Raw genomic sequence first — 57049 nt, 5'->3', positions numbered from 1 at the left:
GGTCTGGGCGTTGCCCTCAAAGCCGCCGAGAGCCACCTCGTTAAGCGCGTTCTCGCCGTTGTGGCCGTAGGGCGGGTGGCCAATGTCATGCGTCAGGCCCGCCATATCGCACAAGTCCGGGTCCAGGCCCAAGCCTGCACCGATGCTGCGGGCAATCTGACTGACCTCCAGGGAGTGTGTCAGCCGCGTGCGCGGGGTATCGCCATCGCGCGGGCCCACCACTTGGGTCTTATCCGCTAGGCGGCGCAGCGCCGCGGAGTGCAGGACGCGGGCGCGGTCCCGGGAGAAGGCGCCGCGGTGTTCCTCGGTTTTGAGCAGGGCCGAGCCTTTCGGCGACTCGGAGGCGAGGCGGGCGACGTCTTCTGCGCAATAGGAATAGCTCACGGGTTTTAAGCTTAGGCGGAGTCCTGGTCTTCCTGGGTCTGCCTCGCGCCAATAACACGGTGGCGCAGGGCCTGGTTGGGGCGGATGAGGCGCTCGATGCGATAGAAGGCCGCGCGCACGCCCTCGGTGCGCTCCTCCCCCAGCAGGGTGCGCAGACCCAAGTAGGCCAAACCACCCAGCTCGTGAGCCAGGTAGCGCCACCAGGGGATGGAAAAACGTGGGGAAGGATAATAGGGCGTGCCCAGCACGGTGGCGCGGATGCCTTCCTGGCGGGCGATGAGGAAGGTGCGCAGGCGGTGCAGCGGGTCGGTGACGATGACGGCCTCGCTCACACCAAGCTTTTCCCGCGCGGCGGCCAGTTCGCTGCGGGTGTCGAGGCCTTCTTCGAGGGCGGTGACTTTAAGGGGTTCGTCGTCAAGCAAGGTCCGTGCCACCCCGGCCTCGGTGAACCTATCGCCGGGCAAGTTCCCGCCCACCGTGATAATGGGCAGGTCGTGCGCGGCGGCGTACTCAGCGGCGAAGCGCACGCGGCCGGCCAGGATGCGGGAGGGGCGCCCGTCGTATTGCGCAGCGCCGAGAACAATAACGTACTTCACTGCCTGTCCACTTTAGCGTTGGGTGGCAGGTATCGTGGTGCGCATGACTACTGCTGCTCGTTTTGGTCGCGCCGCCCTTGCTGCTCTTGTGTTGGGATTGGCCACTGCTAGCCCGGCCGTGGCTGCGGACTTCGTTGTTGCCGCGCCGGAGGCGGCCTCGCTCACGGATAAGGTGACGGATGAGGCGGGGGTGCTCTCGGACTCGGAAAAGGCCGAGTTGGAGGACAAGATTAGCGCGCTGCAGCAGGAGCACCACGTGGTGATTTTCGTGGTCTTTGCGTCCTCCCTGCCGGAAGGTGCGGAAGCCTATGCGGGTGAGATTGTGCAGTCCAAGGGCCCGAATTCCGCAGCCTATGTGGTGGGTGTGGATGATTCCACCGTGGGCGTGCAGACGGGCAATGACTGGCCGCGCGGGCGCCTGGATGTGATGTATGAGGCGGCCTACGCCAAGCTTGCCGACGGCCGCCAGTTCGGCGCTTCCGCACTCGCGCTTGTCGACGCTGCCGCTTCCGGTTCTGCGGGGTCTTCTTCTGGCGCTTCTGCTGCTTCTGATTCCGATGGCTCGGGAGGCCTGTGGCTAGCTGGCGGCGCGGGCGCGCTGGCTGGCGGTGGCGGTCTGGCACAGGCGCAAGACAAAGAAGGACTCGGCGGCCACGTTGGAGTCGGCGCGCCAGATTGAGCCGGGGAATACCGCGCAGCTGGACCGCCTGGATATGGCTACGTTGGAGAAGCTGGCGCAGGAGGAGCTGGTCTCCACGGATGAATCGATTCGCCGCGGCAAGGAGGAGCTCGATATTGCGGTGGCCGAGTTCGGCCCCGAGCGCACCCGCCCGTTTACGCGCGCGATGAACCATTCCACGCTGACCCTGCAGAAGGCGTTCCAGCTGCAGCAAAAGCTGCAAGATAACCTGCCGGAAACCACGGCGGAGCGCCGCCAGATGCTGGTGGAGATTATCTCCTCCTGCGGGCAGGCCGACGATGCCTTGGATGAGCAGGCCGCCGACTTTGCCAAGATGCGTGACTTGCTCATTAACGCCAGCTCCAAGCTGGATGAGCTCACCCGCCGGGTGGTTGACCTGCGCGGGCGCTTGCCGCAGGCGCGCGCTACCTTGTCTACTCTCAGCGGCTCCTATTCCGAGGAGGTGTTGTCCTCCATTGCGGATAACCCGGAGATGGCGGAGGTCTCCCTCACCGAGGCCGAGAAGCTGTTGGAGCGCGGCCGCGAACTGCAGTCCCAGCCCGCTGGCCAACAGGGCCCTTTGGTGGGCTATATCCGCGATGCCGAGCACGCGCTGGAGGTCTCCGACCGCCTGCTGAATGGCGTGGAGAATGCCGAGAACTCAATCACCGCGGCTCGCGATAACCTGCCGGCGCTCATCGATGAGGTCGAGGAAGAAATCGCCGAAGGCCAGCACTTGGAACAGCGCGGCAAGGCCCAGGGCTCGACTGCTGATTGGGTCGCCTTGGAGGAGTTGCTAGCCCGCGCCCGGGAGGCTCTGCGCGCAGCCCGCGAACACGGTCAGGGCGATCCGCTGGGTCAGTACACGGCGCTGACGGCTATCGATGGCGAGCTTGACCAGCAGCTGGACACCGTCCGCGAAACCAATGCCACCCGCGAGCGCCAGATTGCACTGTACCGCCAGCAGATTGCCGCGGCCGAGTCCGCCATCCAGGCAGCTGAGGACTTGCTCTCCTCGCGTGGTCGCGTGGTGGGCCCCGATGCGCGTGTGGCTCTTGCCGATGCCACCCGCCTCTTCGCCCAAGCCCAAAACTCCGCCTCGAAGGACTTGCGCGCGGCGCTCAACTACTCCCGCGATGCCGCGTCTGCCGCACAGACCTCGCTCAACCGCGCGAAGGAAGACCTGGAGGCCTACCGCCGCCAGGAACAGCGCCGCCAGGCCACCGATGCCGCAGGCAACATCCTCACCGGCATGGTTATTGGCCAAATCCTCGGCGGCGGCAGCTCCCGCGGCCACGGTGGCGGCTTCGGCGGTGGTTTCTCCGGAGGAGGCGGCTTTGGTGGCGGTGGCTTCTCGGGCGGCGGCGGTGGAGGCGGCTTCCGCGGCGGCTCCTTCTAGCAGTCCTCTCCCTTCCCCGCGCTAGCCTCCCAGCCGCCTCTCCTTCCCCTCCTCTCTCCCCGCACCAGCTCCTCCCAGCCCCTCTTCCTTCCCGCGCCTGGCCTCGAAGCCGCGGCCCACACCCGGCATCTCATAACCAGGGCGGTCGCACATGGCATCTCGCACAAGGCGCCTTGCAAAAGGCATCTTCTAGATGGCGTTTTCACAGCTAAAAACGCCTTTTGCACCCTCTACATGGCGTTTTCAGACCCAAAGACGCCTTTTGACAGACGCCATTTGCCAGATGCCCTTGCACACACCGGGCCGCTGGGCGCCGACTCGGTTGTCGGCCAAGTAGATCCACGGATACGGGATTGGTGCACGTACATGATTGGTGTAAACCGGTCATGCACATGGTTCTGGTCAAACGGTTCGCCTCAGATGGTTCGCTTGGGGGCAAGTAAACCTTCTGCAATGCGCTAGATGGTTCGTTTGGGGGCAAGCAAACCTTATGACTGCAACCATCTGACTCGAACCCTCTACCGGCATACCAAGCCGAGCAAACACACTCGGAGAGCTCCTCTTCGAAGACAAACTCCACTACTCGCATGTCGGTGCAGGTTATATCGCGAAAGGTCCCTTTAGTTTGGTGCCTTTATTCTGGTCCCTTTGCCTAGTAAAGGGACCATCTATCAGGCGAAAAGCTGCGCCACATGGTCCCTTTGCACTCATAAGGGACCAGAGTGGAGGGACCAAACCAGAAGGACCATCTGTGAGAGAGCGGAAAGCACGGCCTAGCAGGCAGGAAGCAAGAAGGGGACGTGCGCCGAGCAGGCAGGCAGCAGGAAAGCGAAGTGGGCTTAGGCGGGCAGCAGCGCGAAGTAGGGGTTCGGTGCACACATGGGCGGCGCTGCGGAAGGTGGGTTTTAGGTGCGCAGGGGGCGGGTGGAGCCGTCGAGAAGCAGGCAACAGTAGCTGGTGAAGGCGGCGTCCGTGAAGGGGAGCTCGCCCACCGCAACTTCGAGGTCGCGGCCCCGCGGGGTGGTGCGGGCAACCTCGGCAGCGGGGCCAGACAGAGCGAGAATGCGGCGCTCGCGGCGGAATGGATTCGTGCGCTCAAGCAGGTACTCGCGGCCCTGGCAGATCGCGCGCAGCTTGTTGACCGTAAAGCTGGTTTGTTTCGCCGAAAAGTCGGGCCCGCGCACAGTAAAGCGGCGCGCGCCCGGGATGTGCTCGAAGGCGATGGTGGTGCCCGTCCCGGGCAGCAGCAGGCCCGTCGGTCTCACGCGGGCGATGACCTCGCCCGCGCCATCCACCAGCGCCCCATCGCGCCACACCCAGCGTTGCATCAGAGGAGCACCGCAATGATGGCGACGATGGTCATGAGCAACAGCGTGGCGATGATCGGGATCGCGGTCTTTTGCGTCCGAGCCTCCAAAATGACGCGGGTAAACCAGCTCAAAGCCGCAATCTCCGAGTGGTTGAGATCATCGGAGTCATCGCTGTTCTCGCCCTCGAACTCGAGGATGGCCTTGCGCACGCCAGAGTTCTTGGAGGAGAACTGGGCGATCTTCAGCCCCTCGTGGTCCTCAACAATCCAGTCACCGCCGGCCTCGTTGATGAAGGCAAAGGTGCGCCCGTCCAGCGAGGCCTCCAAGCGCTTATCGCGCTTGGGGTTGCCCGCTAGGCGGTAGACACGGTCATCTTCCAAGGTCACCGACGCGCCCAGGTCATCGAGGCCCAAGCGCCAGTGCTCGCCTTCCACATCTGCCGAGCGTTCCTGGAACATGCCCAACGACGCCGGACCCTCCCCCACGAGGAGGACCGGGTTCTGGCGGTCGCTGCGGTCCCAGCTGGTGTAGTGCATTAGCAGCCAGCCAGGCGGGCAGCCAGGTAAGCCTCAAGCTCGTCGAGCTTGACGCGCTCCTGCTCCATCGAGTCGCGCTCACGCACGGTGACCGCGTTGTCCTCGAGGGTGTCGAAGTCATAGGTCACGCAGAACGGCGTACCAATCTCGTCCTGGCGGCGGTAGCGGCGGCCGATGGCGCCAGAGACATCGAACTCCACGTTCCAGTTGGCGCGCAGCTTGTTGGCCAGCTCGCGGGCCGGTGTGGACAGCTCCTCCTTCTTCGACAGCGGCAGCACGGCCACCTTGACCGGCGCCAGACGGCGGTCCAGGCGCAGCACGACGCGCTTATCGGTACCGCCCTTGGCGTTCGGGGCCTCCTCTTCGTCGTAGGCATCGATGAGGAAGGCCATCATGGCGCGGCCCAGGCCGGCAGCCGGCTCGATGACGTACGGGGTCCAGCGCTCGCCGGACTCCTGGTCAAAGTAGGACAGGTCCTCGCCCGAACCCTTGGTGTGCACGGAAAGGTCGTAGTCCGTACGGTTGGCCACGCCTTCCAGCTCGCCCCACTTGGAGCCCTTGAAGTTGTAGGCGTACTCCACGTCCACGGTGCGCTTGGAGTAGTGGGACAGCTTCTCCTGCGGGTGCTCATAGAGGCGCAGGTTCTCTTCCTTAATCCCCAGGTCGATGTACCAGTTGAAGCGGTCATCGATCCAGTACTGGTGCCACTCTTCATCCTCGCCCGGCTTGACGAAGAACTCCATCTCCATCTGCTCGAACTCGCGGGTGCGGAAGATGAAGTTGCCCGGGGTGATCTCATTGCGGAAGGACTTACCGATGTTCGCGATACCGAACGGCGGCTTCATACGCGCCGAGGTCATCACGTTCTTGAAGTTCACGAAGATACCCTGCGCGGTCTCCGGGCGCAGGTAGTGCAGGCCCTGCTCATCGTCGACCGGACCCAGGAAAGTCTTGAGCAGACCGGAGAAGGCCTTCGGCTCGGTCCAGTCACCCGGCTGGCCAGTCTCCGGATCATTAATATCCGCAAGGCCGTTCTCCGGCTCGTGGCCGTGCTTTTCCTCGTAAGCCTCGATCAGGTGGTCGGCGCGGTAGCGCTTACCGGTGTGCTTGGACTCCACCAGCGGGTCGGTGAAAACCTCGACGTGGCCGGAGGACACCCACACCTGGCGCGGCTGGATCACGGATGTATCGACACCCACGACGTCATCGCGGGACTGCACCATGTGGCGCCACCACTGGCGCTTGATGTTTTCCTTGAGCTCGACGCCAAGCGGGCCGTAGTCCCACGCAGAGCGGGAACCGCCATAAATTTCACCTGCCTGGTAGACCAAGCCGCGGCGCTTACACAGGCTGACGACGGTATCAATGACGGATGCCATAGCTAATGGGACTCCTCTGGTAGGGGACAGTCTTTATACAGTGCGGCCTAGTCTAGCGTGCCCCTCACCGCCGCGTGCCGTCACCCCAAAAGTGTGGTGCATTTTATACACATTTCCGCATTCTTCGGCTATAGTACCGATAGCTCTCTTTTTAACTCTCCATCAATAGATATGACTGAAGGTGAATGGCGTGACCAACACCCAGAGCGAAGCTCTCCCTTTCGATCGTGCCGCGGCTGCCACCGTGATTAGCGCTTTGGATTCACCACTGCGCATCGATATCATTCAGCGCCTCTCCGAGCGCGACCACTACGTCCACGAGCTGGTGTCCGCGACCGGCAAATCGCAGCCGCTTATCAGCCAGCACCTGCGGGTTCTCAAGCGCGCGCAGATCGTCGACAGTGAGCGCACCGGCCGCGAGGTTCGCTATTCTCTGGTGGCGCCTAAGGTGCTGCCCTTGCTTCGCGACGCCTCACTGGCCACCGCTTAATGGAAGTGTGTTGATAAACTAGGCGCCATGTCCATCCACGACAGTATTCCCAAACTCGGTGCTCGCAATACCCGCCAGCGCACCGCCGTCGTTGAGGTCCTGCGTAGTCTCGACAAGTTCGTCTCTGCCAAGGACATTCACCAGGCGCTTATCGACGGTAACCAAAAAGTCGGCCTCACCACCGTCTACCGCACGCTCCAATCACTCTCGGAGATCGACGCTGTCGACGCGCTCCACATGCCCTCCGGTGAAACTCTCTACCGCCACTGCGAAAGCGATGCGCACCACCACCACCTGGTGTGCACGAAATGCGGCCGCACCGAGGAAATCGACGGCGGCCCTATTGAAGAGTGGGCCTCCTCGGTAGCCAAGAAGCACGACTTCGAGCTGACCGGGCACGATGCCGAAATCTTCGGCATCTGCGCCAACTGCTCCGCTGCGTCATAGAAGCTTTTTACCGCGCCTAGCCTTTCCCGTGTAGGGAGTCTTTCTTTCGCAGAAAACCTGTCCCCTCAGCCAGCCCTAAACTAGCGGCGGCTGAGGATTTTTCTTTTGCCCACTACCAGCGACAACCCCTTTCCCGTCAGGCAAGCCAGGTAAAGCACCCTTTACAGTAAAGGACACTTGACATATAGTGTCAGTAAAGCACGCTTTACAGACATCGCTGACAGGAGAACCATGCGCACCACTCGTTTTGGCCGCCCCAAATTTGGCGGCACCCAAGCCAAACTCATCGTCCTTTCCCTAGCCGCGGGCCTAGCTCTCGCCACGACAGCCGGAGCTGCCATTGCTGCATTCGTGCATCAAGAAGCGCCGTGGCTCGCTTTTGCGGTCTACGCTTTGTGCCTTCTCCCAGTAACCACGGTGGCTAGCTGGGCATTCATGGTGGATCGCTCCACTATCGACGGGGCCACGCCAGACCCAGAGAACTCCATCGAGTCCCACTGGTATTCGCAGGCTTCCGAAAACACACTGCACGCCATGCTTTTTGCCATCGGTGGACTAGGCGTCATCTCCTCCTTCTGGGAGTTCCACGTTTCCGGCACTCTGCTCACTATCATCCTGGGCGTTTTTGTTACTGGCACCTTTGGTATCAGCTACGCCGCGCACAAGAAGGCTGCGAGTTAAGCCGTGGATAATCGGCTCAAGGAAATACGAGAAGAACACGGGCTCTCACAGCAAGGTCTTGCCACCGAATTAGGAGTCTCGCGCCAAACCATCATCAGCATTGAAAAAGGGCGCTACGATCCATCGCTTCCCCTCGCTTTTCAGATCGCGCGTCACTTTTCCTGCCGCATCGAGGACATTTTCATCCCAGATGCCTAAAAGCGCGCGGCAACCCCCCGCGCGCTCCTTCGCTCCCCAACGGCGCTACTTGACGCCGCCGAAGCGGCGGTCGCGCCGCGCGTACTCCTCCACCGCGGCAAACAAGTCTTCCGGAGTGAAATCCGGGAAGAGCTTGTCCTGGTAAATCATCTCTGCATAAGCCGACTGCCAGAGCAGGAAGTTGGAGGTGCGCTTCTCACCGGAGGGGCGCAAGAACAGATCCACGTCCGGCATATCGGGGTCATACATCACCGAGCTCACCGTCTTCTCGTTGATGGAGCGCGGGTCCAGGTCGCCGCGGGAGACTTGCTCGGCGAGTTCCCGGATGCCGTCGACAAGCTCGGCGCGCCCACCGTAATTCACGCACATCACCAGGGTCATCGTGGTGTTGTCCTTGGTGAGCTCCTCGGCGGCCTCGAGCTCCTTGATCACGGAGCGCCACAGGCGCGGGCGGCGGCCGGCCCACACCACGCGCACTCCCCTCTCGTTGAGCCAGTGGCGCTGGCGGCGCAGCACGTCGCGGTTAAAGCCCATGAGGAAGCGGACTTCCTCCGCGCTGCGGCGCCAATTCTCGGTGGAGAAAGCATAGGCGGAAAGATAAGGAACACCGAGGGAAAGGCAGGCATCGACGACGTCGAGAAGCACGGCTTCTCCCCGACGGTGACCTTCGGTGCGCTTCATGCCGCGCTCCTCCGCCCAGCGGCCGTTGCCGTCCATGACCAGTGCGATGTGGCGCGGCAGGAACTCCTGCGGGATAGCGGGCGGATGAAGGACTCGGTTCGGGTCAGGCGTAATCACGGATTACAGTCTACTGTTCCATGATGCCCAGCGCGCCAACGCTTCGCTCAAGGTGCCATTGCAGGTGCGCGCGGGTGAGGCGATGGGCCTCTTGGGCTTGGGCGTTCGTCGGCTGGCTGGGGTGATCGTGAGCGATAAGCCACATGTGGTGCAGGGTTTCCGGGTCCACCTCGGCGGCTCCCGGCGGGCGGCATTGGTGGCAGGCAGCTCCGCCCACGGCCGGGTGGAAGGCGTGGTGGGGGCCGGGCCTTTGGCACTGGGCGCAATCGAAAAGGCTGGGTGCCCAGCCGGCGTGGGACATGGCTTTGAGGAGGAATGCGTCGAGAAGCATGAGCGGATCTCCGTGCTGGAGTTGGTTGAGGATATCGACGCAGGCATCGTAGAGGTAGGGGTCCCCGGGGGCATCGGCGGCGGCGAGGCGCTCGGCGGATTCGAGGGCGGCGCAGGCGGCGGTGTAGCGCTCGTAGTCCTCGATGATGCGCGCGCCGAAGTAGTCAACGGTATCGGCTTGGGAGATGGTGTAGAGGTTGCGGCCGGGATACAGCTGCACGTCGAGGTTGACAAAGAGCTGCAGGCGCGAGCCGAAGCGCGATTTGGCGCGGCGAACACCCTTGGCCACCCCGCGCACGAGGCCGTGGTGGCGGGTCAAGAGCACGATGATGCGATCCGCCTCGCCGAAATCGTAGGTGCGGATGACGAGGGCGCGGTCGCGGAAATTCTCCCGCATGTAGAAGCTCGCCAGCTCTTAGAAGCCCAGGCGGCCCAGCGCCTTCGGGTCCGATTGCCAGTTCTTCAAAACCTTAATGCGCAGGTCAAGGTAGACGTTCTGGCCCAGCAGCTGGATGATTTCCTTGCGGGCGGTGCCCACGATGCGGCGGAAGCGGCGGCCATCTTTGCCCTCGATGATGCGCTTTTGGCCAGGGCGCTCCAGGTAGAGGATGGCGTGGACGTTGAGGACGTCGGGGCGTTCCTGGCTGGGCAGGATTTCGTCGACCTCGACTGCCACGGAGTGCGGGAGCTCGTACTTCAGGCCGGAGAGCGCGGCTTCGCGGATGAGCTCTGCGATGCGCTTGGACTGGTCTTCGTCGGTGACATGGTCATCGGGGTAGAACTTGGGGCCTTCGGGGAGGTGGTCCACGATGACCTGGGTCAGCTCATCCAGCTGCACGCGCTCGGTGGCGGAAACTGGGATGACCACGGCATCGGGGTTCTCTTCGGCGAGCAGCTCATGCAGGGCGAGCAGCTGGGCGCCGACTTGGTCCTTGGATGCTTTATCCAGCTTGGTGACGATGCCGATGATGGGGGTCTTCGGGGCGACCTTACGCACGTTCTCCAGGATCCAGCGATCACCGGGGCCAATTTTTTCATCCGCGGGGATGGTCAGGCCGATGACGTCGACGTCGGCGTAGGTGTCTTTGACGACCTCGTTGAGTCGCTCGCCGAGCAAGGTGCGCGGGCGGTGCAGGCCGGGGGTGTCGACGAGGACGATTTGCGCGTCCTCGCGGTGGACCAGGCCGCGGATGGGGTGGCGGGTGGTCTCGGGTTGGTCAGCCGTGATGGCGATCTTCTGCCCCACCAGGGCGTTGGTCAGGGTGGACTTGCCGGTGTTGGGGCGGCCGACGAAAGACACGAAGCCGGAGCGGAAGCCCTCGGGCGTGTCGGTGTATTGCGAATAGTCGGCGGCGTTGGCTTCGCCCTCGGCTGGCAGGTCGGCGAAGGCGGCATCGAAATCAGTGCTCATATTGCCTCATATCATAACGCACGAGCTGCCGAGACCCGTTCTTGTTGTATCGCTCTGGTTTGGCTCTCGCCGTGCAGCCCCGAGAGCTTCCTGCCGATGCACCGGCAGATGGTTCTTGTAGTTTGGTCCTTCTACTCTGGTCCCTTCTCTGTGCAAAGGGACCATCTGGTGCCGGTTTTCGCGTGCTAAATGGTCCCTTTAGTGTGCGAAGGGACCAGACTAAAGGGACCTTCTGTGCTCCTCCGGGGGTCATCCGCCCTGCAGATGGTTCGAGTCAGGCGGTTCTAGTCGTAAGGTTTCCTTGCCCCCAAACGAACCATCTAGAGGCCTCCAGAAGGTTTGTTTGCCCCCAAGCGAACCTTCTGACCCGAACCATGTGAGTAGAACCTTATGGCTGGAAACCACATCTTTAAAGGGAGGGCCGCGGAAGCAGCGGTGAGGTGAGGGTGAAAGTTGATGGCGCGAGCGTATCCGCCGCATGGCGACTGCAAAAAGCTTGCGCCACATGGCATCTTGCAAATGGCGTCTGTCAAAGGGCGTCTTTGGTGGTAAAAACGCCATCTGGACGCCGCAAAAGGCGTTTTCAGGCGTGAAAACGCCTTTTGACAGATGCCTTCTGCGGGATGCCATTTGCCGGACGCCTTTTGCGGGGCCACAGCGAAGGCTGACGCGCAGGGCCACATAGGGCCAAGGCGCGCAGCCGAGGCCGGGGCCAAGGCGTGAAAGCTAGAGCTCCGTGACCTGGAACTGCAGCTGCGGGTTGGCAAAGACGTCCTGCGACTCGATGAGCAGCAGCTCCTGGGAGTCCGCTTCGTAGGTGTTCTGCAGCAAGTCGAAGACTGAAGACGCGGTGCGCTTGAGCGCTTCCTTCGCATCATGCGTCTCCACGTAGTGGCCGGTGAAAAGCGAGGCCGTGACATCGCCCGAACCATTGCGCTTAAACGGCAGCTTGGGGGTAGTGACCAGGAAGGCGCGCTCACCATCAACGGCGAGCATCTCAATCTCGTCCTCGCTGGTCTCTGGGCGCTGCACCGAGGTCACCAGCACGGTCTTCGGGCCGATCTCCTGCGCGCGCTTCACCGCGGCGAGGGTCTGCTCCAAGGTGCCCACCTCGGAATCGGTTAGGTAGCCCAACTCAAACTGGTTCGGGGTGATGATGTCCGCAACAGGAACGACCTTGTCGCGCAGCAGCGGCGGGATTTCATCGGAGACGAAGCAGCCGGACTTGGCGTTGCCCATCACTGGGTCGCAGGCATAGAGGGCATTCGGGTTCACAGCCTTGATGCGGTTCACGGCATCCACGATGGCGCCGGCGATGTCCGGACCGCCCTGGTAGCCAGACAAGATAGCATCAATGCGCGGAAAAGCGCCGCGCTTCTCGATGCCATCCACAATCGCCGTGACCTCTTCCGCCGGGATCATCGGCCCGCCCCAATCGCCATAACCGGTGTGGTTGGAGAAGTTCACCGTGTAGATAGGCCACACCTCATGGCCAGCGCGCTGAAGTGGAAAGACTGCTGCGGAGTTGCCCACGTGGCCGAAGGTGACATGGGACTGAATGGAGAGGATGTTCATAATCCCCTATTGTGCTACGCCCCACGCAGCACCTCAACGATTGGCCTCATTTAAGCAAAGAAACTGTTTTAGCGTGGCCGTGTCTGGAGTGGCGCTAAACCCTTGCCGAGTCACTTTAGATTCCGCCGCCGGGGACTTCCTTGTCCAGCTCGGCGCGCTCGGCCGCATCCGGGAAGGCCTTCGGACCAGAAGGCTTGGGCTGGTAGCTCACGCCGCGTGCTGCCAAGTCCTCGTACCAGTCCGCCAGCAGCTCATTCTGCAGGCCAAACATTTCCTTTTCCTCCGCTGCGGTGGTGTGGTCATAGCCCAGCAGGTGCAGGCAACCATGCACGGTCAGCAGAGCCAGCTCGTGGCCCAGCGAGTGGCCGGCGGCCGTGGCCTGGCGCTGGGCAAACTCCGGGCAGAGCACGATATCCCCCAGCATGGCGGGGCCGGCCTCCACCGCGTCGGGGCGGCCAGCGCTAGCGCCAGGGGTGAGCTCATCCATGGGGAAGCTCATCACGTCGGTCGGGCCTTCCAGGTCCATCCAGCGCACGTGCAGCTCCGCGATGGTATCCAGATCCACCGCAGTAATCGTGCACTCAGCGTCCGGATTCACGTCGAGGCGGCCGAGGGCGTAGGAGCAGACGTCGATCAGCATCTCCTCGTTCACGCCGTCATAACCGGACTCGTTAATAAACTCGATGCTCATTTCTTCTCCTCCTGCTCAGCAAAGTTATCGTAGGCCTCGACAATGCGCCCGACCAGCTGGTGGCGCACCACGTCGGCCGCGCCCAGCTCCGCGAAGTGAATATCCGGCACCCCCTTGAGAATGCGGCGCACCAGACGCAGACCGGAGACCTGCCCGCCCGGCAGGTCCACCTGGGAAATATCGCCGGTCACCACGATGGTAGAACCAAAGCCCAAACGAGTCAGGAACATTTTCATCTGTGCCGGGGTGGTGTTTTGGGCCTCGTCGAGGATGACGAAGGCATCGTTGAGCGTGCGTCCGCGCATATAGGCCAGGGGTGCGACCTCGATGATGCCGGCCTCCATGAGCTTCGGAATCATCTCCGGATCGATCATGTCCCGCAAAGCGTCGTACAGCGGGCGCAGGTAGGGGTCGATCTTGTCATTGAGTGTGCCGGGCAAAAAGCCCAGCTTCTCCCCCGCCTCAACCGCCGGGCGGGTCAAGATAATGCGGCTGACCTGCTTGGCGCGCAGGGCCTGCACCGCCTTGGCCACCGCCAGGTAAGTCTTACCGGTACCGGCGGGGCCAATACCGAAGACAATCGTGTTCTCATCGATGGCCTGCACGTAGCGCGACTGCCCAAGAGTCTTCGGCCGCACAGCCTTGCCGCGGCGCGAGACGATATCGGCCGCGAGCGTCTCGGACACAGACGCCGGGGCCTCCACGGCCACCAGGTCCAGAGTGTGCTTCACGGTATCCGTGCTCACCGGATGTCCACGGCGGGCAATCGCCTCGAGCTCCTCTAAAACCTTGCGTGCGCGGGCCACCTCATAATCCGGTCCGGCAGCCGTGACTGTGGTGCCGCGAGCGAAGAGGTCCACGCCCACGAGGTTGCCCAAAACGCGCAGGTTATCGTCCGCCGGCCCCAGCACGGTGGCGAGGTAGGCGGAATCGAGATCAAACTTGGTGGTGATAATAGGCACGCCCAAAAGGCTACCAGCGCGCAGTCAGGGTGCCGATGCTGGCCAACGCCACCATGCTTGCCGACGCCGTCCGCAACACCTCCGGCCCCAACTTGATCGCCGTCGCCCCGGCCTCCCGCAGGCGGGCTAGTTCCTCCGCGCCGATGCCGCCCTCCGGGCCCACCAGCAGGTAGATGGTCTCGGCGGAGTCGAGGTCAGCAAGATCCTTGAGCCGAGCCTCGGCGTCCTCGTGGAGGACCAGCGCGCGAGCACCGGAGACTTCCTGGCACAGCTGGCGGGTGGTCAGCGGGCCGCGCACGGCGGGCACGCGCGCGCGGCGCGATTGCTTAGCGGCCGCCACGGCCGCGGATTCCCACTTGGCTAGCGCCTTCGGGGCCTTCTTGGCATCCCACTTGGACACGCAGCGATCCGCCTGCCAGGCGATGATCTCATCCGCCCCGGCCTGGGTGGCCAGGTCGACGGCGAGCTCGGAGCGCTCCGACTTCGGGATGGCCTGGACCACGATGACGCGCGGGGAGGGTTCGGGGATGATCGCGAGGTCGTCGACAAGCGCGGCCAGCGTGTCCTTGCCCTGCGTATCGGTGATGGTCGCGGTGGCGCGGCGCCCGGACCCATCTATCAGGACCAGGTGCTCCCCTGGGCCCATGCGCTTGACGGTGACCGCGTGGCGGCCCTCCGCGCCGTCGAGGCCCACGGGCTGGCCGACCTCAGCAAGGGACAGGTCCGGGTGGAGGAAAACAGGCAGAGACATTAGCGGCGGAACTTATCGCGGAAGCGGCTAAAGAGGGACTCGCCGTGGTCATCGTCGGCGCGGTGCACCTCGGTGCCGCCGTGGCCGGCAGCCCGGACCTTTTCGAGGGCCTCGCGGGTCTTCTTATCCAGGTCGGTCGGGACGACGACGTCGACGTGGGCAAAGAGGTTGCCATAACCATCGGTGCGCAGGCGCGGCATGCCCTTGCCCTGCACGGTAATGGACTCGCCCGGCTGGGTGCCCGGAGCGATATCGATGGTGAGCTCCTCGCCGTCAAGCTGCTCGACGGTGCAGGAAGCACCGAGGGCGGCATCCACCATGGGCACGCGCACGGTCAGGTGCAGGTCATCGGCGTTGCGCTCGAAGACGGGGTGCGGCTGGGTATGCACCTCAACGTACAGGTCGCCAGCGGGGCCGCCGCCGTGACCGACCTCGCCCTGGGAGGCCATGCGGATGCGCATGCCATCACCAATGCCGGCGGGGATGTTCACCGTAATATCGCGGCGCTTGCGCACGCGGCCATCGCCTCCGCAGTGGCCGCAAGGATCGGTGACCACTTCGCCGAAGCCGTAGCACTTCGGGCAATCGCGGGTGGTCATCATGTTGCCCAGCATGCTGCGCTGGACCTCTTGGACCTGGCCCATGCCGCCGCAGTGATCACAGGTCACGGGCTTGGACTTGGACTCGGAACCGGTTCCCTCACAGCGGTCACAGACCACAGCGGTATCGACCTTAACCTGCTGCTTCACGCCGCTATAGGCCTCCTCGAGGGTAATGGTGGTGCGCAGGAGCGCATCATCGCCCGGCTGCACGCGGGAACGCGGACCGCGGGAGGCAGCTCCCCCGCCGAAGAACTCGGCGAAGATATCCCCGAGGCCGCCGCCACCGAAACCACCAAAGCCGCCGCCCTGGGCTGCGCGCTCCTCCATGGGGTCACCACCCATGTCCACAACCCGGCGCTTCTGCGGATCCAGCAGAACCTCCTGCGCAAGGGAAGCCTCGCGGAACTTCTCCGCGGCCTCGTCATCGCCCGGGTTCACGTCCGGGTGGTACTTGCGCGCCAGCTTGCGGTAGGCCTTCTTAATCTCGGCATCCGACGCCGACTTTTCTACACCAAGAATGCCGTAGTAGTCACGAGCCACGTACTGTCATCCTTCTATATCTCGTTGATGCTAAATCTAATCCGACGGGCCAGCTTACTCGCCCGCCAGAATTTCACTCACATAGCGTGCAACGGCAGAGACCTTGGAGATTGTTCCCGAGTAGTCCATATACGTCGGACCCACCACACCGAGCCCGCCGAGTGCTGCGGCCTCCGAGCCGGTGCCGAATCCATAGCGCGTGGCCACGACGGAGGTTTGGCGCAGCTCATCGGCCTCGTTTTCCTCGCCGATGGAGACCGAAACATTGCCCAGGTCTGGCACGCGGGCCAGCAATTTCAGCACCACGACCTGCTCTTCCAGGGCCTCGATGATCGACGGCAGGCCCTCGGGCAGGGCCACGCGGGTGAGGTTAGAGGTTCCCGCCATGATCAGGCGATCGGAAGGCTGTTCCACGAGGGTCTCAATCAGCGTCGTCGCCGCCTTGAGGAGGTGGGGGCGGATGTCGGCTGGGGAGTCGTCGACAAGCGCGGCCAGCTCCGCCGAAGCATCGGTGAGAGTCTTGCCCTCCAGGGCGGTGTTGAGGATATCGCGCAGGCGGTGGGTCTGCTCGGGGTCGATCACGTCATCGAGCTCCACATTGCGCTGATCGACGCGCCCATTATCCGTAATCAGCACCAGCAGCAGGCGCACCGGTGACAAAGCTACGACCTCGCAGTGCTTGACGCGGGAGACTTTGAGGTTGGGCATCTGCACCACGGCAGCTTGCTTGGTCACCTGGGCCAGCAGCTGGACCGAACGGCGCAGGACGTCTTCCAAATCGACGCCGCCTTCGAGGAAGGTGAGCATGGCGCGGCGCTCGGCCTTGGAGAGCGGCTTGACGTCGTGGAGCGTGTCGACGAACTGGCGGTAGCCCTTCTGCGTGGGCACGCGCCCGGAGCTGGTGTGTTCTTGGGCGATGAGGCCTTCGGCTTCGAGCACGGCCATGTCATTGCGAATCGTCGCCGAGGACACGCCCAGCTGGTAGCGCTCGAGCAGGGCCTTGGAGCCGACCGGCGATTGCGAGGCGATGTAGTCCGCGACGATGGCGCGCAGGACTTCTTGGCGGCGGGCATCGGTGGAGCTAGACATGTCTTTAAGGCTATCCATTCTGGCGGGCGATGGTGAGATCTGGTGACAACCTTCCTAGGCGCGCTGGCAGTCCGCTACAACTTCCAGGTGGTTCCATAATGTGCTTCTAGAAGGGTTCATCAGGCGCTTCTAGGTGGCTCGAATGCTGATGGTCCCTTTAGTCTGGTCTCTTTTGAGAGCAAAGAGACCATCTGCGGGCGTGATTCCTGCGGTAGATGGTCCCTTTTCGCCGTAAAGGGACCAAATTAATGGGACCAAACTAGAAGGACCACTTAAAAAGACTAACCGTATCGAGGACGACTAACAGGTTTCTCGACGTGGAGAGAGAAACTAACCATTTCCCGGCGGGGCTAACTTTAAGTCCCCATGTCTCCTCGACGTCGAAAGGCCAAGGCCTAGCCACTTCTTCGCAGCTTCGCGGTTGCATCACACAGCTGGTTCTACTCAGATGGTTCAGGTCATACGGTTTACTTGCCCCCAAACGAACCTTCTAGCAGCCTAAGGAAGGTTTGTTTGCCCCCCAAACAAACCTTATGACTGGAGCCTTTCCACTGGAACCATCTTCGAGCATCGATGCAGGCCGCTAATCAGCCAGCTGATGCGGACTTGGAGGCCGGCCCGCAGGTGGGGCAAGCCGCTAGTGAGCGGTGTCTTCGGCGACGAGGAGGTCGGTGACGATGCCGTCCGCGAGCAAGCGGCCCGCCTTGGTCACGCGGAGGTGGTCGCCGGCGTGCTCCAACAGGCCGCGCTCGATGAAGCGCGCGGCGACGGGCTCGGCGGCCGGCGCTAGCCACGAGGACGGGATGCCCTCGCGCAGGCGCAGGCCCAGCATGATGCGCTCGGTGTGGCGGTCGGCGGCGCTGAGCTGCTCGCGCTCCTTGATGGGAAGCTCCCCCTCGCTGACAGCCTTGATGTAGGTCCGCGGGTTCTTCACGTTGAAGAAGCGCTCGTTGCCCAGGTGCGAATGCGCGCCTGGGCCCGCGCCCCACCAATTGCCGTCTACCCAGTAGATGCGGTTGTGCTGGCACTCCCCGCCCGGCTTGGCCCAGTTGGACACCTCGTACCACTCGAAACCTTCGGCTTCGAGCGTGGAGGAGATCATCTCGTAGCGCCGGGCCAGCACGTCCTCATCCGGGGCTGGCAGCAGGCCCTTCGATACCTTGCGGGCCATACGCGTGCCATCTTCCACGATGAGCGAATACGCGCTGATGTGATCCACCCCGGTCTCCAGGGCGCGCTCCAGTGTCAGGGCAACGTCGGCGTCCTCTTCTGTCGGCGTGCCATAAATCATGTCCAAGTTGACGTGCTCGAAACCCGCATCGATGGCTTCGCGCGCCGCATCGAAGGCGCGGCCCGGCGTGTGGGCTCGCTCCAACACAGCGAGTACGCCCGGCGAGGCGGACTGCATGCCGAGGGACAGGCGGGGGAAGCCGGCGTCGAGAAGCCCGGCGAAGTACTCCGGCGAGGTGGATTCCGGGTTGGATTCTGTGGTCACCTCCGCGCCTAGGGCGAGGCCGAAGGTATCGCGGACCTTCGACAAGACACGGCCCAGGCCGTCGGCACCCAGCAGGCTCGGCGTGCCGCCGCCGATAAAAACGGTCTCCGCTTCGCGGCCCACCTGCGCCGCCGCCATCTCCAGTTCCTTCTCCAGAGCAGCCAGATAATCGCTGGTCAGGTCCCCTCCCAGCTCACCCGGGGTATAGGTGTTGAAGTCGCAGTAACCGCAACGGGAGGCGCAGAAAGGAACGTGAATGTAGAGACCAAAGGGATCCATGGGAACAAAGTATCCGACAGCGCCGTTAAAGCGGTAGTCTATAGTGCAGATTTGCAACCCCGATAGTGAAGAAAGGCCTCTTTTAAGTGGAACCTCCGAGTCGATGTCCCCGCCGCCTCTTTAAGGCGGTGGGGTAAGCCGTGTTATCTGCCATCCTGATGATTGTGGCGGGTTTCGCCGTCATCGCTCTCATTATCGTGGCCAACGCCTACTTCGTGGCGCAGGAATTCGCCTTCATGTCGGTGGACCGCACGCAGCTGCGCCAGCGCGCAGCGACTGGGGATAAGCCCGCGGAGCGCGCCTTAAAGATCACGCAAAAGACATCCTTCATGCTCTCCGGCGCGCAGCTGGGTATCACGATTACCGGCCTGCTCATCGGTTATGTGGCCGAGCCCCTCGTGGGCCAAGGCCTGGGCCAGCTGCTGGGCGGCGTGGGCGTGCCCACGGGTGTATCCGTCGCGGTAGGCACCGTGGCGGCGCTTGCTATTTCGACGGTTCTCACCATGCTCTTCGCCGAGCTCTTCCCGAAGAACTACACCATCGCAGCCCCCATGAAGTCAGCGCTGTGGCTGTCCGCATCGACGATGTGGTACCTCAAGATTTTTGGCTGGCTCATCCACTTCTTCGAGTATTCCTCCAATGCCCTGCTCAAGTTATTCGGCATCGAGCCGGTGGAGGATGTCGATTCTTCTGCCACCACCGATGACTTGGAGTCCATCGTCGATGCTTCCCACGAGGCCGGCGACTTGGATGAGGACACCTACCTGGTGCTCGACCGCCTCCTCGACTTCCCCGAACACGACGTGGGACACGCCATGATTCCGCGCTCGCGCGTGGATGTCATCGAGCCGGACACCACCATTGGTGAGGTCCGCGAGATGATGTCGGAGAACCACACGCGCTACCCCATCATCGATGATGAGCACAATCCCATCGGCGTGGTCCACCTTTACGATGTTCTGGGCACCGAGCTGCCTCCGGCTACCCCAGCCCGCGAAATCATGAAGGAACCCGTGGTGGTGCCAGAGCTTATGCCGCTTCCCGACGTCGTCACGGAGCTGCGCGACGCCGACGAGAAACTCGCCTGCGTCATCGACGAATACGGCGGCTTCGTGGGCATCGTGACCATGGAGGACTTGGCCGAGGAGATCCTCGGCGATGTCACCGACGAGCACGACCTCGAAGAGACCGAGGAGATCACCGAGCAGGACGAGACCCACTGGATCGTCGACGGTGACACACCCATCGACGAGGTCGAGCGCGCCATCGGCCACGACCTGCCCGAGGGCGATTTCGAAACCGTCGCCGGCCTGCTCATCGCGCATTCCGGCACGCTGCCGGAAGAAGGCGAAGAGCTTTCCATCGAGCTTGAGGCCGAGCCGGAAGATTGGGTCGACGGCGACGAAGCCCCCATCCGCACGCTCAACGTGCGCGTCGAGGAAATCGACCGCCACGTTCCCTCCGTCCTGGCACTCGAGCTCGTGGAGGAATTCCCGGAAGGAGACGATGACTAATGACTGATACCTGGTGGTTCAACCTCCTTATCACTGTTCTCATCATCGCTGCTTCCGCGTTCTTCGTGGTCATCGAGTTCTCCCTCATGGGCGCGCGCCGCAACCGCTTGGAGGAAACCGCGGAATCCTCGGCGGCTTCGCGCGCAGGCCTGCGCTCGCTCAATGAGCTGACCATCATGCTGGCCGGCGCCCAGCTGGGCATTACCGCCGCGACCTTCGTCCTGGGTGCCGTGACCAAGCCGTGGGTCCATCACCTGTTGATGACGCCACTGGAGGCCCTTGGCCTGCCGCTGGGCGTTGCTGACGTCGTTTCCTTCCTGCTGGCCCTTTTCGTCGTGACCTTCCTGCACCTGGTCATCGGTGAAATGGCGCCGAAGTCCTGGGCCATTGCTCACCCGGAGACCGCCCTCCAGCTCATCGCGGTGCCCGCCCGCGGCTTCATCTGGCTCTTCCGTCCGCTGCTGCTCTGGATCAACAAGATGGCCAACAAGCTGGTGACGATGGCCGGCGAGGAACCCGTCGACCGCGCTGGTGCGGCCGGCTATGACGCGGAGACCCTGCGCCACCTGGTCGAGCACTCGCGTCTGACGGGCACGCTTGACGACGACTCCGCGAACCAGATCACCGGCGTCATCGAGCTGGAAGCTTCCACGGCCGCACAGTTGGCCCGCGAGCACGGCTCGGAAATCCTGCCGCTATCCTCCGATGCCACCGTGGCTGAGCTTCATGACCTCGTGGTGCGCAAGTCCATCATGCGCGTGCTGGTCTACCCGCGTACCTCGCGCATCCCGCGCATCGTTCACGTGCGCGATACTTTGCTCGCGGACCCGGAAACTCCGGTACTGGACTTCTCCCGCCCCGCACTGGCGGTGGGCTCCTCCTCTACCGTGCAGAAGACGCTGGACCAGATGCGCGCCCGCAACGAGCAGCTCGTGGTCGTGGGCAAGCCCACCAAGGACAAGACGGTGTGGATTTTGACCTGGGATGACATCATGGGTCAGCTGTGGCCGCAGATTACGGAGCAGCTGGACCAGGCCGCACCGGCGTCGAAGAACCCAGGGGTCTAGCGCTTACGCGCTAGACGGTGACACACGAAGCTAAGCGTGGCACACGAAGCTAGGCGGTGGCACGCAAAGTTATTCGTGCCACACTAGCAACGAAGAGCGCCACCGAGAGAGGGAGTCTCGGTGGCGCTCTTCTTAGGTAATCCTTGTGTGTTGGCAACAAGGAAGTCTGTGATGCGGCGACTAGGCGGTCGTGGCGGCCTTCTTCTGGCGCTTGGCGCGCACACGGGCAACGACGGCGTCGATACGCGCGCGCTCCTCTAGGAAGGGCGGCGGGTTATGCCCACGCATGGTGCGCACGAAGGCGGGGTGCGCCTCAACGACGGTGTGACGCCAAGCCTGCACGGCGATAAGGGCGGACTCGCCGGCTCGCTTGTACAGGTTCGGCAAGGAGACCACGTCGAGGTTGCGGGCCACGGCGTCGGTTTGCGCCAGCACGTACTCGACGAGCTCGCGCAGGTAGGCGGCCACCGCGGCGGTGCGGCCACGCAGGGTTTCTGCCAGCTCCGAAACCACGACGGGCGGGCCGGAGATGGGCAAGCCCTCAGCCAACGCGCGGGCGGTAAGCTGCTTCGGCTCCTCGACATCATTGTCACCGGAGGAAGCAGCAGAGATGGTGCCGGACTTCAGCCCGGAGACCAGCGCGTGGCGCAGGCCGATGAGCTCACCGACACAACGCCCAGAATCCACGCGGGCGTCCTCGACAATGTCCCCCAGCTCAGCCAAGCAGTCGAGGGAAAGTTCATCATCCCAGTCCTCGATGGCCTCGATGAGGTGCTCGATGTAGTCAACGACTTCGTCGCCGATGTTATAGATTTCTTGGGTCAGCTCACGGTGGCGCAGCTCGGCTGCGATTTTGTGCATAGGCTGCCCTTTCCGCGAGAACCTCTAGTTGAGGTTTAGAGTTTTTCTGACCCCGCTGACTCTATTAGAGATTCTCCCGTGGGTCTGCGCGACACTCCGAAGGAATTCACAGACTCCGTCCAGCGGCTGCATGCCGCCGGACCGTACCTGCGCCGCCGTTACTTCTTGCCGGCGTAGAGGCGCTCGATATCCGCTGCGTAGCGCTGCGCCACGACATAGCGCTTCACCTTCATCGTGGGGGTGAGCTCGTTGCTTTCCTCGGTGAGGTCCTGGTCGAGGATGACGAACTTCTTGATGCCCTCGGCGTGGGAGACCGTAGCGTTGACCTGGTTGATGGCGTCCTGGATATCCGCGCGTAGTGCCGGATCCGCTGCCACCTCACGCATGCCCTTGGTCGCAGAAATGTTGTGATCGGCCTTCCAGCGCTTGAGCGCATCCTCATCGAGTGTGAGCAAGACGCCGATGAAAGGCTTGCCGTCGCCGACCACCATGGCCTGGGAAATCAGCGGGTGGGAGCGCAGGATATCTTCCATCGGCCCCGGCGAGACGTTCTTACCGCCAGCGGTGACGATGAGGTCCTTCTTGCGGCCGGTGATAACGAGTTTGCCGTCCTCATCAATCTCACCCAGGTCACCGGTGTTGTACCAGCCGTCCTGCAGGGAGTTCTCTGTGGCCTCCTCGTTCTGCCAGTAGCCCTTGAAAACGATATCGCCCTTGATCATGATCTCGCCGTCGTCGTTAATGCGCAGCGTCGTTCCACCCAGCGGCGGGCCAACGGTGCCGATGGACTGGTCCACGAAGTCCACGGCGGCCGCAGCCGCGGTTTCGGTCAGGCCGTAACCCTCGTAGATGGTCACGCCGATGCCGCGATACCAGTGCAACAGGTCCTGCGAGATGGCCGAGCCACCGGAGATGCAGTACTTGACTTCGCCGCCCATGGCCTGACGAATGGCGCCGTAGACCAGCTTGTCATAGGCCTTGCGCTTGGCTTTAAGAACTCGGTTGGGCCCCTCCGGGGTATCCAGTGCCTTCGAGTACTCAATAGCGACCTTCTCAGCGCGATCGAAGATGGCGCCCTTGACTGCAGAAGAACCATGGGCCTTGGCGGAAGCGCCGTTGCGTACCTTCTCAAACACGCGCGGCACGCCCAGGATCAGGTTCGGGCGGGAACGCGCGAATTCAATGGTGATGGTGCTGAAGTCGGACCAGTGGTTCTGGGACGCGCCGCCGATGGTGACCGCGAGGGACACCGCGCGGCTAAAGACGTGCGCTAGCGGCAAAAAGGTCAGAACGTGGGAGCCCGGCACGGCGATAGCACCGATGGGGTTGGTCAGCAGGCCGCGGGCCTCCGCCAGCCAGTTGCGGTGGGTCAGCATGCAACCCTTGGGACGCCCGGTGGTACCCGAGGTGTAGACCAGCGAAGCGACGTCATCGGTGCCCGTGGCTTCGATGCGCTGGTCGACGGTGTCATCGCTGACATCGCGGCCCTCAAACTTCAGCGTATCGATGGCGGAAGAGTTGATCTCTAGGATGCGGCGCAGCTGGGAAGGAGAGCCGTGCAACTGTGGGGTGCCGTCCTCTTGCAGCTTCAGGTGCTTGACCAGCTCGGAGTGCTCACGGGTTTCCGTAATGGCGAGGACGGCACCGGAATCCTCGATGATCCACTGGACCTGGGACATGGAAGAAGAAGGGTACACCGGAACGGAGATAGCACCGGCCGCCCAGATGGCGTAGTCCAATAGGGACCACTCATAGCGGGTGGTAGAGATAAGAGCCACGCGGTCGCCCTGCTCCACGCCGAAAGCGATGAGGCCCTTGGCCACCGCGTAGACTTCCTCCACGAATTCCTTGGCAGTGACGTTGACCCACTCATAGTTCGCGGGGCGGGTAAACAGCACGCCATGTGGGCGGGCGTGCGCCGTGGCCATCATGGCGGTAAGGCAGGTCTCCCCGTCTTTGATCTCGAACTCCGCTTTCGTGTGCGCTTCATTCAAAGTCACAGTTGTGTCCTTTCCCACAAAAAGTAAATTCCAGCCCACTCTACCAACCGGATTTCTCCCGCGCTCGTGGAGGGCGTGGCACAATTGGGGGATGTGACTACCCGTGATCTGCTTCAAGAACTTGCCCAACGCCACGGTGTGGCCTGCGAGTACACCGCCCAGAACGGACAGCCCGTGTACGTCAGCGAGGAGACTATTACCTATACGCTGCGCGCACTCGGCGTCTCTATCTCCGACCGTCCGGACGATGAAGAGCTAACCCAAGCCTTGTTCGAGGATTACCTCGAGCGTGCCTCCCGCCCGCTGCCGCCGTGCGTGGTGGCCCGCGAAGGCGCCGAAAAGGCTTTGCCGTCCACGTCCACGACGGCGACCCCGCCACCGTGACCATCGAGCTGGAAAACGGCGAGACGCGGCCGACCTACCAGGATCCGAACGACGCCCCGGCTGCCGACGTCGCCGGAACCATGTGGGGCGAGGCCAGCTTCCACGTTCCCGGGGACCTGCCCTTAGGTTTTCACAAGCTGCGCTTGTCCTCGCCCGGCATCGGCGAACACGAGTGCCCGCTCATCGTGGTGCCCAATCACCTCAGCACTGCGGATCGCTACCTTGACCGCCCCGCGGCGGGCGCGATGGCGCAGCTGTATTCGGTGCGCTCGGAAAAGTCCTGGGGCATGGGTGACTTCGGGGACCTCGCCGAGTTGGCGGAGACCTTGGCGCCCGATTATGACTTCCTCCTTATTAACCCGCTGCACGCGGGCGAGCCAATCCCGCCAGTGGAGGATTCGCCCTACCTGCCCACCACGCGGCGTTTCATCAACCCGATTTACATCCGCATCGAGGATATTCCGGAGCTGAAGCTGCTCAGCCCGGAGCTTCAGGAGGACGTCGCCGAGCTCGCCGCCGAGTTCCGCGAACGCAACCGGTCTGCCGAAGAGATCGACCGTGATTCCATCTTCGAGGCCAAGCTGCAGGTACTGCAAGAGCTCTTCAACCAGGGGATGACCCCGGAACGCCGCACCGCGTTTAGTGAATACCAGCGCCGCGAAGGCCGCGGGCTGCGCAACTTCGCGCTGTGGTGTGCAGAGACTGAGCTGGATCGCCACAGCGGCCGCCGCCACGCGCTGAGCCTCGACGTCAACGACTTAGCCGAGTTCTATTCCTGGCTGCAGTTCCTCTGCGATGAGCAGCTGGATGCCGCCCAGCGCCGCGCGCTCGACGCCGGCATGAGCATCGGGCTTATCACCGATATGGCCGTGGGCATCCACCCCGCTGGTGCCGATGCTGTCAACCTCTCCGAGTACCTGGCTCCCCAGTGCTCGGTGGGTGCTCCGCCGGATGACTATAACCAGCAGGGCCAGGACTGGTCGCAGCCGCCGTGGCACCCGGTCCGTCTGGCAGAAGCCGGCTACGAGCCGTGGCGCGATTTGCTGCGCACGATGCTGGGCAACGCTGGCGGTCTGCGCGTCGACCACGTGCTGGGCCTGTTCCGCCTCTACTGGATCCCGCGCCAGTCCACCCCGCTCAACGGCACCTACGTGACCTATGACTGGGAAGCCATGCTCGGCATCCTCGCGCTCGAGGCCGAGCGCGCCGGCGCGGTCCTCGTGGGCGAAGACCTGGGCACCCTGGAACCCTGGGTCCAGAATGCCCTGCAGGACATGGGAGTACTTGGCACCACGATCATCTGGTTTGAGCACGCCAACGAAGGCCCCACCCCGCGCCCGCAGGATCAATACCGCCACATGGCGATGTCCTCGGTGGGCACGCACGATCTGCCGCCAACGCTCGCCTTCCTGCGCGGTGACCACATCGCACTGCGCGCCCGCCTGGGTCTGTTGACCCGCCCGGTGGCGGAAGAAGAGGCCGAGGACCGCGCGTGGCAGGAAGAGGTCAAGGATAACCTGCAGGCCTATGGCATGTTGGAGAACCGCAAGAACGAAGAGGACGTGTTGGTTGCCCTGCACCGTTACATCGCAGGAACCCCCTCGGCGCTGACGGTCACCAATGTGGTGGATATGGTCGGTGACGTGCGCGCACAGAACCAGCCGGGCACGACGAAGGACCAGTACCCCAACTGGTGCATCCCGCTGTGCAATACCGCCGGCGATCCCGTCCTCTTGGAGGATCTACCGAAGCAGGAGCTCTACCAGCGCCTCGCCCAAGCCGCCAAGAGGCCAGGGGACGAACGCTAAAGCGTCGTCCCTTTAAAGGACGACGCCCACCACCGCCACCACGACGATGAGCGCGATCATCAGCCACAGGGTCACGCTCACTCGGGATTTAGGCAGTGCCCGCTTGCGGTGGACATGTTCGGAGCGCTCGGGGTCCCACAGGCCTTCGCGGTGATCATCGGGAGTCATGGTTCTTCATCCTAGTCACGGGCACAAGCCACGAATACACCCGGTCGATTGCCCACATCAGGAGCCACCCCATGACGGTTGCGGCCGGCACCGCCGTGACGGCGAGCACCGCCATTTGCACCCACACCGGCGCCTGCACGAGCCATTCCATGCCCTCAGGGTAGCCTGTTGTGCATGAGCCGTGCACCTTTCACCGTCACCTGCCCCGCGGGCACCATCACCGGCTACCTCGATGAGGACGTGGCCCATTTCCATTCCATCGAGTACTCCCATATCCCCGGGGATTTTGAGAACCCTGAGCCCGCACCGCCACGTGACCAGGATGCGCGCACCCCGCACCCAGAGAAGACCGCGCTGACCATCACCGCCCCCGCGCCCGGCAGCCGCGCGACGTCCCTGGCGCCGACGTTGGTCTATATCCACGGCGGCCGCTATGAGCACGGTTCCCACGAGGATCCCCGCGCGGAGGGCACGCCGACCGCACAGGCGGGCATCGTCCACGTGCAACTGGGCTATCGCGTTGGGCTGCCGGGGCTTGCCCGTTTTCGTGATGACGAGCCCGACCGCTACCGCGCCATCGAGGACCTGCAGTTGGGCTTGGAATGGATCCAGAACAACATCGAGGCATTCGGCGGCGATCCCACCAACGTCACCATCTTGGGCCAGTCCGCCGGCGCCAACGCCGTACTGTGGCTGTGCCGGCGCGACCACTACCGAGGGGCGTTTCGGCGAGCGCTAGCTCTGTCCCCGGGCTTCCCGCGCGAAACCTTCGAGGAGCGCAGCGCCACCCTGCGCCAGGTGATGAAGAAGCCCATCACGCGTTCCTCCCTGGCGGCGATGAGCCAGGAGGAGCTCGCCGCCGGCTACGCCAAGTTCCGCAAGAAGTACAGCCTCGATATGGCGCTGGGCCCCACCCCGCTGGAGTGTGGGCAGCTTGCCGACGTCCCCCTCATTCTCGCCAGCACCCGCGACGAGTTCTACAACATCCCAGCCACGCAGAAGGTCGACCGCTCCCCTTTCCGTGCCCTCATCCTGCGCTATGCGGCACCGCGCTTCGGCTTTCCCCGCAACGGTTTCAAGCCCTGGTATCAGGTGGCACAGCACATGGACAAGGACCGCCCGATGGGCCGGATGGTGGGCGATGCCATCATCCGCCGCTGGGCGGCCGAGGTGGCGGAGAAGGCCCCGGGTGAGACCTGGATGGTGGAGTTTACTCGTTCCTCCGGCCCGGCCCTGCACTGCGAGGAGCTGCGTCCGCTCTTCGGCAGGACGCCGCTAGCCCAGTGGCTGCAGGACTTTGTGCGCACAGGCGAGCCCGGATTCGAGGCCTACCGCCCGGAGCACGCTATCTGGGAGTACAACCTGGATAACGACGAACATCGCGTGGCGTATTCCAGCTTGGATTATATTTCGGCGGCCTTTGCCCAGGACGGCAGTCTGCTCTGATCCGAGTGCGTTAAGCCAAAAGGCTGGACTTAGGCCAATTTAGTGCGGAACAATCCCACCCCACCGCCGAAAACCACCAGGCAGCAGTATCAAGAGTCACGTTGCTCACCCACCCAAGACCTAAGTCAGGCCACAATGACCGTTTCCGTAGAGCACTGCACGTCTCTTCCCAAACGGATTATCTCTTCGCTCCCTCGCAATGCGCAACGTCTGCGTCCCTCCATCGACATGCTGGAAGCATCGGACAAAAGGCGTCTGACAAAAGGCATCAGTCAAAAGGCGTTTTCTCGACTGAAAACGCCATTTACTCGTGGCAGATGGCGTTTTTAGACCCAAAGATGCCTTTTGCCAGATGCCTTTTACGGGACGCTTTCCTGACGTAGGCCAATTGAGTGCGGAACAATCCCCCCTCACCGCCAAACAACACCTGGTAGCAGTGTTATGAGTGACGTTGCTAACCCATCCACGACCTAAGTCGGGCTTCGAGGCCTACCGCCCCGCACGCAGAAGGGTTAGGCCAAGAGAGCCGCGCGCAGCGGCTCGTGGGTCAGTTCCTCCACCATCCACGGGCTAAAGGCAAAAGGCGCGGCGTCGACGGCAGCGAGCACATCGCGCACCGGCGCCCACGCGAAGGAGTCGACCTCCTCCGGGTTGGGCGTCGGATCGTCTGCGGTCTCGAAGAGATAGACTGGGCAGATTTCATTCTCCACCACGCCGGAGGAATCCACCGCGCGGTAAGCAAAGTCCGGCAACACCAAGCGCGGCGTACCGGTCAGCCCAAGCTCGAAGCGGCCGCGGCGCACGACGGCGTCGCCAGTCGGCTCATCCGGGCCCGGGTGCCCACAGAAGGAATTGGTCCACACGCCGGGCCAGGTCAGCTTGGACAGGGCGCGGCGGGTCAGCAGCAGCTGGCCATCGCGTACCACCCACGCGGAAAAGGCAAAATGCAGCGGGGTATCTGCGGTGTGTACGGCGGCCTTGTCAGCGGTGCCGGCGGGCTTGCCCTCCGGCGAGGCTAGAACGACGAGTTCCGTCATAGATTGAGGTCTCCTACATAGCGCACGTTGCCGATGCTAAAGCGCGCGTTCCAGAGGTTGCCTGGGGCAACGTTATAGACATATTGAAGGTTGGTGGACGCACCGGCGCCCAGAGGGTGATCCAGGCCCGGCGCGGCTAGGTCCACGTTGACCTCCGGGTCATAAGGGACAGGATCCACGGTGGCCCAGCCGCCGTTGCCGTCGGCGCGCTCCAAGGTGGGTTCCGCGAGGGCGTCGGCAGGCAGGGGCACCTCGTTGAGGTTGTGAATCTTCACCGTCAGCACCGTTCCACCGCCGCCGGAGTACAGCCCCTGGAGCTCGAACTCCACGTTGAGCCCCTCATCTTTGACGGGTGCCGCCAGGTTGGAGGTGACCTCATGAGCGTCTACGTCCTTGGCCTCAAAGGTCGGCGGCTCCGAGCTAGACACCACGATGTTGTCCTGCGGGCCCACGTCCGGCGGCTGGAGGATGCTGCAGCCTGACAAGGCAGCCAGGCACAGCGGGGCGCACGCTAAGGGGAGGTATTTCTTCACCGCGGATCCTTTTCCATCACGACTTCGGTTTCTCCCCTACCTTAGTCGACGGGTTGGATATTCCTATTAAGGGCGTAACATCGGCCGGCGATGAACTCTATTCTCCGCATCGTCCGCAGCGCATCCGCCCTGTGGCCGTTTTATCTTGGCGTCCTTATCACCGCGTCAGTCACCGCGATTCTGTCGCTGCTGACCCCGTTTATCCTCCGCGAGGCCACCGACACCGTCGTCGCGGGCGGCCCGCTGCGCACCATCCTGTGGTGGGTCGTGGCACTCTTTGTGGCGGATGCGCTGGGCAACGTGGTGAAGAATATCGGTGGTTATATCGGCGATGTCATGGTCGCACGCCTGCGCCAGATTCTTTCGACGCGCTACTTTGCCAAGCTGCTTTCCGTGCCGCAGGGCTACTACGATAACCAGGTCACCGGCACCATCATCGCGCGCTTGGACCGCTCGATTGCGAATATCACGCAGTTCCTGCAGTCCTTCTCCAATAACTTCTTCGTCATGCTCATCCAGGCGGCAGCGGTGCTGGTCATCACCGCGGTGTACTACTGGCCGCTGGCCATCCTGTTGGCCGCGCTCTTCCCTATCTATATGTGGCTAACCGCACTGACCTCGGAGCGCTGGCAGGAGTTTGAGGCCATCAAGAATGAGAACATCGACGTGGCCAACGGGCGCTTCGCGGAGGTCATCAGCCAAGTGAAGGTGACCAAGTCCTTCGTCGCTGAGGCCCGCGAGTTGGCCTCCTTCGGTTCGCGCTACCGCACGGTGGTGGATACCACGAAGCCGCAGTCGCGCTGGTGGCATTCCATGGATACCGCCCGTGGCGCGGCCATGGCGCTGATCTTCTTAGGCATCTATGGCCTGATCTTCTGGCGCACCTTGGAGAGACACTTCTCCATCGGTGACATGGTCATGCTCCTGCAGCTGGTAAACATGGCTAAGCAGCCGGTGTTCATGATGAGCTGGATCGTGGATGTCAGCCAGCGCGCCATCGCCGGCTCCAAGGACTACTTCAAGGTCATGGAGGAAGTCCCGGAGCCCACGGTCAACCCGCAGCTGGTCGCCGCCGCTGAAACCTCCGACGTGCCGGAGCTCGACCTCACCCCGGCCGAGCCGCTGCGCCCGACCGAAGGCCCAGTCTTCGCCTTCGAGGACGTGTCCTTCTCCTATGAATCGGATAAGCCGGTCGTCGCCGATATCACCTTCGCCGCCCAAGAGGGCCACAAGGTGGCACTCGTCGGCGAGTCCGGCGGCGGCAAGTCCACCTTGGTCAACCTCCTGTTGGGCCTCTACCAGCCCACGGAGGGAAAACTGACGGTACTGGGCCACGACACTGCGGAACTTACTGCGGAGCGCCTGCGCGCCTCGGTCGGCGTGGTCTTCCAGGAGTCCTACCTCTTCTCCGGCACCATTCGGGAAAACATCGCTTATGGCAAGCCGGGGGCGACGATGGAGGAGATCGTGGACGTCGCCAAGCGCGCCAATGCACACGGCTTCATCGAAGAATTCCCCGATGGCTACGACACCGTCATCGGCGAGCGCGGCCTTAAGCTCTCCGGCGGGCAGAAGCAACGCGTTGCCGTGGCGCGCGCCATGCTGAAAGACGCCCCCATCCTCGTCCTCGACGAGGCCACCTCGGCGCTGGACACCAAGGCCGAGCGCGCCGTGCAGGCGGGTCTGGACGAGCTAATGAAGGACCGCACCACGCTCATCATCGCGCACCGCCTGTCCACCATCGCGGACGTGGACACCATCATCACCCTGGACCGCGGCCGCATCTCCGAGATCGGCTCGCCGGCGGAGCTAGCCCAGTCCGGCGGAATCTACGCTGAACTGCTGCGCCTGACCCAATCCGCCTCCGCCGCCGACCGGCAGCGATTGAAAAAATACGGATTCGTCCAAGCCACCGACGAGTAAGGTGGGACGCATGCGTTTCCCTAGCCTGAAAGAACTCTCCGCCCGCGGCACCCGCAAGTGGACCGTCTATGACGAAGACGTCATCCCGCTGTGGATCGCCGAATCAGACTTCCTCACCGCGCCGGCGGTCAAGGAGGCCATCCAGGAGGCGGTCGACGCCGAATCCTTCGGCTACACCCCAGCGCCCAAGGCCTCCGAGCTCAACGCGGCAATAGCAGATTTCTACGAATCGCGCTACGGCTGGCGCCCAGAACACGTCTTCTGGATCGGGGATGTGGTGCGCGGCTTGTTGCTCGGCGTGCAGTACTTTACCGAAGGCGCGGTGGCCGTGCCGGTTCCCTCCTACCCGCCGCTGCTGGAGCTGCCGGAGACCGCTGGGCGCGAGAAGATTGAAACCTCGCTGGAGCTCGACGATATCGAGCGCGCCTTTAAGGCCGGCGCCGGCTCCATCCTGCTCTCCCACCCCTATAACCCGCTGGGCATCGTCTTCGACGAGGATTGGCTGCGGGGACTCGTGGAACTGGCGGAGAAGTACGATGCCCGCATCCTCTCCGATGAGATCCACGCCCCGCTGGTCTACGAGGGCCGCCACATCCCGCTCGGCGCTTTGTCCGACCGCGTTATTACCGTCACCGCCACGTCCAAAGCATGGAATACCGCAGGGCTAAAGTGCGCGCAGGTGATCTTCTCCAACACCGCGGACGTCGAGCGCTGGAACTCGCTGACCGGCGTGGCCAAGGACGGCACCGGCACGCTCGGCGTGCTGGCGGCAGAGGCAGCCTACCGCCACGGCAGCGAGTTCCTCGACGAGGAAATCGAGTATCTGAAGAAGACCCGCGACTGGCTGGTAGAGGAGCTGCCCAAGCGCGTGCCGGGGTTGAAGACCTCCCACCCGCAGGCCACCTACCTGCTGTGGTTGGACTTTAGCGAGACCGCCATTGGGGATGACCCGAAGCCCGCGGCCTGGGTGCGCGAGCACGCCAAGGTAGCCCTCAACGAGGGTGTCACCTTCGGTACGGGCGGCGAGCATCATGCCCGTCTTAATTTCGCAACCTCACGTGAGCTGCTGGAAGAGGCACTCGACCGGCTGGAGAAAGCATTTAGCTAAAATTTACATCTCATGCCATGGGCATTATCCTTAGAAAAATGTCCATAAATGACGTTCAGGCCCCCGCCCAGTCCGCTTCGAAGACGAGCTCGCCCATCGGCATCGTGATCGTTGCCTCCCTCATGCTCTTCTCCATGTTCTTCGGAGCGGGCAACCTCATCTTCCCACCGGAGGTCGGTGTCTCCTCCGGCACCAACTTCTGGCCGGCCACCTTGGGCTTCCTCGCCGCCGGCGTGGCACTGCCGGTCTTAGCGGTGATCGCGGTGGCCATTTCCGGTCAATCCGTGCGAGACATCGGAAACCACGGCGGCAAGATCTTCGGCGTGGCCTTCTCCGTCATTGCCTACCTGGCCATCGGTGCCTTCTACGCCCTGCCGCGCACCGGCGCGGTGTCCATGGAGACTGCGATTACCCCGCTGCTCGGGTGGGAGGGCACCTTTGCCAACGGTGCCTTCAACGTCGTCTTCTTCCTCATCGCTTTGGCCCTGGCCTGGCGCCCGAATGACATCATCGACACCCTAGGAAAGTTCCTGACCCCGGCACTGGTCATCCTGCTCGCCGTCCTCATCACCCTCGCTACCGTGGCGAATCCCCGCGTTCCCGGCACCCCGACTGAGGAGTACGCTTCCACGCCCTTCGTCACGGGTCTCTTTGAGGGCTACAACACCATGGACGCCATCGCCGGCCTGGCTTTCTCCATCGTCATCGTGACCTCGCTGCGTTCCAAGGGCTTCTCCACCGACCGGGCGCTGCTGCGCGGAACCATCACTTCCACCGTCATCGCCGGCGCGCTGCTCGCCGCTATTTATCTGGGCCTGGCGTGGATCGGCCAAACCATGCCGAACGGTGCATCCTACGATTCCGGCGCCGCCTTGCTTGCCGACGCCTCCAATCTCACCATGGGCAACGTCGGCCAGGCCGTCTTCTCCGCCATCGTCATCCTGGCGTGCATGACCACCGCCGTGGGCCTGATTTCCGCCACCTCGGAGTTCTTCGCCATGCTGGTACCGAAGACCACCTACCACTTCTGGGCTTGCTTGTTTACCGCACTGTCCATCGCCTTCGCCTTCCAGGGTCTGGACACGGTGCTTGCCATCGCGGTGCCCTTCATCGTGTTCTTGTACCCGCCGGCTATCTCGTTGATCGCGCTGACGCTTCTGCAGCCGGCGGTCAAAAAGAGGGTCACCTTCTACTGGGGCTTCCGCTTGGCGCTGTGGGTCTCCGTCCTGTGGTCCGCCGCCACTTCCTTCGGCGCCCCGCTCAGCTTCTCCCCTGGTCAAGACGTTGGCCTGGGCTGGGTAATTCCCACGCTCCTCGCATTTGCCATCGGGGTTATCATCGACGTTGTATCTACATCCTCGTCGAAGAAAAGTGAGTAGTCCATGACGCCTCGCGCGGCTCTATCCATCCTCGATTTCTGCACCATTTATGAGGGGGAGACTCCTTCTCAGTCCATGGCTAGGTCGGTCGAACTAGCGCAACAGGCGGAGGCCTTGGGCTTTAAGCGCATGTGGTACACCGAGCACCACAACATGCCCTCCATTTCCTCGTCCTCCCCGGCGGTGCTCATCGCCCACATCGGTGCGAAGACCGAGCGCATTCGCCTCGGTGCTGGTGGCATCATGCTGCCGAACCACGCGCCTTATGTTATCGCTGAACAATTCGGAACCCTCGCCGAGCTCTACCCCGGCCGCATCGACTTAGGCTTGGGCCGCGCACCCGGCACCGATATGAAGACCTTGGGCCGCGCCCTGCGCCGCGATAGAAACGCCGCCGAGCGCTTCCCCGAGGACGTCAAGGAGCTGCAGGGCTACCTTTCCGGCAAATCTCTCGTCCCCGGTGTGCAGGCTATCCCCGGCCACGGCACGAACGTGCCGATTTACATCCTGGGCTCCTCGCTTTTCGGTGCCTCGCTGGCCGCCAAGTTCGGGCTGCCTTATGCCTTCGCCTCGCACTTCGCCCCGCAGCACTTGGAAGCCGCCACGGCCTATTACCGCGAGAATTACCAGCCTTCCGAGGCCCACCCCGAGCCCTATGTCATCGCCGGTGTCAACGTCACCGCCGGGGATAACGCAGAAGAGGAATTCGAGAAGGTCTGTTTCCGCCGCGTTAAGGCCTTCGTCAGCCGCGGCAAGCAGCTCAGCGACGCCGACGTCGCCCGCATCATCGATTCTCCGCAGGGCCAGCAGATCATCGCCATGCTGCAATACTCCGCCATCGGCAGTATCGAGCACGTGCGTGAGTACCTCACCGACTTCCAGAGGGTGGCTCAGGCGGACGAGCTCATGATTTCTCTGCAATCCACAAGCCACGAGGCCGCGTTGGGTAACATGAGTAACCTGGCACAAGCGTGGCAGATGTAGACGTACGCGCAGGCGCGCGTACGCACATCTTTACCCGTCACAGCGTTGTTCTACATAGAGGAGAATTTCGGTGGCCCTTCGCCGCACACAGCAACACAGCATGATCGCTGACTACCTGCGCAACCTCATTCGCAGCAAGAAGCTTTCTCCTGGCGATTTCCTGCCCAGCGAGGCCGAGCTCTGCGAGCAATTCTCCTCCTCCCGCGGCCCCGTGCGCCAAGCCGTCGCGGCTTTGCGCTCGGAAGGGCTCATCTCCTCCGGCCGTGGCCGCCGCTCCGTCGTCCTCGGCCGTTTTACCTCGGAGTCCTTCGATTCCATTTACTCCGTGACGCACTGGCTGCGCGAGCGCGGCTTCGAGCCCGGCGCGTCCACGTTGTGGCTGGGGCGCTGCCCTGCTACCGATAGGGAGGCCGAGTTCCTGCGGGTAGAAACCGGCTCCCCCGTTATCTTTGTGCACCGCGTGCGCAGCGCCAACGGCATGCCCATCGCCATCGAGCGCATGTTCTTCCCATTGGACGTGGGCAGCCAGATCCTCAGCTTCGATGCCGACAATGAGTCCATCCACGATCACCTGCGCAAGCAGGGTGTGGACTTCGACAGCGTCAACCGCGAGCTCTCCCTTGCCTACGCCAGCGAGGAGGATGCGCGTTCCCTCAATGTCGAGCCCGGCATCCCGCTGTGGCGCCTGCACCTCGACATCTCGGATCACTCCGGACATCCCGTCGAGTGCACCCAAATCCTGTACCTCGGGGACCGCATGACGCTTGGCATGACGAACGTGCGCGGCACCACGTCCCCGCTCGAGGTCAAGCTGTCGGAAGGATGATGAAGACTTGGCTAGGCGCGCTGGGGGTGGTCGTGGGGGCGTCGTTAAGCGCGTGTTCTGCCGGCTCCACGGCAGTGGTTGATTCGGATTCCTCCGCGCTGACGCTGGCTACCACGACGCCGGCGACCTCCCTGGATTTCACCACCGTCGGCGGCGCCGCCATCCCGGCAGCGCTCATGAGCAACGTCTACGAGACCCTGGTGCGCATCTCCCCGGAGGGAGAGATTGTCCCCGGGCTCGCCGAATCCTGGGAGGCCGAGCCCACGCGCTATACCTTCCACCTGCGTGAGGCCTCCTTCTCCAACGGCGAGGCTTTCACCGCGCACACCGCCGCGTGGTCCATCAACGCGGTGAAGACGGAGTGGACGAACGGCATTAGCGCCCAGATGGACGTGGTGGAATCCGCCACGGCTGTCGACGATCACACGCTGCTCGTCACCCTTAAGCGGCCCTCCGCCGGGTGGCTATGGTCCATGGGCACCGCCATTGGCGCGATGCGCACCCCCACCGACGCTGTGGGCACCGGCCCCTTTGCCGTCGCGGGCTTCTCCCCCAACGAGTACATCGCGCTGCGCGCCCGCCCCGACTACTGGGGCACCCCAGCGGAAGAAGACATCACCATCCGCTACTTCCCGGATTCCCTCACTGCGGTCAACGCGCTGCGCTCCGGCGGGGTCGACGCAGTGTGGGGCGTGCAAAACCCCGAGCTGCTCGACACCCTAGGTGACTCCATCGAGACCGCAGTCGGCACCACGAACGGCGAGGTGCTGCTGTCCATGAATAACCAGGCAGCGCCTTTCGACGATCCCCGCGTGCGCCGCGCCGTGGCTTATGGAATCGACCGCCACGCCGCCAACGAGATCCTCTGGGAAGGCCGCGCGCAGGACACGGGCGGCGCACCCGTCCCGCCGACTGATCCCTGGTTTAGCGGGAAGGACTACTACCCTTACGACCCGGCGCGCGCCCGCGCGCTGATGGAGGAGGCCGGGGCGGTGGGCACGCCGCTCACGCTCACCGTGCCGAGCCTGCCCTATGCGCAAACGCTCTCCGAGTTCCTCTACTCGCAGCTCACAGAGATGGGCTTTGAGGTCAGTCTGGAAACCGCGGAGTTTCCCGCGGTGTGGCTGAGCCAAGTCATGGGCGCCAAGGACTACCAGATGTCGCTCGTCGCGCACGTCGAGCCGCGCGATATCCCCACCATCTTTGGCAACCCTGACTATTACCTCGGCTATGATTCGCCGCAGGCCCGCACGCTGTTGGAGCAGGATGACATGACAGGGGCCGTGGACCAGATTATGGAGGACATGCCCGCCCTGACCTTGATGAACATGCCCAATATCGTGCTCTACCGCGAGGGCCTGACCGGCCTGCAGCCGAATCAGATCACCGATGCCATTGAGTTGCGAGGTGTGCGATGAGAATCCTGCGCTTCCTCGGCACCATGTGGGCCGCCTCCATCATCATCTTCCTGCTCATGCGGGCCGTGCCCGGCAACCCGGCGCGCGTGGCCTTGGGCGTCAACGCCACGGACGAGGCCGTGGAGAAGCTGACCCACTCCATGGGCTTAGACCGCCCGCTCATCGTGCAGTACCTGGAGTGGATGAAAGGGCTGTTAACCGGCAACTTCGGAATCTCCCTGTCCTCGCAGCAGGACATCACCCCGCTGGTGATTGACCGCGCGCAGGTTACGCTGTTGCTCATTGGGCTGGCCATCGCCCTCGCCCTGGTCGGTGCTATCCCCATGGGCATCCTGCTCGCCCGCTTTCGCCTCCCCGTGCTCAATGCCGCCACGCAGCTGGGCATCGCGGTACCGAGCTTCCTCGTCGGTATTTTGCTGGTTGCCGTGTTCTCCGTGCACCTGGGATGGCTGCCGGCCAACGGCTGGCAGCTGCCTCGCGAGGGTTTGAGCCACCTCGTGCTTCCCGTCATCTCGCTGGCGCTGGTGCAAGGAGCGATGCTCACCCGCTACGTGCGCGCCACCCTCCGCGAGGAAATGGACAAGGACTATATCCGCACCGCCCGCTCCCTGGGTGAATCCCGCACCGGGGCGCTCATCCGCCACGGCCTGCGCAACGCCGCCCTGCCGGTGCTCACCGTCACCGGCGTGCAGCTGAGCACCCTGGTGGTGGGCGCGGTGGTCATCGAGAACGTCTTCGTCATTCCAGGTCTGGGCTCGCTGCTTCTCGACGCCGTCTCCACCCGCGACCTCACCACCGTCCAGACCCTCATCATGGTCTTCGTGACCTTCACCCTGACCGTCAACCTGCTCACGGACCTGGCCTACCGGGTCATCGACCCAAGGCTCAAGGAGGCGCGATGAAACCCGGCTACATTCTGGTGGGCCTGACCATCCTGCTCGCCCTGGTCTCCCTGGTGTGGACGCCCTATGACCCCAACCTCATCTCCCCAGACCGCCTGGCCGGCCCCAGCCTGGAGCACCTCATGGGCACCGACCGCTTCGGGCGCGATACCTTCTCCCGCATCCTCGCCGGCGCCCAGATCACCGTGCTGGTGGGCGTGGTGGCGGTGGCCATCGCCGCCCTCATCGGGGTACCGCTGGGCATTATCGCCGGGATGCGCGGTGGTGGCTTCATCATGGCGGCCACCGACCTGCTGCTCGCCTTCCCCGCGCTCCTTCTGGCCATCGTCGCCGGCGCGGTGTGGGGCTCGTCGACGCTCACGGCGACCATCGCCATCGGCATCGCCGGCATCCCCTCCTTCATCCGGGTCACGCGCTCGGGCACGCTGCAAATCATGACGCAGGACTATATCGCCGCCGCCCGCATCTCGCGCGTGCCGCCGGCGCTCATCGCGTGGCGCCACGTCCTACCCAACCTCGGCGGCATCGTGGCCATCCAGGCCTCCGTCTACTTTGCGTTGGCCGTCCTCGCCGAAGCCGGCCTCTCCTACCTCGGCCTGGGCACTGCCCCGCCGACCGCCTCGTGGGGTCGCATGCTGCGACGCCCAACCCTCTGGCCACCCACCCTCCAAGCGCTGTGGCCCGGGCTGGCCATCGCCGGCACCGTCCTCGGATTCAACCTGCTAGGAAGCCATGCTGACCGTCACTGATCTGCGCGTGGGCCCCGTCGGCCCCCTCTCCTTTTCCATCGCACCCGGCGAGCGCGTCGGCCTCATCGGCGATTCCGGCAGCGGCAAGTCCCTGGCGGCTCTGGCCATCATGGGGCTGTTGCCCGACCACCTGCAGGCCACCGGATCCATTAACTTCAACGGCCAGGAGCTGCTGGGCATGCGCGACCGCGACCTGCGCAAGCTCCCGCTGGCCATGGTCTTCCAAGAACCCATGACCGCACTCGACCCGCTGATGAAGGTGCCCGGCTTCAACCGCTTCCCGCACCAGCTCTCCGGCGGACAGCGCCAGCGCGCGCTCATCGAGATGGCCATGGCCCGCCGCCCCAAGCTGCTCATCTGCGATGAGCCGACCACCGCCCTGGACCCCTTCACCCAGGAGGAGATCCTCTCCACCATCGTCGATGCCGCGGACAGCGAAGACACGGCGCTGTTGTTTATTAGCCATGACCGGGACGTCGTCAAGCGCGTGTGCGACCGAGTCGTGCGCATCGGTGAGCTCACCACTCCCGACCTCACCCCGCCGCCCACGCCCACCCTGGGCGAGCCCGTCATCGAGCTGCAGACCGTAACCAAGACCTACCGCGGGGTGACCGCGCTGGACGACGTCTCCCTCACCGTCCGCGAGGGCGAGCGCCTCGGCATCGTCGGTGGTTCCGGCTCCGGCAAATCCACGCTGCTCAAGCTGCTCACGGGCCTTACGCAGCCGACCTCGGGGACAGTGGCGGTGAAGAAGCGGGTGCACATGGTCTTCCAGGACCCCAAGGGCTCGCTCAACCCGCGCATGCCCATCTGGAAGATCGTGGCCGAAGGCGGCGGGACGCGCGAAGAAGCCGAAGAGGTCCTGCGGGAGGTCGGCATCGACGGCTTCGAGCGCTATCCCCGGGACTTCTCCGGCGGACAGCGCCAACGCATCTCGCTGGCGCGCGCCGTGGTGGGCAAGCCGGAGATTCTGCTGGCGGACGAGGCCGTCTCGGCCCTGGATGCCACCTCGCGGGCCCAGGTCCTCGAGCTTCTACAGCGCGTAACGAAGGACATGACGCTGGTGTTCGTCTCCCACGACATTGACGTCGTGCGGCACTTATGCCCCACGGTGGCGGTGCTACAGGACGGCCGGCTCGTGGATCGCGGCGAAACGAGTAAGGTGTTCTCCCGATATGGAACACCCACTGCCGCAACGTCCTAATGCACTTCAGCTCTTTACCGCCTTTAACACCTCCGCGCGCCGCTGGCCCGGTGCCCTGCGCGCGGCGTTGGCGATCATTATCCCCGGCGGGATCGCTGTAGCGACGGGCCACCCGGATGCGGTACTGCTCATTTCGGCGGGCGCGTTCTCCGTCATTTATGGCGAGGGGCAACCCTACCGCACGCGACGCCGCGTGATCCTCACCGCTGGCGGGCTGCTCACGCTGGCGGCCACGGCTGGTTCCCTCGTCGGCGTGCATGGGCTGGCGCTGTCCGCGGTGTTTACGGTGGTGCTGGCGACGACCGGCGCGTTCGTGCAGAATGCGCTGCGGCTGCCGCCGCCGGGTTCCTTCTTCATCGTGATGGTGGCCGGCGGCTCCACGATGCTGCGCGGGGTCTCGCCCTGGGAGGTGGCCGCATGGAGCCTGGCCGGCGTGGCGGCGGGCTATGTGCTGGGCATGCTGCCGCGTTTCCGGGATCCGCACGGCCCGGAGACCCGCGCGGTGGCCGCGTTGGAGAAGGCCGCCGATGCCTTCGTGAACTCCGATAGCGATTTCCTGGCTCGCCACCACCAGGCGCAGTCCGCGATTTCCACGGCTTGGCAAGCGCTTGCCGACGCCGGCGTCATCCGCGGCGGTCGCATCCGCCACCCCGCCCAAGCGGAGCTGGTGCACCGCGCGCTGGCCGCGCAGCAGCGCATCGTGGCGCACCACAAGCAGGTCGGCGGCAACTCGGATGAGCTGTCTGATTCCCCCACCTACGTGGACCCGGACCGCACCACCATCCCGCACACCAAGCCGACGATGCGCTACCGCTTCTACCGCGCCGCGGTGGGCAATTCCCACGCGGTGGTAACAGCGGAAAAGATTGCCCTCGGTGGCCTGGCCACCGCGTTCATTGGCATGGCGCTGGGGCTTAACCGCCCGGACTGGGGCGCGGTCTCGGTGCTCCTGCTCTTGCAGTGGGGGCCGGACCGGGTTCCGGGAACGATTCGCGGTGTGCAACGTATGCTGGGCTCCGTCTTAGGAGTGTGCGTCTTTGCGCTCATTGCGTCCTTCAGCCCGCACGGCTGGGGGTTGGTGCTCGCGCTGGCCTTCTGCCAGTTCTGCGCAGAGATTCTGGTGGTGAAGAACTACGCCTTGTGCGTCATCTTCTCCACGCCGCTCGCTTTGCTCATGGGCAACTCTTCGGAGCACATGGCCCACACCATCGGCTCGCGCATGGCGGAGATTGGACTCTCCGTGGTCGTGGCGATGCTCTTCCTGTGGCTGTGGAAGCCGCGCGCCCAGCTGACCAACCACTACCGCCTGCAAACGCGCTGCTTCGAGGCGATGGCCGCCCTGCTCGGCGCGCTACTCATCAAGACCCCCGAGGAAGCGCTGGCACAGCGGCGCGACCTGCACTACGAGCTGCTCTCGGAACGGCGTAGCATCCAGTCGCTGGCGACCAACCACTCCGATATCAGCGAGTTCTGGGAGCGCCACACCGCCTTGCAACCGGCCGGCTACTTCCTCTTAGATTTCTGCGTGGTCAATCCGCTCTCGCAGCCCAGCCGCGCGGAATTGGACACGCTCATCGAGAAAATCACCGCAGCGGAAATGCGTCAATGATCTCGTAGCGGGGCCCACCGCCGCGCCCCTCTCCCAAGAAAGATTGGACGAGGCTGATTTCCGTGACCTCGAACTCGGGTCCGCGGTAGACGCTCAGCGCGTGCACCGCATCCGGGATGAGCCACGGATCCCGCGTCCGCCTCCCTGCCCGGGCCAGCGTGAGGTGTGGGCGCGATGGCTCAAGCATGAGGTGTTTGACCTGCCCTTTGACGCCTGCCCACAGCACCTGTTTCTCAAAAGAGCCAGCCCCGCTCAGGCTCAGCGTGAGCGGCCCCGCTTCGATGCCGCGCAGCGCCTCGCGGACCTCCACTGCGTCATTGGGCTGTTCCCCGAAAAAGTCGAGGGTGATGTGCCAGTTATCCGGGTCCGTCCACCGCAGCCCGTTGTCCTTGAGCGGGCGCACGGCCCGCACCAGGTGCTCACGGGCCTCTGCGGAGGGAAAGAGGGCGCTGAAAAGGCGAATCATTTCACCGACAGCAACAGGTTCGGATCGAGTACGTGTTCCTCCACGAGTTCGAAGAGAGCGAAGGCTTCCTCCAGCTCACGGACATTCTCATCAAAATTAGGCAGCGACATGGCATTCCAATCGACGCAGAAATAGGTTCCTTCATCCTAGCTCACACCACTGTCATTTCGCGCACCTGCGATAATGGTCACCATGAACTCTCGACAAGCCACCGGTCCCGCAGTAGGCATCTATCCCCACGACATGCACCCGGGCTTGGTCCCCGGCATCGGCGTGGAGGACCAACGCAACGCTTTCGCCCTCGACAAAATCACCTTTTTCAGCACCGCTACCTTCGTCGTAGCCTTCATCGTGTGGGGCATTAGCTCGCCAGAATCCGTCTCGGCGGCGTCCTCCACCGCTTTTTCCTGGGCCATCACCAACGCCGGGTGGCTGCTCAACATCACCATGATGATGGCCGTTGCCACCATGCTCTACATCGGCTGCTCCCGCCTGGGCCGCATCAAGCTCGGTACCGATGACGAAGAACCCGAATTCGGCTGGTTCAGCTGGGTCGCCATGATGTTTGGCGCCGGCATCGGCGTCGGTATCTTCTTCTACGGCCCCTCGGAGCCGCTGTCGCACTACATCTCCCCGCCACCCCACACCGTCGATGGCAACACCGTCGAAGCCCTCCACCAATCCATGGCCCAGGCGCACTACCACTGGGGAATCTCTCCCTGGGCGGCGTACGCCCTCGTCGGCGGCGCGATCGCCTACTCTTCCTACCGCCGCGGCCGCGTCCCGCTCGTGTCCTCGATTTTCAAGCCCCTGTTTGGCTCCCGCGATACCGATGGGCCGCTGGGCAAGCTTATCGACGTCCTCGCTCTCGTCGCCACCCTCTTCGGCACCGCCGCCACGCTGGGTCTCTCCGCCATCCAGATTGGCCAAGGAGTGTCCATCATCCGCGGCGCCGGCCCGATGACGAACACCGTGCTCATCGTGATCATCGCCGTGCTGGGGTGCGGTTTCATCGTCTCGGCGGTCTCTGGCGTGTCCCGCGGCGTGCGCTACCTGTCCAATTTCAATATCACGCTGACGCTGGCCCTCGTCTTCTTCGTGTTCCTTGCCGGCCCGACCTTGCTCCTGCTCAATCTCATACCGTCAGGCATCGTCACCTACATCGACCAGCTCTTGCCCATGATGGCCAAGGGGCTGTCCTGGGGCGATGAGACCGTCGAATTCCAGTCCTACTGGACTGCGTTCTACTGGGCATGGTGGATCGCGTGGACGCCGTTCGTCGGCATGTTTGTGGCCCGTATCTCCCGCGGCCGCACGCTACGCGAGTTCACGGCAGTGACCGTCTTCGCCCCGTCCCTCATCCTCATCCTGGCCTTCACCATCTTCGGTGGCACCGCTATCACCTTCCAGCGCGAGGAGCTGCCCAACTTTGACGGCTCTGCCTCCGGCGAGCAGGTGCTCTTCGCCATGTTCGATAATCTGCCGCTGAGCAGCATCACGCCCTTCGTCCTGATCGTGGTCCTAGCGGTCTTCTTCATCACCTCGGCCGATTCGGCGTCGGTCATCATGGGAACCATGTCCTCCAAGGGCGACCCCGCTCCTAACAAATTCATCGTCATCTTCTGGGGCCTGTGCATGATGGGCATTGCCGTAGTCATGCTTCTCACCGGCGGCGAGGACGTGCTCACCGGCCTGCAGAACCTGACCATCCTCTCGGCGCTGCCTTTCTGCATCGTGCTGCTCGTCATGATGGTGGCCTTCATCAAGGACCTGCGCTCCGACCCGATGTTCATCCGTCGCGCCTACGCGCGCGCCGCGGTGGAAAACGCCGTCGTGCGCGGCATCGAGGAGCACGGCGATGACTTCGAGCTCACCGTCGAGCACGCCGACGAAGGCCGCGGTGCCGGCTCCGACTTCGATTCCTCAGCGCACCGTTACACAGACTGGTACCAGCGCACCGATGAAAAGGGCGAGAATGTAGACTACGACTTCGACACCGATACCTGGGCCGATGGCTACGACCCGAACTCTGAACAGAAGGAGACCTAAGTGGGCATCCCCGACGATGTCGTCCTTGAGGGCTATACCCTCATCGAGCAGCACGAAATTGACCACGAGTTCCTCATCAACGGCTCCCCATTCGCTGCGGTAACTCCCTTGCTATTCGCTCTCACCATCGCCGGCATGCTCCTCGTGGCAGCCAGCTTCTTTCTGCGCGGCAGTCGCCGCATCATCGCTGGCCTGCTCGGCGCGGTCCTCACTCTCACAAAGTTGTGGTGGATGCCCATTGCACTTGCCCGCCAGTTCAACGACAGCCAGGTCTTCGGCTACGCGCTGAAGTACTACCCCCAGTACTGGCCGGCGGCGTCCATCATCGTGATCGTCATCGCGCTGCTCGGCCTCGCCTCCGCGTTTATCCGCCGGCGCTAGCGCGATTCCAACACCGCAATCGCGATGTGTACGCGGTTGGTGCCGCCCAGCTTGTCCAGGATGTGCTTGATGTGGGTTTTCACCGTCGTAACTGACACGTAGAGCTGCCCCGCGATTTCCTGGTTGTCTAGGCCCTGGGCCACTAACTCCGCCACCTCGTTCTCGCGCTGGCTTAAGCCTTCCAGCGGGCGGGGTCCAGGCGTCTCTGGTTCTGCCGGCGCGGGCTCGGGGCGCTTGAGCGCCAACAAGTTCTTCAGGGCCTTCGGGCTCAGCAGCTGCTGGCCCGTGGCGGCGGCCCGCACTGCCGAGACCAGTCCTTCCGGCTCGATGGTCTTCAGCAAGAACCCCATCGCGCCGGCGTGTAGCGCATCCACGATGAACTCATCCGTATCAAAAGCGGTGAGCATGACCACCGGAAGGTCTGGCGCGCTCGCGCGCAGCTGTCCGGCCGCCTCGATGCCGTCCATCACGGGCATGCGGATATCCATGAGAACGACATCCGGTTGCAGATCCAGCACGCGGGCCACGCCATCGCGCCCATTGCCGGCCTCGGCCACCACCTCGATGTCTGCTGCGCCTTCCAGGATGAAGCGGATACCGCGCCGCAGTGCCTGCTCGTCATCGACTAACACCACTGAAATCATTACGCGTGTGCCTCCTCCGGTAGCTCGAGGACCCAGGTGAAGGTGGAGGCGTCGTCAAGCACTGTGAAGGTACCTCCCGCCAGCCGGGCGCGTTCCACCAGACCTAGCAGGCCGTTGCCGCCACCCGACTCCGGCTGGTGCGCCACCTTCTTGTTCTGCATGGTCACCCGCACCTTACCTTCCTCGTTGTCCACGCTGAGCGTCACCTTCTTCCCCGGCGCGTACTTGCGCGCGTTGGTCAGCCCCTCCTGCACGGCGCGGCCCAGCGTGTGGGCGGCTAGTATGCTCAGCTTATCGACGTCTCCCTTGACGTAGCGCACCTTCGTCCCCGCCGCGCGTGCGCGCTCGATGTGTTCCTCGATGCTCGCGCGCGGATCCACCCTGTCATCCACGCGCAGCGCCTTGATCACCCCGCGCAGGTCCTCCACGGCGGCCTTGGCCTCCGACTGGATGGTTCCCGCCGCCTCAGCGACGCGCTCCGGGTCGGCATCCTTGCGGTAGTTCAGGCCACCCGCGTACACGGAAATAAGGCTGAGCCGGTGCGAGAGGGAATCGTGGATATCGCGGGCAATGCGGTTGCGTTCCTCCAGGCGGGCGCGCTCCTCGCGTGAGCGCAGCTGATCCTCGTTGAGCTCCGCCAGGCTAACCAGCGTCACCTCGCGCTGGCGGCGCTGCGCGCGCACCGAACCCGTAATCCAGGCAACGATGAGAAAGAGGCTTCCATAAAACACGTAACCAAAGGGCGAGAAGATGTTCACCCGAATGTAAGGCACAGAGATAACGGTCACACACGAGGCCACGAACACCGCCGTCCCCGCCAGGGACCACCGCAGTCGGCCGCGCGAGATGATTGAAATCAACACCACCAGCACTGACAGCGACAGTGGGCGAAACCCGCCTAGCACCAGGACGAGCAGAGCCGCAATCAGCGCCACCGGATGGCCGGGGTACTCCTCGTGGATGTTGCGCTCCCGCCGTGAGTGGTGCAGGGCGAAGGGCAGCAGAATCCACGTGGCGAAGCTAAATAGACCCATCAAGCCCATAACAAGGGCTTCCTGATCCGTCCCCTCGAAGTTTTCGATATGGGGGATCCATGCCGCCAAATCCGCCACCACGCAGAGCAGAATGAGCAGCACCGTGATCCACAGTGGTCGCGTCTTTCTCGTCATGGTTGCCACGATAGTTCTCCCTGCGTTCCGGAAAATCCTCCCTGCGGAGGATACCGGCACCCCAGACGCGGTTCATAACCTAAACCGCATGAGAAGAACACAGACTTTGTACGAACTGCTCACCGCCGCCGGACTGGTGTTCGTCGCTTATGATTTCTCCCACGGCGCTTTCGTCACTACCAGCGCGCTCGCCGCAGTGTTGTACGCGGCCGTGGCAATCGGTCTCACGTTGCTGATTTTGCGCAAGCACCCGGGCATTGCGCACGCGGTGGTGTGGGGTATTGCGGTCTCCACTGTCGCCGGCCAGCTCAACGAGAACATGTACCACCTCCTCATCCGTACGGTCCCGGACTGGCTGGTCTTCGCTGGCATCGCCCCACTCACCGAGGAGGTCCTCAAATTCCTCGGCGTCATCTTCATTTGCACCTGCGTCATCCGGCCCCGCCACTGGGCGGATTACGTCTTCGTCGGTGTGGCTGTAGGCATGGGTTTTAGCGTGAGCGAAAACGCCGTCTACTACGTCAACATGACGCTGGAGAACCTCGATTCTGATATCAGGGGAACGCTGCTGGCGGTGCTTGTCCGCTTCATCGCGAATCCGCTCATGCATTCCTTCTTCACCGCAATCGCGGCTTACGGGCTCTCCCGCAGGCAACCGGTGCGTTGGTTGCTCATCGCCATGGCGGTGCACTTCACCGCCAATTTCGGCCCGTCTATCTCTACCGCGTTTGAGGACGCCTTCTGGCCCATCTTCCCCACCTTCCTCATCCTCATCGGCCTGTGGGTCGCCACGATTGTCAGTATTGTGAAACTCCGCAAAATCCTCCCTGCGGAGGATACCGGGGTCAAACCGCAGCTCTTAGGGTCAAAAGCATGAGAAACACACTGATTTATTCCTGCATCGGCGTCCTCGCCGCAGTACCGCTTGCCGACGCCCTCCTCCCCGACCCCACTCCCGACACCACCCCCGTGCGCGGCATCCCGGAGCTCGAATGCCCGGAGGACCCGTACGCCTCCTCGCAGACCTGGACCTGCGGGAGCGCGACCATCATTTCGGAGGAAGGCAACTCCTCCCACGAGGTCGAGACCTACCTGCCGCGGCAGCACCGTTCCTTTACCGGGACCAGCGCGCTGACCGACGCCCCCATCACCACCCAGGCTGCCGAGCTCTACCGCGTCGAGGACGGCGACGGCATCACGCTGTCTCAGCGGCACAACAACACCATCTCCTTCCTCCACATCTACGGACCGAAGGCACGTGACTTCGCCGACCGCGTGCAGCCGGAGGACGCATGAAGTACCTGTACTACCTGCTGACCCTCGGCGCGCTGGCCGTGTCCGCCTTCCACTACACCCGCGAACCCTTTCTACCCGCAAGTGCTCTGGCCGCCGTGATCTTCGCCGCCGTACTCGTCCCCCTCACGCTGTTCCTCCTGCGCCGCCGGCCGGGAATTGCCCACGGCGTGGTGTGGGGCTTCGCGTTCTCCGGGCTCGCCGTGGAGCTCAATACGAACATGACACACCTCCTTGCCCGCGCGGGCCTAGAGTGGCTGGGCGCTGCGGGATATGCGCCGCTCATCGAGGAAGTGCTGAAGTTCCTCGGCGTGCTGCTTATCTGCACCTTCGTCATCCGGCCCCGCAGTTTGCTCGACTACGTCTTCGTGGGCGTGGCCGTGGGTATCGGTTTCACTGTGGGTGAGGACGCAACCGCCTTCGCGCGCATGACGGTGGATAACCTCGATTCGGATACCGCCGGGGCAATCGCGGCGGTGGTTATCCGATTGGTATCCAACCCGCTCTCCCACTCGCTGTTCACCGGTCTCAGCGCCTATGGCCTGTCCCAGAAGCAGCCGATGCGCTGGCTTATTTTCGCCATCGCGGTGCACGCCACGAAGAACCTCTTCCCGTCGTTAAGCACTGCGCTCGACGACGCCATCTGGCCCCTCCTCGCCGGCATGGTCGTCGTGCTAGCCCTGTGGGTAGCCACCATCTGGGGCGTTATTGCGCTGCGGAAGAAGGCGACTGCGGCTCCACCCCTGTCCCCTGCACCGGTGCGCGCATAGCCTTCGTCGCCGGCGAGGGGTGGGCATCCTCGGCGGCGAGGCGCTCAAACGCCACCGCAGCCAGGGCCGCGGCCTGATCCCCCAGAACGGAATCATCGAAGCGCACCAGCGGCGAGTGGTTCCACTCGCGCATGTGCTCCGGGGTGTGCGGATCCCCGGTGCCGAACCACATGAACGTGCCCGGCACCTGGGATAGCACCGCGCCGAAGTCCTCCGAGGCCATCATTGGTGTGTCCATGGTCAGCACGTTTTCCGCCCCGAACATGCCGGCCCACAACGACGCCGCGAACTGGTCCTCGCGCGGTGAGGTCTTGGTGGCCGAGTACAGGACCTCGAAGTCCACCTTCGCGGTACAACGATGGGAAGCCGCCACGGAGCTCGAGACCTCGATGATCATTTGGCGGACGGCGTCGATGTGTTCGTCGCGAAGCACGCGCACCGTCGCGCCCAGCTCCGCCTTGTCCGGGATGACGTTGACCGCACCGTCGCCTGCGCGCAGGTTGGTCACCGTGATGACAATCGGCGAGTTCGCGTCGAAGCGCCGGGTCAGCGCCACTTGCAGCGCCACCTGGATCTCCGCGAGGGCCGCAACCGGATCGATCGCATCGTGCGGGCGCGAGCCATGCCCACCCTTGCCGTAGACGGTGATTCCCAAGTTGGACGACGAGGCCATCATCGGGCCCGCGATGTGGTGGAACGTGCCCCGATCCTGCGGGCCGACGTGCAAACCGTAGGCGGCAATGGGGCGGCGGCCGGCGGCGTCGAGCACGCCCTCATCGATCATCGGCTGCGCACCGCCCGGGCCTTCCTCACCCGGCTGGAACATGAAGATGACATCGCCCAACAACTCCTCGCGGTGACGGCACAGCATCTTCACCGCGCCGATCAGCCCCGCCGTGTGCAGGTCGTGGCCACAGGCGTGCATGTTGTTATTCGTCGAGGCAAACGGGCTGCCCGTCTGCTCGCGCACCGGAAGGCCGTCCATGTCCGCACGCAGCAGCACCGACACGGGGCGCTCGCCGCGCTTGCCGCCACGCAGCACCGCGACGACCGAGCTGAGGTCACGGCCCAGATGAATCTCCAGCGGTAGGCCTTTAAGGGCTTCGAGCACCTTCTCCTGGGTGCGCGGCAGATGCAGCCCCACCTCCGGGTTCTGGTGCAAATCGCGGCGGAACTCCTGCAACTCCGGAAGCAACTCCCGGCCTTCCTCCACGAACACCTGGCTGGCCAACCGCTCCCCCAGCTTGGCCGAAACCATCGGAAGCGGTGGCAATTGCTGACGGTGGCGCGGGGCCATCTTCATGGTGTCATCCTTTCCGAGCATGTGCGCCGAGCATACCGGAATCTGTAATAAGCTAGCCGTTTATGAAGCTCTTCTCCGCGCTGGTGGCCAGCTCCCTGATGTTCACGCCCGGTTCCTCCTACCAATTGTCGAGCCGCGACGAGGCCTCATCGCAGTGGGCCGTGGACACCATGTTCAACATCATCGATGGCTTAGGCACCTCCTCCCATCTGCTTACCGACGCATGGTCTACGGAGCAGGAAGAGTACCCATACCCGATTAAAGAAATCGACGAGGTCTCCCTCGTGGAGCGGCGTGCTACCGACGAACCAGGCCGTGAGAAGTGGATCATCTCCTCGCCGTCGATGGGGCGCGATATTCCCGTCGACGTCGTCGTGGGCAACGGCGGGCCCGTTGTGTACTTTCTCGAGGGCGTAGATTCCCCGGAGACCTCGAACTGGATCACCAAGGGCCACGTGCGCCGCGTGTTTGGGGATACGGATGCGAGCATGGTGATTCCGTCGCAAGGCGCAGGTTCCATGTGGACCGATTGGAGAGAGGATGACCCCAAGCTGGGGCGCCACAAGTGGGAAACTTTTGTCACCACCGAACTCGCCCCCGTCGTGGAAGCGGAGCTCAACCACAACGGCAAGCGCGGACTCATTGGGTTGTCCATGGGAGCGTCGGGCGCGGTAATGATGGCGAACAACAACCCGGGTTTCTTCCATGGCGTGGCGGGAATTTCCGGCTGCTATTCCACCACCAGCAAGGTGGGCCAGGGCACGGTGGACTTGACGGTGCGTACCAAGGGCGGCGACCCGACGAACATGTGGGGCCCGCGCGGTTCGGAGGATTGGCTGCGCAATGACGTCATGTCCCACCCGGAGGGGCTGCGCGGCACGGCGCTGTACCTCGCCGCGGCCTCGGGCGCATGGACAGACGAGGAACTGGCGGCCTACCCCGGAAAGTCCGTCAATGACCGCATCGGGGGCACCCTTTTGGAGGCCGGCTCGCGTCGCTGTACGGAGGAGTTTTCTGCCGCGCTTGCCGACGCCTCCATCCCCCACACCACCGACTATCTCACCGAAGGCACCCACGACTGGGTAATGTTTGGCAAGCAATTGCAGCCGGCGTGGGATGCGATTAAACCGGCTCTCTACTAACGTCGACGGCATGTCCCGATTCCGCAGCATTTTCATCCCCGCCGCCATCCTCGTGGCAGGGCTCGTCATTCTTGCGGTGTTCTACGTCGGCTTAAGCCGCCATTACAACTCACAGGAGCTGCAGGCGCTTATCGACGGCGCCAATGCCAACGGCCAGGACTATACCGTCGTCATCCACAACGAGTTGACCGGGAGCTATTCGTTTAAAGCCGAGTAATTCTGCGTTCCAGTTGCGGGGTTGGTGAACCTGTTTTAGTCTCTGTGGCCATGGGGGTATTAGAAACCTACTTCCACTACCGCAACTCGGTGATCACACGAGCGTGTCAAGTTGTCTGCGTGGGGTTAGGTTTATAGGTATTTGCCGTAGCGGTGAAGGAATGAAACACCGCCAACCACCGCGGATGAACCCGAAACTATCCAAACCCCGGCCGAAACGCAGGCCGCAACCATGACCCGCTAGAAGTGTCCAAGACCTCCATGGACTCCGTGCCCAAAAAGACACCGGACTCCATACCCCAAGCCCTATGAACATAACAAAGAAACACTAGGGGGTAGACAATCAACAACTAATGAGTTACGGTCAACACACTTGCCCGATTGTCACCCAACTCACATTGGAAGGAATTTTTAATGCTCACCATAGACCTTGTCGAAGTGTGCTCAAAAGCTGACACCACTACTGAGTCCCCTGCGCTCTCCCAGTCTCCAGGAAATTGCGCCTCCTGCACAGGATCCAATTCCCCAGGCCTGCCCTCAACCTCGTCAGCACCCACACCAACTGTTGACAAAGAGCTCGAAAGGCTCCTCGCCTAAATAGACATAAAATCTTCAGGCAGTCGGACCTACTTCCCCGTATTTCCGACCGTCTGTCCCGTTTTCGAACATCCAAAAGAGCGACATGCTTTTATCCACACCCTTTGAACTTCTCCAAGGCCCCACCCGGCAATATATTATCTCCCAATTCTCTATCAATAGAGTTGAAAAAGACCAAGCTTTACACTATGAACAAAGCCTCGAAGCGCTCAGGATCTCCCACAAAGACGTACTAAAAAGCACGGTAGAAGTGAATCTTGTATACATCGGGAATAAACTGCCCGATGTTCCAAATATCTCGAGCTTTATATCACTTTACTCTCCTAGCATGCAGTGGCCCCAAAGCAAAAACCAGCGAAAAGTCGTAGATTTTCTGATTTACGAGAAAGGTAATCCCCACCAGCTCACGGGCCGCGACAAAAATCGTCCTAATGTAACTTATTCCTTCGACCCACTCAAACGCTTTAGAAGTAGTATCAACTGGTTTCGGAGCGGGCGCCCATGTCCACTATGTTCCATTGCAATAGAAAGAAGTAGTGAACCAAAGGCAGAGGCTACCATTAAGAAAGCATTAAATTCAGCCAAGAATGATCCCCATAGGGGTAGCTCTAAAGAGCTAGAGGCAATCCAAACGTTGAACATACTCAGTGCAATTACAGATGCAATAACACTTGGCCTGGCAATCAAGAATAATGATCCTCACGCAGCAGATACCCTTCGATACGCTGAGTTCCAAGATCTAACTAATGGGCTAGTACACACCGCTGTCCTCCCCACGGATCCAAAGTGTAATCATGAGGGATTCTATGGAAAATAAATACAGCAATGACGCAACAAGGTTGCAGATTCGACGCTCTATACCGGCCATCGACCTCACTACCCTTAGGGCTGTACGAAGCCAACTATGTGCAGGAAATGCACTTACAATTGACAGTGGATTCGCAATTTCACCTCTAAGCGCGGCCTCCGCTAACCATTGGATCATGCGGCTTGGTGAGTTTGACTACGCACTGGACCTAGATAATTCCCAACCAATTGATCCCCCCACAAAAGACATCCACTCTCGCCAACCAAGTCTCACTAACGCAGACCGACATATCAATATAGAAGCTCGCTCACTGGAGCAAAGTGACCTTCATGCCATTTTAAACAGCTGTTTCCTAAAGCCCCTGACTTCCCCAGAGATGAGCCGTCCATATGCCAGTGCCGGCAGTTTATATCCAGTACAGGTATTCATACTCGCCAGGCAGGGACGACAATGGGAACGCTTCCACCTACTACCATTAGCTCGCCGCTTGGAGAACCTAGGGCCAGTCCCATTTACAGAAATATTTAACTACGTTGGATGTGATGGACCGGTAGCTCTAGAACAGGTCGACCTAGTACTGGGATTCGGAATAATTCCCGAAATCTCAATAGCAAAATATCGACTTCGCGGTTACAAGTTCTCACTCATTGAGATTGGAGAAATGATCCAAGAAGTAACCAGGAACGCTGGTTCTATGAACTTCTCTACCAGACCATATGGATATTTTGACGAACTTTCTATAGCAAACCTATGGGGATTAAATCCTGATGATATCTGGATTGAGCAACTCCAACTCCTCGCTAAGGAAGACTCATGAAAAGCCTACAATTCCGGTATTCACCTCTCTCGGACGAATCCATCGCTATTGCAGACGTCACAAATCTAGCATCAGGAATCGGATTCGGGGAGCCACAGAGCGAGCTACGCGCTACGGCAGAAGCACTCGAACGATTCTGGCAGAAACGGGGGCCAAGCGATCACGCGAAAATCTACAGTCTTTCGAACGCTTTCAACGATGATAAATTGATGGTTTCAGAGCAAGCACAGAATGTAACAGATTCATCCGGAACAGCAATACATCGCAGCCTTGAAAAGGCCATTGAATCTGCATGTCTCGAATTCATCGAAAGACAATCGTTAATTGCCCACTGGAGATTCTCAACCCATGGAGTAGAACTATCCATGAACAATCCAGCTGAAAATGACCACCCTTCAGAAACCTGGCGGATTTATGAAATATCAATATTTGAAGGCGTATACGTTTGCCTAGCATTATTTAGCTCACCTGCGAAAAGCACTCAGTACTCTGCCGGCGCTGCTTCGGGATTCCATCTTCAAAGCACTGCAGAGAAGGCGCTGAGAGAATGCCGCCAAGCAATTCTATCTATGCAAGACAACTTGTTTAGACGATTGACGGGACGCCCATTAATGGACTGCATACAAGACGAGTATCTCAAGGCAAATAAACCAAATACATCCGAAGAATGGAGTAATTCAACCGCACTGCGGATTACAATTCCTTCACAGCTACGACGAACACCTAATAACGCTTTAGAGCTGCTAGCGAATACAACAAACCCGCCACTAATGCTAGTAGATAGTCTTTCCTATGACGGTTCGCCTTGGTACATAGCCCGGCTTCTAAGCAACGACTGGCCCTCGGGACTGCAGGACGATAGACCTGATGCATTAAAAACTCTAAGCACCTACCTCGGAAACGAATTCAGACCCGGGCCAGTCCCCTTCGGATAGACTCATCTGACATCACGATAATCACGAGTCATTTAAAAATGGATTCCGAATGCAACTTATACGACAAGTCATTACACAATCTTGGAAACTATCGCCTTGGAACAACTTTTTAGTCCTCGTCTCCATTGTAATCTCGTCAATTTCTACAGTTATTGCCCCGTATGTTCTCGGCAGTGGAGTCAACTCTCTCCTTAATAGTTCAAACAGAGAAGACTTCATTACAATTGGCCTAAAGCTTTCTATAACCTATTCTCTGATTTGGTTTTTGGGAGCATCCGCAAGATACATACTATTTCCAACGTATGGAACGATTGAGCAAAAGCTGCAGTCAGAGCGAATGGCTAGGTCTCTCACCGATAGCATCGATGCCAGCCCTAGCGCACGATCACATGCTGATAATGGAGAGATCTCATTTGCCATTGATAGCGAAGCTTCCGCATATCGTGACACATTATCCAGCATCTACCTGTCTATATTGCCGGCAACCATTTCTTTAGTCTCCGGAATTTTCCTAGTCGTTATTGCCAGCACTTGGTTAGAAGGAATAATCCTCACAGCAGCCATTGTGACCTATTGTGTGGTCAGCTACCGGCTAATCCAAAGCCACCAGAACGCCCAGACAAAGTTTTTCAAAGAGAGCATGCGCAGTTTCGGCGTCCTAGGGAATTCTTTGTCCCTCTGGAAAGAAGCGACAGTGTTTTCTACTCAAGCATTTTTGGAATCTCGCTATAGAAAGGATCGAAGCACTGTAGAACGCGCTGGAGTCCATTCCTATACCATGACGCGGCGGCTGTATGTTGCCCAAGGAATCGTTTTAGCAATAACGATTTGTGTTCTCATTATAGCCATTATCCTTCGAACAAGTAATGCAGATGCGCAGGCAATTGGATCAATTATCTCGTCTACAGGAATCGCCATTGCAGCCATTACGCCTCTTCAATCCGTCGGATTTGGAGTGTCCACACTCGCTGTTTCAGTTTCCCATGCGAGTGAAGCAAGCGAAAAGATTCGCCCAACGGGGTTCGTCGCCGCAACAAGCCAAAACGTGGATTTGTGGAATGAGCAAATACTGCGTTTGTCTGACATGGCAGCTTCGGCACACCAGCGACATGAACAAAGACCAATCTGGGTTCTTGGTCCAAGCGGCTCAGGGAAAACGACGGTTTTGGAAGGGTTCCTAAATCTAAATGAGTATTCGTTACCCTTGCAACAAGAATCTTGTGAGATAAGGGAAAATTCAACGTATGCGCCTCAAAGCGCAAGCCTGTTAAACGCCAACGCCATAGACAACGTTGTTTTTGGCAGATCAATAGCCGTGTGCAAAGCTGACGAGTTACTCACAGCAGTAGGACTACACGAGTTTTCTTCAACGGGCTGCAAGAAGAACTCCGATGTAGCGGGTGAAGACGGTGGGGCATCCGGTGGGGAAAAACAAAGAATCGCCTTGGCACGAGCATTGATCGCTAAGCCTGGGTCAATTGTGGTCCTCGATGAGCCAACCAGTAGCTTAGACAAGAATTCACGGGCATTGGTGTGGGGAATTATTGAAGATCTTGCACGCGAAAAAACGGTCATTGTTTCAACGCACGATGCCTCAGCACCTATTCGTCACGACGATACGGTGCTTCAATTAACCAATGCCAATGAAGCACCTTCATCAAAGCCAAAAGAGCCTCCCAGTGAAGCTTAGTTTCTCTTAATCGCTATCCGTAGACAGCGCCGCCACGAAAGCCTCCTGCGGCACGGACACGGAGCCGATGGACTTCATGCGCTTCTTACCGGCCTTCTGCTTCTCCAGCAGCTTGCGCTTACGGGAAATATCGCCGCCGTAGCACTTGGCCAACACGTCCTTGCGCATCGCGCGGATGTTCTCACGCGCGATAATCTTCGAGCCGATGGCCGCCTGGACGGGCACCTCGAACTGCTGGCGTGGGATCAGCTCCTTGAGCTTCTTGGTCATCTTGTTGCCGTACCACTGCGCGGAATCGCGGTGCACGATGGCGGAGAAGGCATCCACGGGATCACCGTTGAGGAGAATATCCACCTTGACCAAGTCCGCCAGCTGCTCGCCGGCCTCCTCATAGTTGAGGGAAGCGTAGCCCTTGGTGCGGGACTTCAGCATGTCGAAGAAGTCGAAGATGATTTCGCCCAGCGGCATGGTGTAGCGCAGCTCCACGCGGTCTTCGGACAGGTAATCCATGCCACCCATTTGGCCGCGCTTGGACTGACACAGCTCCATCGTCGAGCCCACAAATTCCTCCGGCACGATGATGGTCATCTTCACAATCGGCTCGTAGACCTCACGCAATTTGCCGCTCGGCCAGTCCGACGGGTTGTGCACCATAGACTCCTCGCCATCCTCCGCCACCACGCGGTAGGTCACCGACGGTGCCGTGGAAATCAGGTCCAAACCAAACTCGCGCTCCAGACGGTCGCGCGTAATTTCCATGTGCAGCAGGCCCAAGAAGCCACAGCGGAAGCCGAAGCCTAGGGCGACGGAGGTCTCAGGCTCGAAGGTGAGGGAGGCGTCGTTAAGCTGCAGTTTTTCCAGCGCATCACGCAGGTCCGGGAAGTCCGCCTGGGAGATCGGGAACAGGCCGGAGTAGACCATGGGGTTCGGGTCGGCATAACCTTTGAGCGGCTCGCTCGCGCCATTCGACGCCCACGTAATCGTGTCACCCACCTTGGTCTCACGCACGTTCTTCACGCCCGTAATGAGGTAGCCCACCTCACCCGGCCCCAGGCCCTCACACTTCTGCATGGTCGGGCTGACGATGCCCACCTCGAGCAGCTCATGGTTGGTGCCCGTAGCCATCATGGTGACCTTTTGGCGTGGAGTCAGCTTGCCATCCATCATGCGGATATAGGTCACCACGCCGCGGTAGGTGTCATAGACGGAGTCGAAGACCATCGCGCG

The 57049-nt window shown here is 62.1% G+C and carries 53 protein-coding genes and 2 pseudogenes (2 of these 55 running past the window's edge); 30 read left to right on the top strand and 25 right to left on the bottom strand.

All coding sequences use genetic code 11. The features are described 5' to 3' along the window. A protein-coding gene (locus tag HWX44_RS05485) for a deoxyguanosinetriphosphate triphosphohydrolase (protein ID WP_175973543.1) crosses the window boundary here: on the bottom strand, positions 1 to 384 show its 5' end (the start). Its footprint begins 891 nt before the window's first position; 384 of the gene's 1275 nt are visible here — the first part of the coding sequence; its start codon is at positions 382 to 384; its stop codon lies off the left edge, out of view. Positions 385 to 395: 11 nt separating this feature from the next. Continuing rightward, positions 396 to 980 carry a YdcF family protein gene (locus tag HWX44_RS05480; protein ID WP_175973541.1) on the bottom strand — a complete coding sequence of 195 codons (585 nt, stop codon included), beginning with the start codon at positions 978 to 980 and terminating at the stop codon, positions 396 to 398. Positions 981 to 1023: 43 nt separating this feature from the next. Here HWX44_RS05480 and HWX44_RS05475 point away from each other — a divergent pair. Then, a pseudogene (locus tag HWX44_RS05475) lies at positions 1024 to 3058 on the top strand (TPM domain-containing protein). Between the two features lie 905 nt (positions 3059 to 3963). Here the strand turns inward: HWX44_RS05475 and HWX44_RS05470 are convergent. From HWX44_RS05470 to HWX44_RS05460, 3 genes are read right to left on the bottom strand one after another with little or no spacing between them, the layout of a single operon-like run. Further along, positions 3964 to 4386, bottom strand: a complete 423-nt coding sequence (locus HWX44_RS05470; protein WP_175973539.1) for a hypothetical protein — start codon at positions 4384 to 4386, stop codon at positions 3964 to 3966. After that, positions 4386 to 4904, bottom strand: a complete 519-nt coding sequence (locus tag HWX44_RS05465; RefSeq protein ID WP_158381599.1) for a hypothetical protein — start codon at positions 4902 to 4904, stop codon at positions 4386 to 4388. The genes HWX44_RS05470 and HWX44_RS05465 overlap by 1 nt, the downstream gene beginning before the upstream one ends. Continuing rightward, positions 4904 to 6283, bottom strand: a complete 1380-nt coding sequence (locus HWX44_RS05460; protein WP_175973537.1) for a glycine--tRNA ligase — start codon at positions 6281 to 6283, stop codon at positions 4904 to 4906. Before HWX44_RS05460 ends, HWX44_RS05465 begins: the two co-directional genes overlap by 1 nt. 190 nt (positions 6284 to 6473) lie before the next feature. On the opposite strand from HWX44_RS05460, the gene HWX44_RS05455 reads away from it, so the two are divergent. From HWX44_RS05455 to HWX44_RS05440, 4 genes are all read left to right on the top strand, one after another. Beyond that, positions 6474 to 6773, top strand: a complete 300-nt coding sequence (locus HWX44_RS05455) for an ArsR/SmtB family transcription factor (RefSeq protein WP_070517872.1) — start codon at positions 6474 to 6476, stop codon at positions 6771 to 6773. Between the two features lie 27 nt (positions 6774 to 6800). Next, entirely contained in the window at positions 6801 to 7220 is a 420-nt protein-coding gene (locus HWX44_RS05450; RefSeq protein WP_071406981.1) for a Fur family transcriptional regulator, read from the top strand. 231 nt (positions 7221 to 7451) lie between these two features. Then, positions 7452 to 7901 carry a hypothetical protein gene (locus HWX44_RS05445; RefSeq protein WP_071406982.1) on the top strand — a complete coding sequence of 150 codons (450 nt, stop codon included), beginning with the start codon at positions 7452 to 7454 and terminating at the stop codon, positions 7899 to 7901. Between the two features lie 3 nt (positions 7902 to 7904). Then, the gene (locus HWX44_RS05440; RefSeq protein WP_175973536.1) at positions 7905 to 8099 is read left to right on the top strand and encodes a helix-turn-helix transcriptional regulator; all 195 of its coding nucleotides are present in this window, start codon (positions 7905 to 7907) and stop codon (positions 8097 to 8099) included. Positions 8100 to 8144: 45 nt separating this feature from the next. Here HWX44_RS05440 and HWX44_RS05435 read toward each other — a convergent pair whose 3' ends face one another. The 10 genes from HWX44_RS05435 to hemW form a co-directional block, all read right to left on the bottom strand. Beyond that, on the bottom strand, positions 8145 to 8897 hold the full coding sequence (locus HWX44_RS05435; protein ID WP_175973534.1) for an isoprenyl transferase: 753 nt from the start codon (positions 8895 to 8897) through the stop codon (positions 8145 to 8147). 10 nt (positions 8898 to 8907) lie between these two features. Further along, positions 8908 to 9624, bottom strand: a complete 717-nt coding sequence (gene recO / locus HWX44_RS05430) for a DNA repair protein RecO (RefSeq protein WP_175973532.1) — start codon at positions 9622 to 9624, stop codon at positions 8908 to 8910. 18 nt (positions 9625 to 9642) lie between these two features. Next, on the bottom strand, positions 9643 to 10638 hold the full coding sequence (gene era / locus HWX44_RS05425) for a GTPase Era (protein WP_175973530.1): 996 nt from the start codon (positions 10636 to 10638) through the stop codon (positions 9643 to 9645). A 726-nt stretch (positions 10639 to 11364) separates the two neighbouring features. Then, on the bottom strand, positions 11365 to 12213 hold the full coding sequence (gene pdxY, locus HWX44_RS05420; RefSeq protein WP_175973528.1) for a pyridoxal kinase PdxY: 849 nt from the start codon (positions 12211 to 12213) through the stop codon (positions 11365 to 11367). Positions 12214 to 12328: 115 nt separating this feature from the next. Continuing rightward, positions 12329 to 12904 (bottom strand): rRNA maturation RNase YbeY, encoded by a 576-nt coding sequence (ybeY, locus tag HWX44_RS05415; protein WP_175973526.1) that lies wholly within the window; start codon positions 12902 to 12904, stop codon positions 12329 to 12331. After that, positions 12901 to 13866, bottom strand: a complete 966-nt coding sequence (locus HWX44_RS05410) for a PhoH family protein (protein WP_175973524.1) — start codon at positions 13864 to 13866, stop codon at positions 12901 to 12903. The genes ybeY and HWX44_RS05410 overlap by 4 nt, the downstream gene beginning before the upstream one ends. A 10-nt stretch (positions 13867 to 13876) precedes the next feature. Next, positions 13877 to 14617 (bottom strand): 16S rRNA (uracil(1498)-N(3))-methyltransferase, encoded by a 741-nt coding sequence (locus tag HWX44_RS05405; protein ID WP_175973522.1) that lies wholly within the window; start codon positions 14615 to 14617, stop codon positions 13877 to 13879. Continuing rightward, positions 14617 to 15759, bottom strand: a complete 1143-nt coding sequence (gene dnaJ / locus HWX44_RS05400; protein ID WP_102233707.1) for a molecular chaperone DnaJ — start codon at positions 15757 to 15759, stop codon at positions 14617 to 14619. Before dnaJ ends, HWX44_RS05405 begins: the two co-directional genes overlap by 1 nt. A gap of 54 nt (positions 15760 to 15813) precedes the next feature. Next, positions 15814 to 16848, bottom strand: coding sequence for a heat-inducible transcriptional repressor HrcA (gene hrcA, locus HWX44_RS05395; protein ID WP_175973520.1), 1035 nt, complete (start codon positions 16846 to 16848; stop codon positions 15814 to 15816). A gap of 637 nt (positions 16849 to 17485) precedes the next feature. Continuing rightward, on the bottom strand, positions 17486 to 18622 hold the full coding sequence (hemW, locus tag HWX44_RS05390) for a radical SAM family heme chaperone HemW (RefSeq protein WP_175973518.1): 1137 nt from the start codon (positions 18620 to 18622) through the stop codon (positions 17486 to 17488). Positions 18623 to 18762: 140 nt separating this feature from the next. Here hemW and HWX44_RS05385 point away from each other — a divergent pair, with 140 nt between their 5' ends. Together HWX44_RS05385 and HWX44_RS05380 are read left to right on the top strand one after the other, a co-directional pair. Next, entirely contained in the window at positions 18763 to 20136 is a 1374-nt protein-coding gene (locus HWX44_RS05385; RefSeq protein WP_175973516.1) for a hemolysin family protein, read from the top strand. Then, positions 20136 to 21203, top strand: coding sequence for a CNNM domain-containing protein (locus tag HWX44_RS05380; RefSeq protein ID WP_175973514.1), 1068 nt, complete (start codon positions 20136 to 20138; stop codon positions 21201 to 21203). The genes HWX44_RS05385 and HWX44_RS05380 overlap by 1 nt, the downstream gene beginning before the upstream one ends. Before the next feature lie 180 nt (positions 21204 to 21383). On the opposite strand, the gene HWX44_RS05375 is transcribed toward HWX44_RS05380, so the two are convergent. After that, a complete protein-coding gene (locus HWX44_RS05375) occupies positions 21384 to 22064 on the bottom strand; it encodes a hypothetical protein (protein ID WP_070513599.1) in 681 nt (226 codons plus the stop codon). A 158-nt stretch (positions 22065 to 22222) separates the two neighbouring features. Continuing rightward, positions 22223 to 24064: an AMP-dependent synthetase/ligase gene (locus HWX44_RS05370; RefSeq protein ID WP_175973512.1), complete on the bottom strand. Its 1842-nt coding sequence runs from the start codon at positions 24062 to 24064 to the stop codon at positions 22223 to 22225. Between the two features lie 93 nt (positions 24065 to 24157). On the opposite strand from HWX44_RS05370, the pseudogene malQ reads away from it, so the two are divergent. Then, positions 24158 to 26256 (top strand): annotated as a pseudogene (gene malQ, locus HWX44_RS05365) (4-alpha-glucanotransferase). 12 nt (positions 26257 to 26268) lie between these two features. On the opposite strand, the gene HWX44_RS05360 reads toward malQ, so the two are convergent. Then, positions 26269 to 26424 (bottom strand): hypothetical protein, encoded by a 156-nt coding sequence (locus HWX44_RS05360; RefSeq protein WP_168162657.1) that lies wholly within the window; start codon positions 26422 to 26424, stop codon positions 26269 to 26271. A 174-nt stretch (positions 26425 to 26598) separates the two neighbouring features. On the opposite strand from HWX44_RS05360, the gene HWX44_RS05355 reads away from it, so the two are divergent. Further along, positions 26599 to 27870 carry a carboxylesterase family protein gene (locus HWX44_RS05355; RefSeq protein ID WP_175973510.1) on the top strand — a complete coding sequence of 424 codons (1272 nt, stop codon included), beginning with the start codon at positions 26599 to 26601 and terminating at the stop codon, positions 27868 to 27870. A gap of 512 nt (positions 27871 to 28382) precedes the next feature. On the opposite strand, the gene idi is transcribed toward HWX44_RS05355, so the two are convergent. Further along, the gene (idi, locus tag HWX44_RS05350; protein ID WP_049157265.1) at positions 28383 to 28907 is read right to left on the bottom strand and encodes an isopentenyl-diphosphate Delta-isomerase; all 525 of its coding nucleotides are present in this window, start codon (positions 28905 to 28907) and stop codon (positions 28383 to 28385) included. Then, on the bottom strand, positions 28904 to 29440 hold the full coding sequence (locus HWX44_RS05345) for a hypothetical protein (RefSeq protein WP_046649026.1): 537 nt from the start codon (positions 29438 to 29440) through the stop codon (positions 28904 to 28906). The genes idi and HWX44_RS05345 overlap by 4 nt, the downstream gene beginning before the upstream one ends. A gap of 90 nt (positions 29441 to 29530) precedes the next feature. Here HWX44_RS05345 and HWX44_RS05340 point away from each other — a divergent pair, with 90 nt between their 5' ends. The 10 genes from HWX44_RS05340 (at position 29531) to HWX44_RS05295 (ending at position 41542) form a co-directional block, all read left to right on the top strand. Continuing rightward, positions 29531 to 31363: an ABC transporter ATP-binding protein gene (locus HWX44_RS05340; protein ID WP_175973508.1), complete on the top strand. Its 1833-nt coding sequence runs from the start codon at positions 29531 to 29533 to the stop codon at positions 31361 to 31363. A gap of 10 nt (positions 31364 to 31373) precedes the next feature. Beyond that, positions 31374 to 32471: a MalY/PatB family protein gene (locus HWX44_RS05335; RefSeq protein WP_175973506.1), complete on the top strand. Its 1098-nt coding sequence runs from the start codon at positions 31374 to 31376 to the stop codon at positions 32469 to 32471. A gap of 38 nt (positions 32472 to 32509) precedes the next feature. Further along, positions 32510 to 33850, top strand: a complete 1341-nt coding sequence (brnQ, locus tag HWX44_RS05330; RefSeq protein ID WP_175973504.1) for a branched-chain amino acid transport system II carrier protein — start codon at positions 32510 to 32512, stop codon at positions 33848 to 33850. A gap of 3 nt (positions 33851 to 33853) precedes the next feature. Further along, positions 33854 to 34834 (top strand): LLM class flavin-dependent oxidoreductase, encoded by a 981-nt coding sequence (locus tag HWX44_RS05325; protein ID WP_175973502.1) that lies wholly within the window; start codon positions 33854 to 33856, stop codon positions 34832 to 34834. 70 nt (positions 34835 to 34904) lie between these two features. Then, positions 34905 to 35660: a GntR family transcriptional regulator gene (locus HWX44_RS05320; protein WP_175973500.1), complete on the top strand. Its 756-nt coding sequence runs from the start codon at positions 34905 to 34907 to the stop codon at positions 35658 to 35660. Next, entirely contained in the window at positions 35660 to 37078 is a 1419-nt protein-coding gene (locus tag HWX44_RS05315; protein WP_144013492.1) for an ABC transporter substrate-binding protein, read from the top strand. Before HWX44_RS05320 ends, HWX44_RS05315 begins: the two co-directional genes overlap by 1 nt. Next, positions 37075 to 37980, top strand: coding sequence for an ABC transporter permease (locus HWX44_RS05310; protein WP_070702381.1), 906 nt, complete (start codon positions 37075 to 37077; stop codon positions 37978 to 37980). Before HWX44_RS05315 ends, HWX44_RS05310 begins: the two co-directional genes overlap by 4 nt. Next, positions 37977 to 38729, top strand: a complete 753-nt coding sequence (locus tag HWX44_RS05305; protein ID WP_175973498.1) for an ABC transporter permease — start codon at positions 37977 to 37979, stop codon at positions 38727 to 38729. The genes HWX44_RS05310 and HWX44_RS05305 overlap by 4 nt, the downstream gene beginning before the upstream one ends. After that, a complete protein-coding gene (locus HWX44_RS05300; RefSeq protein WP_175973496.1) occupies positions 38713 to 39933 on the top strand; it encodes an ATP-binding cassette domain-containing protein in 1221 nt (406 codons plus the stop codon). The genes HWX44_RS05305 and HWX44_RS05300 overlap by 17 nt, the downstream gene beginning before the upstream one ends. Continuing rightward, the gene (locus HWX44_RS05295) at positions 39905 to 41542 is read left to right on the top strand and encodes an FUSC family protein (RefSeq protein WP_175973494.1); all 1638 of its coding nucleotides are present in this window, start codon (positions 39905 to 39907) and stop codon (positions 41540 to 41542) included. Before HWX44_RS05300 ends, HWX44_RS05295 begins: the two co-directional genes overlap by 29 nt. Here HWX44_RS05295 and thpR read toward each other — a convergent pair. Beyond that, positions 41517 to 42008, bottom strand: coding sequence for an RNA 2',3'-cyclic phosphodiesterase (gene thpR, locus HWX44_RS05290; protein ID WP_083318728.1), 492 nt, complete (start codon positions 42006 to 42008; stop codon positions 41517 to 41519). The genes HWX44_RS05295 and thpR overlap by 26 nt on opposite strands. Before the next feature lie 183 nt (positions 42009 to 42191). On the opposite strand from thpR, the gene HWX44_RS05285 reads away from it, so the two are divergent. Further along, entirely contained in the window at positions 42192 to 44057 is a 1866-nt protein-coding gene (locus HWX44_RS05285) for a BCCT family transporter (RefSeq protein WP_175973492.1), read from the top strand. After that, complete coding sequence (locus tag HWX44_RS05280; protein ID WP_070519547.1) at positions 44058 to 44438, top strand: hypothetical protein; 381 nt, start codon at positions 44058 to 44060, stop codon at positions 44436 to 44438. On the opposite strand, the gene HWX44_RS05275 is transcribed toward HWX44_RS05280, so the two are convergent. Next, entirely contained in the window at positions 44435 to 45082 is a 648-nt protein-coding gene (locus HWX44_RS05275) for a response regulator (RefSeq protein ID WP_175973490.1), read from the bottom strand. The genes HWX44_RS05280 and HWX44_RS05275 overlap by 4 nt on opposite strands. Beyond that, the gene (locus tag HWX44_RS05270; protein WP_254868116.1) at positions 45082 to 46251 is read right to left on the bottom strand and encodes a sensor histidine kinase; all 1170 of its coding nucleotides are present in this window, start codon (positions 46249 to 46251) and stop codon (positions 45082 to 45084) included. The genes HWX44_RS05275 and HWX44_RS05270 overlap by 1 nt, the downstream gene beginning before the upstream one ends. Positions 46252 to 46339: 88 nt before the next feature. Between HWX44_RS05270 and HWX44_RS05265 the strand changes: the two genes are divergently transcribed. From HWX44_RS05265 to HWX44_RS05255, 3 genes are read left to right on the top strand one after another with little or no spacing between them, the layout of a single operon-like run. Beyond that, the gene (locus HWX44_RS05265) at positions 46340 to 47128 is read left to right on the top strand and encodes a PrsW family glutamic-type intramembrane protease (protein ID WP_083312689.1); all 789 of its coding nucleotides are present in this window, start codon (positions 46340 to 46342) and stop codon (positions 47126 to 47128) included. Beyond that, positions 47125 to 47547 (top strand): hypothetical protein, encoded by a 423-nt coding sequence (locus tag HWX44_RS05260; RefSeq protein WP_175973484.1) that lies wholly within the window; start codon positions 47125 to 47127, stop codon positions 47545 to 47547. Before HWX44_RS05265 ends, HWX44_RS05260 begins: the two co-directional genes overlap by 4 nt. After that, positions 47544 to 48314, top strand: a complete 771-nt coding sequence (locus HWX44_RS05255; RefSeq protein ID WP_175973482.1) for a PrsW family glutamic-type intramembrane protease — start codon at positions 47544 to 47546, stop codon at positions 48312 to 48314. The genes HWX44_RS05260 and HWX44_RS05255 overlap by 4 nt, the downstream gene beginning before the upstream one ends. Here the strand turns inward: HWX44_RS05255 and HWX44_RS05250 are convergent. Next, the gene (locus HWX44_RS05250) at positions 48250 to 49617 is read right to left on the bottom strand and encodes a M20 metallopeptidase family protein (RefSeq protein ID WP_175973609.1); all 1368 of its coding nucleotides are present in this window, start codon (positions 49615 to 49617) and stop codon (positions 48250 to 48252) included. The two genes, HWX44_RS05255 and HWX44_RS05250, sit on opposite strands and share 65 nt — an antisense overlap. Positions 49618 to 49679: 62 nt before the next feature. On the opposite strand from HWX44_RS05250, the gene HWX44_RS05245 reads away from it, so the two are divergent. The 6 genes from HWX44_RS05245 to HWX44_RS05220 all read left to right on the top strand — a co-directional run bounded on the left by HWX44_RS05245 (position 49680) and on the right by HWX44_RS05220 (position 55822). Then, on the top strand, positions 49680 to 50759 hold the full coding sequence (locus HWX44_RS05245; RefSeq protein ID WP_175973480.1) for an alpha/beta hydrolase: 1080 nt from the start codon (positions 49680 to 49682) through the stop codon (positions 50757 to 50759). 10 nt (positions 50760 to 50769) lie between these two features. After that, on the top strand, positions 50770 to 50976 hold the full coding sequence (locus tag HWX44_RS05240; protein WP_175973478.1) for a hypothetical protein: 207 nt from the start codon (positions 50770 to 50772) through the stop codon (positions 50974 to 50976). A 681-nt stretch (positions 50977 to 51657) separates the two neighbouring features. Then, positions 51658 to 52389 (top strand): hypothetical protein, encoded by a 732-nt coding sequence (locus HWX44_RS05235; RefSeq protein ID WP_175973476.1) that lies wholly within the window; start codon positions 51658 to 51660, stop codon positions 52387 to 52389. After that, entirely contained in the window at positions 52367 to 53197 is an 831-nt protein-coding gene (locus tag HWX44_RS05230) for a nitroreductase family protein (RefSeq protein ID WP_175973474.1), read from the top strand. The genes HWX44_RS05235 and HWX44_RS05230 overlap by 23 nt, the downstream gene beginning before the upstream one ends. Next, positions 53194 to 54132 (top strand): YcaO-like family protein, encoded by a 939-nt coding sequence (locus HWX44_RS05225; RefSeq protein WP_175973472.1) that lies wholly within the window; start codon positions 53194 to 53196, stop codon positions 54130 to 54132. The genes HWX44_RS05230 and HWX44_RS05225 overlap by 4 nt, the downstream gene beginning before the upstream one ends. Before the next feature lie 49 nt (positions 54133 to 54181). Continuing rightward, on the top strand, positions 54182 to 55822 hold the full coding sequence (locus HWX44_RS05220; protein ID WP_175973470.1) for an ATP-binding cassette domain-containing protein: 1641 nt from the start codon (positions 54182 to 54184) through the stop codon (positions 55820 to 55822). A 6-nt stretch (positions 55823 to 55828) separates the two neighbouring features. On the opposite strand, the gene lepA is transcribed toward HWX44_RS05220, so the two are convergent. Next, positions 55829 to 57049 carry the 3' portion of a translation elongation factor 4 gene (gene lepA, locus HWX44_RS05215; protein WP_175973468.1) on the bottom strand. It continues 627 nt past the right edge of the window, so only the last 1221 of its 1848 coding nucleotides appear in the window; its start codon lies beyond the right edge, outside the window; the stop codon is at positions 55829 to 55831.

It is taken from the genome of Corynebacterium sp. Marseille-Q2823 (assembly GCF_903645345.1).
Lineage (GTDB): Bacteria > Actinomycetota > Actinomycetes > Mycobacteriales > Mycobacteriaceae > Corynebacterium > Corynebacterium hiratae.
Note: the sequence above shows the minus strand (reverse complement) of the source record. Positions and strands in the feature narration are given on the sequence as shown.

Coding starts and splice junctions, on each gene's coding strand:
- HWX44_RS05465 (WP_158381599.1), bottom strand. CDS start 4,904: ATGCACTACACCAGCTGGGACCGCAGCGACCGCCAGAACCCGGTCCTC.
- thpR (WP_083318728.1), bottom strand. CDS start 42,008: ATGATTCGCCTTTTCAGCGCCCTCTTTCCCTCCGCAGAGGCCCGTGAG.
- HWX44_RS05360 (WP_168162657.1), bottom strand. CDS start 26,424: ATGACTCCCGATGATCACCGCGAAGGCCTGTGGGACCCCGAGCGCTCC.
- HWX44_RS05340 (WP_175973508.1), top strand. CDS start 29,531: ATGAACTCTATTCTCCGCATCGTCCGCAGCGCATCCGCCCTGTGGCCG.
- hrcA (WP_175973520.1), bottom strand. CDS start 16,848: ATGTCTAGCTCCACCGATGCCCGCCGCCAAGAAGTCCTGCGCGCCATC.
- recO (WP_175973532.1), bottom strand. CDS start 9,624: ATGCGGGAGAATTTCCGCGACCGCGCCCTCGTCATCCGCACCTACGAT.
- HWX44_RS05240 (WP_175973478.1), top strand. CDS start 50,770: ATGTCCCGATTCCGCAGCATTTTCATCCCCGCCGCCATCCTCGTGGCA.
- HWX44_RS05315 (WP_144013492.1), top strand. CDS start 35,660: ATGAAGACTTGGCTAGGCGCGCTGGGGGTGGTCGTGGGGGCGTCGTTA.
- idi (WP_049157265.1), bottom strand. CDS start 28,907: ATGACGGAACTCGTCGTTCTAGCCTCGCCGGAGGGCAAGCCCGCCGGC.
- HWX44_RS05245 (WP_175973480.1), top strand. CDS start 49,680: ATGAAGCTCTTCTCCGCGCTGGTGGCCAGCTCCCTGATGTTCACGCCC.
- HWX44_RS05375 (WP_070513599.1), bottom strand. CDS start 22,064: ATGCACAAAATCGCAGCCGAGCTGCGCCACCGTGAGCTGACCCAAGAA.
- brnQ (WP_175973504.1), top strand. CDS start 32,510: ATGTCCATAAATGACGTTCAGGCCCCCGCCCAGTCCGCTTCGAAGACG.
- HWX44_RS05355 (WP_175973510.1), top strand. CDS start 26,599: ATGAGCCGTGCACCTTTCACCGTCACCTGCCCCGCGGGCACCATCACC.
- HWX44_RS05275 (WP_175973490.1), bottom strand. CDS start 45,082: ATGATTTCAGTGGTGTTAGTCGATGACGAGCAGGCACTGCGGCGCGGT.
- HWX44_RS05325 (WP_175973502.1), top strand. CDS start 33,854: ATGACGCCTCGCGCGGCTCTATCCATCCTCGATTTCTGCACCATTTAT.
- HWX44_RS05380 (WP_175973514.1), top strand. CDS start 20,136: ATGACTGATACCTGGTGGTTCAACCTCCTTATCACTGTTCTCATCATC.
- HWX44_RS05470 (WP_175973539.1), bottom strand. CDS start 4,386: ATGCAACGCTGGGTGTGGCGCGATGGGGCGCTGGTGGATGGCGCGGGC.
- era (WP_175973530.1), bottom strand. CDS start 10,638: ATGAGCACTGATTTCGATGCCGCCTTCGCCGACCTGCCAGCCGAGGGC.
- HWX44_RS05265 (WP_083312689.1), top strand. CDS start 46,340: ATGAGAAGAACACAGACTTTGTACGAACTGCTCACCGCCGCCGGACTG.
- HWX44_RS05310 (WP_070702381.1), top strand. CDS start 37,075: ATGAGAATCCTGCGCTTCCTCGGCACCATGTGGGCCGCCTCCATCATC.
- HWX44_RS05250 (WP_175973609.1), bottom strand. CDS start 49,617: ATGAAGATGGCCCCGCGCCACCGTCAGCAATTGCCACCGCTTCCGATG.
- HWX44_RS05255 (WP_175973482.1), top strand. CDS start 47,544: ATGAAGTACCTGTACTACCTGCTGACCCTCGGCGCGCTGGCCGTGTCC.
- HWX44_RS05295 (WP_175973494.1), top strand. CDS start 39,905: ATGGAACACCCACTGCCGCAACGTCCTAATGCACTTCAGCTCTTTACC.
- HWX44_RS05460 (WP_175973537.1), bottom strand. CDS start 6,283: ATGGCATCCGTCATTGATACCGTCGTCAGCCTGTGTAAGCGCCGCGGC.
- ybeY (WP_175973526.1), bottom strand. CDS start 12,904: ATGAGCATCGAGTTTATTAACGAGTCCGGTTATGACGGCGTGAACGAG.
- HWX44_RS05285 (WP_175973492.1), top strand. CDS start 42,192: ATGGTCACCATGAACTCTCGACAAGCCACCGGTCCCGCAGTAGGCATC.
- HWX44_RS05405 (WP_175973522.1), bottom strand. CDS start 14,617: ATGTCTCTGCCTGTTTTCCTCCACCCGGACCTGTCCCTTGCTGAGGTC.
- HWX44_RS05305 (WP_175973498.1), top strand. CDS start 37,977: ATGAAACCCGGCTACATTCTGGTGGGCCTGACCATCCTGCTCGCCCTG.
- HWX44_RS05335 (WP_175973506.1), top strand. CDS start 31,374: ATGCGTTTCCCTAGCCTGAAAGAACTCTCCGCCCGCGGCACCCGCAAG.
- hemW (WP_175973518.1), bottom strand. CDS start 18,622: ATGGATCCCTTTGGTCTCTACATTCACGTTCCTTTCTGCGCCTCCCGT.
- HWX44_RS05230 (WP_175973474.1), top strand. CDS start 52,367: ATGAGGGATTCTATGGAAAATAAATACAGCAATGACGCAACAAGGTTG.
- HWX44_RS05220 (WP_175973470.1), top strand. CDS start 54,182: ATGCAACTTATACGACAAGTCATTACACAATCTTGGAAACTATCGCCT.
- HWX44_RS05235 (WP_175973476.1), top strand. CDS start 51,658: ATGCTTTTATCCACACCCTTTGAACTTCTCCAAGGCCCCACCCGGCAA.
- HWX44_RS05300 (WP_175973496.1), top strand. CDS start 38,713: ATGCTGACCGTCACTGATCTGCGCGTGGGCCCCGTCGGCCCCCTCTCC.
- HWX44_RS05260 (WP_175973484.1), top strand. CDS start 47,125: ATGAGAAACACACTGATTTATTCCTGCATCGGCGTCCTCGCCGCAGTA.
- HWX44_RS05225 (WP_175973472.1), top strand. CDS start 53,194: ATGAAAAGCCTACAATTCCGGTATTCACCTCTCTCGGACGAATCCATC.
- pdxY (WP_175973528.1), bottom strand. CDS start 12,213: ATGAACATCCTCTCCATTCAGTCCCATGTCACCTTCGGCCACGTGGGC.
- HWX44_RS05445 (WP_071406982.1), top strand. CDS start 7,452: ATGCGCACCACTCGTTTTGGCCGCCCCAAATTTGGCGGCACCCAAGCC.
- HWX44_RS05270 (WP_254868116.1), bottom strand. CDS start 46,251: ATGACGAGAAAGACGCGACCACTGTGGATCACGGTGCTGCTCATTCTG.
- HWX44_RS05450 (WP_071406981.1), top strand. CDS start 6,801: ATGTCCATCCACGACAGTATTCCCAAACTCGGTGCTCGCAATACCCGC.